49 protein-coding genes and 1 pseudogene (2 of these 50 cut by a window edge) are annotated in these 57,141 nt (G+C 70.5%); 33 read left to right on the plus strand and 17 right to left on the minus strand.

What is annotated here, in order from left to right; genetic code table 11:
* Positions 1–560: the 5' portion of a LacI family DNA-binding transcriptional regulator gene (locus tag DEJ02_RS09670; RefSeq protein WP_111032850.1), read on the minus strand. The gene continues 439 nt to the left of window position 1, outside the view; only the first 560 of its 999 coding nucleotides appear in the window; its start codon is at positions 558–560; its stop codon lies off the left edge, out of view.
* A 164-nt stretch (positions 561–724) separates the two neighbouring features.
* On the opposite strand from DEJ02_RS09670, the gene DEJ02_RS09675 reads away from it, so the two are divergent.
* The 4 genes from DEJ02_RS09675 to DEJ02_RS09690 all read left to right on the plus strand — a co-directional run bounded on the left by DEJ02_RS09675 (position 725) and on the right by DEJ02_RS09690 (position 6,040).
* Positions 725–2,731: a glycoside hydrolase family 127 protein gene (locus tag DEJ02_RS09675; protein WP_111032851.1), complete on the plus strand. Its 2,007-nt coding sequence runs from the start codon at positions 725–727 to the stop codon at positions 2,729–2,731.
* On the plus strand, positions 2,728–4,044 hold the full coding sequence (locus tag DEJ02_RS09680; RefSeq protein WP_258378710.1) for a sugar ABC transporter substrate-binding protein: 1,317 nt from the start codon (positions 2,728–2,730) through the stop codon (positions 4,042–4,044). The genes DEJ02_RS09675 and DEJ02_RS09680 overlap by 4 nt, the downstream gene beginning before the upstream one ends.
* Positions 4,045–4,113: 69 nt before the next feature.
* The gene (locus tag DEJ02_RS09685; protein WP_071247863.1) at positions 4,114–5,082 is read left to right on the plus strand and encodes a carbohydrate ABC transporter permease; all 969 of its coding nucleotides are present in this window, start codon (positions 4,114–4,116) and stop codon (positions 5,080–5,082) included.
* Between the two features lie 4 nt (positions 5,083–5,086).
* Positions 5,087–6,040, plus strand: a complete 954-nt coding sequence (locus DEJ02_RS09690; RefSeq protein ID WP_111032853.1) for a carbohydrate ABC transporter permease — start codon at positions 5,087–5,089, stop codon at positions 6,038–6,040.
* Between the two features lie 308 nt (positions 6,041–6,348).
* Here DEJ02_RS09690 and DEJ02_RS09695 read toward each other — a convergent pair whose 3' ends face one another.
* Entirely contained in the window at positions 6,349–7,398 is a 1,050-nt protein-coding gene (locus DEJ02_RS09695; RefSeq protein WP_111032854.1) for a substrate-binding domain-containing protein, read from the minus strand.
* Positions 7,399–7,577: 179 nt separating this feature from the next.
* On the opposite strand from DEJ02_RS09695, the gene chvE reads away from it, so the two are divergent.
* The 3 genes from chvE (at position 7,578) to mmsB (ending at position 11,529) form a co-directional block, all read left to right on the plus strand.
* Positions 7,578–8,705, plus strand: coding sequence for a multiple monosaccharide ABC transporter substrate-binding protein (chvE, locus tag DEJ02_RS09700; RefSeq protein WP_111032855.1), 1,128 nt, complete (start codon positions 7,578–7,580; stop codon positions 8,703–8,705).
* A gap of 102 nt (positions 8,706–8,807) precedes the next feature.
* On the plus strand, positions 8,808–10,361 hold the full coding sequence (gene mmsA / locus DEJ02_RS09705; RefSeq protein WP_027466161.1) for a multiple monosaccharide ABC transporter ATP-binding protein: 1,554 nt from the start codon (positions 8,808–8,810) through the stop codon (positions 10,359–10,361).
* The gene (gene mmsB, locus DEJ02_RS09710) at positions 10,348–11,529 is read left to right on the plus strand and encodes a multiple monosaccharide ABC transporter permease (RefSeq protein WP_027466160.1); all 1,182 of its coding nucleotides are present in this window, start codon (positions 10,348–10,350) and stop codon (positions 11,527–11,529) included. Before mmsA ends, mmsB begins: the two co-directional genes overlap by 14 nt.
* A 97-nt stretch (positions 11,530–11,626) precedes the next feature.
* On the opposite strand, the gene DEJ02_RS09715 is transcribed toward mmsB, so the two are convergent.
* Positions 11,627–12,967: an alpha-amylase family protein gene (locus DEJ02_RS09715; protein ID WP_375342365.1), complete on the minus strand. Its 1,341-nt coding sequence runs from the start codon at positions 12,965–12,967 to the stop codon at positions 11,627–11,629.
* Positions 12,968–13,135: 168 nt separating this feature from the next.
* Between DEJ02_RS09715 and DEJ02_RS09720 the strand changes: the two genes are divergently transcribed.
* Positions 13,136–13,447, plus strand: a complete 312-nt coding sequence (locus tag DEJ02_RS09720) for a DUF3253 domain-containing protein (RefSeq protein ID WP_197068669.1) — start codon at positions 13,136–13,138, stop codon at positions 13,445–13,447.
* A gap of 23 nt (positions 13,448–13,470) precedes the next feature.
* On the opposite strand, the gene DEJ02_RS09725 is transcribed toward DEJ02_RS09720, so the two are convergent.
* Complete coding sequence (locus tag DEJ02_RS09725) at positions 13,471–13,869, minus strand: hypothetical protein (RefSeq protein ID WP_111032856.1); 399 nt, start codon at positions 13,867–13,869, stop codon at positions 13,471–13,473.
* Complete coding sequence (locus tag DEJ02_RS09730) at positions 13,869–14,462, minus strand: nucleotidyltransferase domain-containing protein (RefSeq protein ID WP_111032857.1); 594 nt, start codon at positions 14,460–14,462, stop codon at positions 13,869–13,871. The genes DEJ02_RS09725 and DEJ02_RS09730 overlap by 1 nt, the downstream gene beginning before the upstream one ends.
* A 122-nt stretch (positions 14,463–14,584) precedes the next feature.
* Here DEJ02_RS09730 and DEJ02_RS09735 point away from each other — a divergent pair, with 122 nt between their 5' ends.
* Positions 14,585–15,685 carry an SDR family oxidoreductase gene (locus DEJ02_RS09735; protein WP_111032858.1) on the plus strand — a complete coding sequence of 367 codons (1,101 nt, stop codon included), beginning with the start codon at positions 14,585–14,587 and terminating at the stop codon, positions 15,683–15,685.
* A gap of 15 nt (positions 15,686–15,700) precedes the next feature.
* Here DEJ02_RS09735 and DEJ02_RS09740 read toward each other — a convergent pair whose 3' ends face one another.
* On the minus strand, positions 15,701–16,774 hold the full coding sequence (locus tag DEJ02_RS09740) for a spore photoproduct lyase family protein (RefSeq protein ID WP_111032859.1): 1,074 nt from the start codon (positions 16,772–16,774) through the stop codon (positions 15,701–15,703).
* A 44-nt stretch (positions 16,775–16,818) separates the two neighbouring features.
* Here DEJ02_RS09740 and DEJ02_RS09745 point away from each other — a divergent pair, with 44 nt between their 5' ends.
* Entirely contained in the window at positions 16,819–17,124 is a 306-nt protein-coding gene (locus DEJ02_RS09745) for a biopolymer transporter Tol (protein ID WP_111032860.1), read from the plus strand.
* Positions 17,125–17,239: 115 nt separating this feature from the next.
* On the opposite strand, the gene DEJ02_RS09750 is transcribed toward DEJ02_RS09745, so the two are convergent.
* The 4 genes from DEJ02_RS09750 to DEJ02_RS09765 all read right to left on the minus strand — a co-directional run bounded on the left by DEJ02_RS09750 (position 17,240) and on the right by DEJ02_RS09765 (position 22,519).
* A complete protein-coding gene (locus tag DEJ02_RS09750; RefSeq protein ID WP_111032861.1) occupies positions 17,240–19,069 on the minus strand; it encodes a beta-galactosidase family protein in 1,830 nt (609 codons plus the stop codon).
* Between the two features lie 105 nt (positions 19,070–19,174).
* The gene (locus DEJ02_RS09755; protein WP_181242986.1) at positions 19,175–20,509 is read right to left on the minus strand and encodes a sugar ABC transporter substrate-binding protein; all 1,335 of its coding nucleotides are present in this window, start codon (positions 20,507–20,509) and stop codon (positions 19,175–19,177) included.
* A gap of 97 nt (positions 20,510–20,606) precedes the next feature.
* Positions 20,607–21,578 (minus strand): carbohydrate ABC transporter permease, encoded by a 972-nt coding sequence (locus DEJ02_RS09760; protein ID WP_111032862.1) that lies wholly within the window; start codon positions 21,576–21,578, stop codon positions 20,607–20,609.
* The gene (locus DEJ02_RS09765; protein ID WP_027466150.1) at positions 21,575–22,519 is read right to left on the minus strand and encodes a carbohydrate ABC transporter permease; all 945 of its coding nucleotides are present in this window, start codon (positions 22,517–22,519) and stop codon (positions 21,575–21,577) included. Before DEJ02_RS09765 ends, DEJ02_RS09760 begins: the two co-directional genes overlap by 4 nt.
* Before the next feature lie 196 nt (positions 22,520–22,715).
* Between DEJ02_RS09765 and DEJ02_RS09770 the strand changes: the two genes are divergently transcribed.
* A complete protein-coding gene (locus tag DEJ02_RS09770) occupies positions 22,716–23,741 on the plus strand; it encodes a LacI family DNA-binding transcriptional regulator (protein ID WP_164941222.1) in 1,026 nt (341 codons plus the stop codon).
* A gap of 313 nt (positions 23,742–24,054) precedes the next feature.
* On the opposite strand, the gene DEJ02_RS09775 is transcribed toward DEJ02_RS09770, so the two are convergent.
* Positions 24,055–25,560, minus strand: coding sequence for an alpha-N-arabinofuranosidase (locus DEJ02_RS09775; RefSeq protein WP_110865198.1), 1,506 nt, complete (start codon positions 25,558–25,560; stop codon positions 24,055–24,057).
* A gap of 295 nt (positions 25,561–25,855) precedes the next feature.
* Between DEJ02_RS09775 and DEJ02_RS09780 the strand changes: the two genes are divergently transcribed.
* The 3 genes from DEJ02_RS09780 to DEJ02_RS09790 all read left to right on the plus strand — a co-directional run bounded on the left by DEJ02_RS09780 (position 25,856) and on the right by DEJ02_RS09790 (position 29,180).
* Positions 25,856–27,211: an extracellular solute-binding protein gene (locus DEJ02_RS09780; protein ID WP_027466147.1), complete on the plus strand. Its 1,356-nt coding sequence runs from the start codon at positions 25,856–25,858 to the stop codon at positions 27,209–27,211.
* 84 nt (positions 27,212–27,295) lie between these two features.
* A complete protein-coding gene (locus DEJ02_RS09785; protein ID WP_027466146.1) occupies positions 27,296–28,267 on the plus strand; it encodes a carbohydrate ABC transporter permease in 972 nt (323 codons plus the stop codon).
* Position 28,268: 1 nt separating this feature from the next.
* Positions 28,269–29,180, plus strand: coding sequence for a carbohydrate ABC transporter permease (locus tag DEJ02_RS09790; RefSeq protein ID WP_027466145.1), 912 nt, complete (start codon positions 28,269–28,271; stop codon positions 29,178–29,180).
* A gap of 801 nt (positions 29,181–29,981) precedes the next feature.
* On the opposite strand, the gene DEJ02_RS09795 is transcribed toward DEJ02_RS09790, so the two are convergent.
* Positions 29,982–30,812, minus strand: coding sequence for a siderophore-interacting protein (locus DEJ02_RS09795; RefSeq protein WP_111032864.1), 831 nt, complete (start codon positions 30,810–30,812; stop codon positions 29,982–29,984).
* Between the two features lie 28 nt (positions 30,813–30,840).
* On the opposite strand from DEJ02_RS09795, the gene DEJ02_RS09800 reads away from it, so the two are divergent.
* Genes DEJ02_RS09800 through DEJ02_RS09815 form a run of 4 tightly spaced genes read left to right on the plus strand, consistent with a single transcriptional unit; the run spans position 30,841 to position 35,082 of the window.
* Positions 30,841–31,944: an iron ABC transporter permease gene (locus DEJ02_RS09800; protein WP_258373743.1), complete on the plus strand. Its 1,104-nt coding sequence runs from the start codon at positions 30,841–30,843 to the stop codon at positions 31,942–31,944.
* The gene (locus tag DEJ02_RS09805; protein WP_258378711.1) at positions 31,941–33,098 is read left to right on the plus strand and encodes an iron chelate uptake ABC transporter family permease subunit; all 1,158 of its coding nucleotides are present in this window, start codon (positions 31,941–31,943) and stop codon (positions 33,096–33,098) included. The genes DEJ02_RS09800 and DEJ02_RS09805 overlap by 4 nt, the downstream gene beginning before the upstream one ends.
* Positions 33,095–34,051, plus strand: coding sequence for an ABC transporter ATP-binding protein (locus tag DEJ02_RS09810; protein ID WP_111032866.1), 957 nt, complete (start codon positions 33,095–33,097; stop codon positions 34,049–34,051). Before DEJ02_RS09805 ends, DEJ02_RS09810 begins: the two co-directional genes overlap by 4 nt.
* Before the next feature lie 11 nt (positions 34,052–34,062).
* On the plus strand, positions 34,063–35,082 hold the full coding sequence (locus DEJ02_RS09815) for an ABC transporter substrate-binding protein (RefSeq protein WP_111032867.1): 1,020 nt from the start codon (positions 34,063–34,065) through the stop codon (positions 35,080–35,082).
* Positions 35,083–35,163: 81 nt separating this feature from the next.
* On the opposite strand, the gene DEJ02_RS09820 is transcribed toward DEJ02_RS09815, so the two are convergent.
* Entirely contained in the window at positions 35,164–37,218 is a 2,055-nt protein-coding gene (locus DEJ02_RS09820) for a transglycosylase domain-containing protein (protein WP_258378712.1), read from the minus strand.
* Between the two features lie 158 nt (positions 37,219–37,376).
* Here DEJ02_RS09820 and DEJ02_RS09825 point away from each other — a divergent pair, with 158 nt between their 5' ends.
* The 4 genes from DEJ02_RS09825 to DEJ02_RS09840 all read left to right on the plus strand — a co-directional run bounded on the left by DEJ02_RS09825 (position 37,377) and on the right by DEJ02_RS09840 (position 40,395).
* Positions 37,377–37,613: a hypothetical protein gene (locus DEJ02_RS09825; RefSeq protein WP_111032868.1), complete on the plus strand. Its 237-nt coding sequence runs from the start codon at positions 37,377–37,379 to the stop codon at positions 37,611–37,613.
* A gap of 76 nt (positions 37,614–37,689) precedes the next feature.
* Positions 37,690–38,259 carry a GNAT family N-acetyltransferase gene (locus DEJ02_RS09830; RefSeq protein WP_214540627.1) on the plus strand — a complete coding sequence of 190 codons (570 nt, stop codon included), beginning with the start codon at positions 37,690–37,692 and terminating at the stop codon, positions 38,257–38,259.
* Between the two features lie 55 nt (positions 38,260–38,314).
* Positions 38,315–38,506 carry a hypothetical protein gene (locus tag DEJ02_RS09835; RefSeq protein ID WP_027466139.1) on the plus strand — a complete coding sequence of 64 codons (192 nt, stop codon included), beginning with the start codon at positions 38,315–38,317 and terminating at the stop codon, positions 38,504–38,506.
* Between the two features lie 122 nt (positions 38,507–38,628).
* Positions 38,629–40,395, plus strand: a complete 1,767-nt coding sequence (locus DEJ02_RS09840) for a hypothetical protein (protein WP_111032869.1) — start codon at positions 38,629–38,631, stop codon at positions 40,393–40,395.
* A gap of 104 nt (positions 40,396–40,499) precedes the next feature.
* On the opposite strand, the gene DEJ02_RS09845 is transcribed toward DEJ02_RS09840, so the two are convergent.
* Positions 40,500–40,994, minus strand: a complete 495-nt coding sequence (locus DEJ02_RS09845; RefSeq protein WP_111032950.1) for a MarR family winged helix-turn-helix transcriptional regulator — start codon at positions 40,992–40,994, stop codon at positions 40,500–40,502.
* Between the two features lie 103 nt (positions 40,995–41,097).
* Between DEJ02_RS09845 and DEJ02_RS09850 the strand changes: the two genes are divergently transcribed.
* Both DEJ02_RS09850 and DEJ02_RS09855 read left to right on the plus strand, forming a co-directional pair.
* Positions 41,098–42,030 (plus strand): NADP-dependent oxidoreductase, encoded by a 933-nt coding sequence (locus DEJ02_RS09850; protein ID WP_111032870.1) that lies wholly within the window; start codon positions 41,098–41,100, stop codon positions 42,028–42,030.
* 56 nt (positions 42,031–42,086) lie between these two features.
* The gene (locus tag DEJ02_RS09855) at positions 42,087–43,076 is read left to right on the plus strand and encodes an alpha/beta hydrolase (RefSeq protein ID WP_111032871.1); all 990 of its coding nucleotides are present in this window, start codon (positions 42,087–42,089) and stop codon (positions 43,074–43,076) included.
* A 32-nt stretch (positions 43,077–43,108) separates the two neighbouring features.
* On the opposite strand, the gene bla is transcribed toward DEJ02_RS09855, so the two are convergent.
* Positions 43,109–44,050 (minus strand): class A beta-lactamase, encoded by a 942-nt coding sequence (bla, locus tag DEJ02_RS09860; RefSeq protein WP_111032872.1) that lies wholly within the window; start codon positions 44,048–44,050, stop codon positions 43,109–43,111.
* A gap of 60 nt (positions 44,051–44,110) precedes the next feature.
* Here bla and DEJ02_RS09865 point away from each other — a divergent pair, with 60 nt between their 5' ends.
* The gene (locus DEJ02_RS09865) at positions 44,111–44,668 is read left to right on the plus strand and encodes a GNAT family N-acetyltransferase (protein WP_111032873.1); all 558 of its coding nucleotides are present in this window, start codon (positions 44,111–44,113) and stop codon (positions 44,666–44,668) included.
* Between the two features lie 160 nt (positions 44,669–44,828).
* On the opposite strand, the gene DEJ02_RS09870 is transcribed toward DEJ02_RS09865, so the two are convergent.
* Positions 44,829–46,310, minus strand: a complete 1,482-nt coding sequence (locus DEJ02_RS09870) for a mannitol dehydrogenase family protein (RefSeq protein WP_111032874.1) — start codon at positions 46,308–46,310, stop codon at positions 44,829–44,831.
* A 184-nt stretch (positions 46,311–46,494) separates the two neighbouring features.
* On the opposite strand from DEJ02_RS09870, the gene DEJ02_RS09875 reads away from it, so the two are divergent.
* The 5 genes and pseudogenes from DEJ02_RS09875 to DEJ02_RS09895 all read left to right on the plus strand — a co-directional run bounded on the left by DEJ02_RS09875 (position 46,495) and on the right by DEJ02_RS09895 (position 51,871).
* Positions 46,495–47,133, plus strand: a complete 639-nt coding sequence (locus DEJ02_RS09875) for a TetR/AcrR family transcriptional regulator (RefSeq protein WP_027466131.1) — start codon at positions 46,495–46,497, stop codon at positions 47,131–47,133.
* An 86-nt stretch (positions 47,134–47,219) separates the two neighbouring features.
* Positions 47,220–49,871 (plus strand): MMPL family transporter, encoded by a 2,652-nt coding sequence (locus tag DEJ02_RS09880; protein ID WP_111032876.1) that lies wholly within the window; start codon positions 47,220–47,222, stop codon positions 49,869–49,871.
* A gap of 134 nt (positions 49,872–50,005) precedes the next feature.
* Positions 50,006–50,448: pseudogene (locus tag DEJ02_RS09885) on the plus strand (MarR family winged helix-turn-helix transcriptional regulator).
* A gap of 51 nt (positions 50,449–50,499) precedes the next feature.
* Positions 50,500–50,712, plus strand: coding sequence for a hypothetical protein (locus tag DEJ02_RS09890; protein WP_027466129.1), 213 nt, complete (start codon positions 50,500–50,502; stop codon positions 50,710–50,712).
* A gap of 37 nt (positions 50,713–50,749) precedes the next feature.
* Entirely contained in the window at positions 50,750–51,871 is a 1,122-nt protein-coding gene (locus DEJ02_RS09895) for an alkene reductase (RefSeq protein WP_111032877.1), read from the plus strand.
* A gap of 93 nt (positions 51,872–51,964) precedes the next feature.
* Here the strand turns inward: DEJ02_RS09895 and DEJ02_RS09900 are convergent, their stop codons facing one another.
* On the minus strand, positions 51,965–53,047 hold the full coding sequence (locus tag DEJ02_RS09900; protein WP_111032878.1) for a hypothetical protein: 1,083 nt from the start codon (positions 53,045–53,047) through the stop codon (positions 51,965–51,967).
* A gap of 81 nt (positions 53,048–53,128) precedes the next feature.
* Here DEJ02_RS09900 and DEJ02_RS09905 point away from each other — a divergent pair, with 81 nt between their 5' ends.
* From DEJ02_RS09905 to DEJ02_RS09915, 3 genes are all read left to right on the plus strand, one after another.
* Positions 53,129–55,243 (plus strand): acyltransferase family protein, encoded by a 2,115-nt coding sequence (locus DEJ02_RS09905; RefSeq protein ID WP_146249262.1) that lies wholly within the window; start codon positions 53,129–53,131, stop codon positions 55,241–55,243.
* Positions 55,244–55,414: 171 nt separating this feature from the next.
* Positions 55,415–57,085, plus strand: a complete 1,671-nt coding sequence (locus DEJ02_RS09910) for a glycoside hydrolase domain-containing protein (RefSeq protein ID WP_111032880.1) — start codon at positions 55,415–55,417, stop codon at positions 57,083–57,085.
* A 29-nt stretch (positions 57,086–57,114) separates the two neighbouring features.
* Positions 57,115–57,141, plus strand: partial view of a hypothetical protein gene (locus tag DEJ02_RS09915; RefSeq protein ID WP_071406470.1) — the start only. It continues 195 nt past the right edge of the window; 27 of the gene's 222 nt are visible here — the first part of the coding sequence; the start codon lies at positions 57,115–57,117; its stop codon lies off the right edge, out of view.

Raw genomic sequence — 57,141 nt, forward strand, 5'->3', positions numbered from 1 at the left:
ACGATCGCGACCCGCTGCCGCCCGAGCGAGCGCACGTGCGAGGCGACCAGTGCCGAACCGGCGGCGTCGTCGAGGGTGATCGACACGTCGGCGTCGTCGGTCGAGGGCGTGAAGGCGTAGACGACCGGGATCGACACGTCGATCGGGGGCCGGGCGTCGGCGGAACGGCCGGTCACGATGATGCCGTCGACGCCTCGGGCCGCCAGGGAGCGCAGGTAGTGGGCCTCGCGCACGTGGTCATCGCGGGTGTCGCACAGCAGGACGGCCATCCGCCCGGCGGACAGGGCGTCCTCGGCACCGAGCAGCACCGGGATCGAGAACCGTCCGAACGAGTCGGTGGTGATCATGCCGACCGTGTAGGTCCGCCCCGACGACAGCGCACGGGCCCGGGCATCGCCGACGAACCCGAGCTTCTCGGCGGCTTCCTTCACCCGCAGCCGGGTGGCGTCCCGCAGCTGTCCGGTGCCGTTCAGCGCCTTCGACGCGGTGCCGATCGACACCCCGGCGAGCGCCGCCACGTCGGTGATCCGGATCGGCTGTCCGGTGCGTTCGAGCGTCACGGCAACCACCTTTCCGACGACCAGGACGTGCCGATGACCTTACACAAAACCGCCGGAATGCTCTTGCGCGACGTGCGCCCCGTGTCGTAGCGTCCACCGCAGAAACCGTTTTCCGGATGGCTAGCTCCATCCGGACGGTGCCAGTCACATCGCAAGGAGGCGACATGACCACCACGCTCGCGACCGATCGCGGCGCGCACACCGCGACCCCGGTCCTCCCGACCGCCGACGCCCGCCTGACGCTCCGGCCGCTGCCGACCGGCGACGCCCGGATCACCGGCGGCTTCTGGGCGCTCCGCCAGGAGCGCAACGGCCGCGACGCCGTCCGCAGCGGCTACCAGCAGCTCGAGACGGCCGGCAACTTCCGCAACCTCCGCATCGCCGCGGGACTCGAGGAGGGCGAGGCCGTCGGCCCGATCTTCATGGACTCCGACGTGACGAAGTGGCTCGAGGCCGTTGCGTGGGAGTACGGCCGCGCGCCCGCCGAGGACCTGCTCGACCTGCAGCGCGAGGTCACCGCCCTGTACGCCCGGGCACAGGCCGACGACGGGTACCTGGACTCCGTGCAGCAGGTGCGCGGGAAGGGCGAGCGGTACACGGACCTCAAGTGGAGCCACGAGATGTACTGCGCCGGGCACCTGTACCAGGCGGCCGTGGCCCAGCACCGTGCGACGGGCGACACCGGGCTGCTCGAGGTCGCGATCAAGAACGCCGACCACCTGGTCCGCACGTTCGGCGACGGCACCGCACCGGACGGCACGCCGAAGAGGCGCGACGTCGACGGCCACCCCGTCGTCGAGATGGGCCTGGTCGAGCTGTACCGCGAGACCGGCAACCGCGCCTACCTCGACCTGGCGCACTGGTTCGTCGACGCCCGCGGGCACGGCATCATCGAGCGCGCCGGCGGCGAGCCGACGTACTTCTCCGACCGGGTGCCGAGCCGGCAGGCCACGACGGTCGAGGGCCACGCCGTGCGCGCCGTGTACCTGGCTGCGGGTGCCGTGGACGTCGCGATCGAGACCGGGGACACCGAGCTCCTCGCCGCGAGCGAGACGCAGTTCGCGGACATGATGGCGACGAAGGCCTTCATCACCGGCGGCCTCGGGGCGCGCTGGGACTGGGAGGCGTTCGGCGACCCGTACGAGCTGCCGACCGACCGCGGCTACGCCGAGACCTGCGCGGCCATCGGCGGGGTGCAGTGGGCCTGGCGGCTGCTGCTCGCCACCGGCAAGCCGGTCTACGCCGACGCGATCGAGCGCCTGCTCTACAACGCGTTCCTCGCCGGGGTGAGCCTGGCCGGCACCGAGTACTTCTACGTGAACCCGCTCCAGCAGCGCGACCACGCCCACCAGGACGAGAACCGCTCCCCCGCCCACGGGCGCCGCGGCTGGTTCGACTGCGCCTGCTGCCCGCCGAACATCATGCGCACCTTCGCGAGCCTCGACGGCTACCTGGCGACCGCGACCGACGGCGGGCTGCAGGTCCACCAGTACGCCACCGCCGACCTCGGCCCGGTGCGGGTCGAGACCGACTACCCGCACGACGGCCGCGTCCGCGTCACGGTCACCGAGGACGGTCCGCTCGCCCTGGGCCTGCGCATCCCGGCCTGGTCGGACACCACGACCGTCACGGGTCCTGACGGGTCCGCGAACCCTGCGGCGGGGACGCTGCACGTCGTCGACCGCGAGTGGTCGGCGGGCGACACCGTCGAGCTCGTCTTCGACACGACGCCGCACCGCTACGTCGCTGACGCCCGCATCGACGCCGCGCGCGGGCAGGTCGCGATCGAGCGCGGCCCGCTCGTGTACGCGGTCGAGCAGGCGGACCAGCGGGGTTTCACGGTCGACGACCTGACGGTCGACGCGGACGCGCCGATCACCGAGGAGCGCCGCGACGACCTGCTCGACGGCGTCGTCACGCTGCGGATCCCGGGGCACGCGCCGGCCGAGCACGTGCAGCCGGCCTGGCCGTACCAGCGGCTGGACGCGACCCGGTCTGGAGGATCGGATCACGCAGGAAACGCGACCAGCGTCGACGACGTGGCCGGTCCGCAGGGCGCCACCACGGGCCTCCAGGCCGGTCGCGACGTCACCGCGATCGCCGTCCCGTACTACGCGTGGGCCAACCGGGGAGCCGCGCCGATGCGCGTCTGGCTCCCGCTGGCGCGGTGACCGGCGTGGACCGCCGAGCGTTCCTCGTCGGCGGCGTCGCCGGCGGGGCAGCCCTCGCCCTGGCCGGGTGCTCCGGCACCCTGCCGAAGGTCGTCGCGAAGCCCGCGAGCTTCGGGAAGAACGCGACCGGCACCGTGCAGGTGTGGTGCCGGTCGGCGACCCAGGCCGGCCTGACGTCGGCCGTCGCCGGGTTCAACAAGGCGAACCCGGCGCTGCAGGTCCAGCTGACGCCCGTGCCGGACGCGCAGTACGTGACCAAGCTCGCGACCGCGATCCGCGGGGGTGAGCCGCCGGACGTCGTCGACATCGACGACATCAACTCGCAGCTGTTCATCTTCCGCGAGGCGTTCGCCGACCTGACCGACGTGGTCAAGGACCTGGACTACTTCGATGCGATCTCGCCGGGGCACCTGCGCCTGCTCGAGTACCGCGACCGCTACTACGGCCTGCCCTACCTGGCCGACAACTCGCAGCTGTTCGTGAACACCGAGCTGTTCGAGCGTGCGGGCCTCGACGTCGAGGAGTCGACGAAGGACCTGTCCACGCTGCTCGACGCGGCGAAGGCCATCCGGAAGCTCGACGACGACGTGTACGGCTGGTCGATCTCCGGCAACGCCGCCGGCATCATCGGCTTCGTCACGCAGCCGCACGTCTGGGCGACCGGGGTCGACATGATGACCGGCGAGGTGGGATCCCAGCGGCCGAACATCACCGGCAACGAGGCCCTCGAACGCATGCTCGAGTTCTACCGGCAGCTGTGGAAGGACGGTGTGCTGTCGAAGGCGACGTACTCCGATGCCGGCACCACGTGGGGTGCCGACTTCCGGGCCGGCAAGGTGGGGATCTTCCCGACCTCGTACGGGGCGACCGTGCCCGCGGCCACCAAGGCTATGCGGGCGAAGATGCAGACGGTGCTCATCCCGTCGTGGGACGGCCAGCGGTCGTTCTTCGACGGCGGCGACAACATGTGCATCCCGAACGGGGCGGCGAACCCGTCCGGTGGGTGGGCGTTCATGCAGTACGCGAACGGCCTCCAGCAGCAGCAGGCGCTGCCGGACGGCGGGTACTTCCCCACGCGGTCCGACGCCGCCACCCCGGAGTACCGCAAGCGGTTCCCGCTGGCGTACGGGCCGCTCGACGCCATCGAGAAGGGCTACGCGCCGCAGACGCTGGCGTACAACCTGCTCAACAACCAGCCGTCGTCGCCGTACTTCGCGATGTTCCGCGAGGCCGTGTTCGGGTCGGGGAGCGCTGCCGCCATGCGGACGGCGCAGTCCGACTACCAGCGGATCCTCGACCAGGTGCAGGCCTGAGCAGGCCTGCCTGTCTTCTCCGCTCGTCCCGCTCGTCTCGCTCTTGTTGATGCACAGAGAGGTGCACGCATGTCGACCATCTCCACCCGGCGCCCCGCCGGCCGGACCGGCCCGGGCCGTCCCACCGTGGGCCGCGGCCCGGGGCGTGGCGGCTCCGTCCGGACCCGCAACTCGCTCACCCACCCGCCGCGCACCGGCGCCGTCCTCGTCGCCCCGGCGATCCTGTTCGTCGCCGTCTTCGTGCTCGTCCCGCTCGTGTTCGCGCTCTACATCTCGTTCACGAACTGGCCCCTGATCGGCCCGTACCGGTTCATCGGGCTGCAGAACTACCTGACGCTGTTCCAGGACCCGACGTTCGTGCACGCGATCGGCTACACGCTGCTGTACACGGCGATCGTGACCCTGCCGATCCTGGCGCTCGGGTACTTCCTCGCCGTGCTCGTCCGCGCACGTCGCCGTGGCAGCACGATCCTGCGGACGGTGTTCTTCCTGCCGTACGTGGTCGGGCTGACGACGCTCTCGTTCATGCTCGTGCTCGAGGCGCAGCCGAACTCCGGGGCCGTCAACATGGTGCTCCGCTGGCTCGGGATCACCGACGGCAGCACCGCGTGGCTCGTGAACGGCCCGCTGGCGACGCTGCTCATCTGCGTGCTCGTGGTCTGGGCGGTGTCCGGGCTGACCATGGTGCTGCTCATGTCGGCCATGCAGGGCGTCCCCGACGAGGTCTACGAGTCGGCGCAGCTCGAGGGGGCCTCCTGGTGGCAGACCGAACGCCTCATCACGTTCCCGATGATCCGCTCGACCGTCGCGCTGAGCGTCATCATCTCGGTGATCGGGTCGCTGCTGGCGTTCAACCAGTTCTACATCCTGACCCAGGGCGGGCCGGGCACCGAGACCACCACGATCGTGAACGCGATCTACAACCGCGGGTTCGTGAACCTGCAGCTCGGGGCAGCGACCGCCCAGTCGATCGCCCTCGTCGTGGTGATCGCCGCCGTGACGGTGTTCCAGTTCTGGGCACTGCGAGAGAAGGACTGACGCCATGAGCACCACGACCTCCCGTGCGGCCCTCGCGGCGCCGGACCTGTCCACCAGGACCCTGACCACCACGGGCGACGGCCGACGTCGGCGCCACCAGCAGGGCAGCGTCCAGCACCCGCGCGACACCACCGTCAAGCGCACCCTGTACGCGATCGCCGGCGTCGGTTCGGCGCTCGTCTTCGGCGTCCCGCTCATCTGGTCGATCCTGCGGGCGTTCCAGTCCGAGGCCGTCATCACGCAGGCCCCGGACCCGGCGACGTTCTTCCAGCTCGGGTGGCAGAACTTCGCCGCAGTGTTCGCCTCGTCGTCGCACCTGCTCACCGGCGTCGTGAACTCGCTCATCGTGTCGATCGCCACGGCGGTGCTGACCGCGGTGATCGCGACGATGGCGGGCTACGGGTTCGCGCGCTTCCGGTTCCGGGGCGCCGGGCTCGTGTTCGGCCTGGTGCTGCTGACGATGATGGTGCCGTTCCAGGCCATCCTCACGCCGCTGTACCTCGAGATGAACGCGATGGGGCTGACGAACTCGCTGCTCGGGCTCGTGCTGTTCTACACGACCGTGAACCTGCCGTTCGGGGTGTTCGTGATGCGGAACGCGTTCGAGTCGATCCCCACCGAGCTCGAGGACTCGGCCTTCGTCGACGGCGCCTCGCGCTTCCGGGTCGTCGTGTCGGTGCTCCGCCCGCTGCTCCTGCCGGGGGCGGCGACCGCGGCGCTCTACGCGTTCCTGGCGTCGTGGACGGAGTTCCTCGGAGCCCTGACGTTCCTGACGAAGGACTCGCTGTACACGCTGCCGGTCGCGCTGCTCAACCTGCAGACCGGGGCGTACGGGCAGGTGTCGTACGGCAACCTCGTCGCCGGGTCGGTGGTGGCGATGATCCCGTGCATCGCGCTGTACGTCGGGTTGCAACGGTTCTACGTCGCCGGGCTGTCGTCCGGGGCGTTGAAGGGCTGACGGTCGGGTCAGCTCGGGGTCGCGCGCGGTCTCGCACCGTGCGCGGCCCCTCGGCCGGTGCGGGGTTGACCGCGGCTTCGCACCGTGCGCGGCCCCTCGGCCGGTGCGGGGTTGACCGCTCGGTGCGGGGTTGTAGCGCCGCACCGAGCGATCAACCTCGCACCGGCCGCACAACGCTGCACCGTGCGCCGCGGGCCGGCGCACGGAAGAACCTCGCACCGGCCGCACAACGCTGCGCCGTGCGCCGCGGGCCCGCGCACGGGAGAACCTCGCACCACCCGCACACCGCCGCACGGTGCGAGGGGGCGCTACGTGCTGCGCCGCACCACCAGCTCGGGCGCGAGCAGCGTCTCGTCGCGGGGCTCCCCCTCGACCAGGGCCCGCACGGTGTCGAGCACCCGCTCCCCCATCGCCCGGAAGTCCTGCCGCACAGTGGTCAGCGGCGGCGTGAAGTGCGCGGCCTCCGGGACGTCGTCGAACCCCACGACCGCGATGTCGTCGGGGACCCGCAGCCCCTCGTCGGCGAAGGCGTGCAGCACCCCGAGGGCCATCTGGTCGTTGCCCGCGAAGACCGCGTCGACCGTCCCCACGTCGATGTGCCGGGCGGCCGCGAAGCCGCTCGCCGGGGTCCAGTCACCCTCGAGCACGACCGGTTCGAGCCCGGCGTCCTGCATGATCCGCACGTAGGTGGCGCGACGCACCTCGGACTCCTGCGACACGTGCGGCCCGGCGATGTGCACGATCCGGCGGTGTCCGCGGTCGAACAGGTGCTCCATGACGAGCGAGGTGCCGGCCGCCTGGTCGATGGCGACGGCGGCGACGCTCGGCGCGACCGGGGTCCGGACGGCGTCGCGCTGCACGGCGTTCGACACCACGACGGGCACCGTGACCGGCACGGTGAGCGAGGCGAGGGCGTCGAGCACCCGGTTGTCGGCGGCGACCAGCACGATCGCGGCGACATCCTGCGCCAGCAGCGTGGTGAGCGCCCCGGACAGGTCGGACGGCCGCGGTTCCTCGGGCAGGGTCGACAGCAGCACGTGGTACCCGGCGGAGCGGGCAGCCCGTTCGAAGCCGATCGAGGTGCTCGACGGGCCGTACAGCGCGTCGCCGGCGGTGATGATGCCGAGCGCCTTGCTCCGCCCACCGGCGAGCGCCCGGGCGGCGGCGCGGGGCCGGTACCCGAGCTCGGTGACGGCGTCGGTGACCTGCGTCCGGAACTGCTCGCGGACGGTCGGATCGCCGTTGATCACGCGGGAGACGGTCTGGTGGGACACGCCGGCGCGTTCGGCGACGTCGAAGATCGTCGGGGCCTTCCGGCGCTTGCCGCCCCTGCCCTCGGGGGCGGTCGTGGTGCTCACGCGCCAACCGTACCGCTCGGTCCGGTCGCCGCGGCAAGATCACGAAACGGCGGTGTTGAGTTGACACCCCGTCACGGAACCCACAAGATGTGAGCGCTCACACGAGCGCATCCCACGGGGCACAGCAGCCCCGGCACCCGACCGCGTCGAGGACGACGCGAAGGAACAGAGGTACTTCGATGATGAAGCGCAGGATCATCGCGGGCGTCGCAGCCGTCGGCATCGCGATCTCGCTGGCCGCTTGCTCGGCCGGCGGCCGTGCGTCCACCGATGGTGGCGGCAGCGGCGACAACAAGGGCGCCCTCGTCGGCGTCGCCATGCCCACCAAGGTCTCCGAGCGGTGGATCAAGGACGGCAACGCCGTCAAGAGCGACCTCGAGAAGGCCGGCTACAAGGTCGACCTCGAGTACGGCGACAACAAGGTCCAGCAGCAGGCCCAGCAGGTCAGCAACATGATCACCAAGGGCGCGAAGGTCCTGATCATCGCGTCGATCGACGGTGGCGCGCTCTCCGACCAGCTCGACGCGGCCGCCAAGGCCGGCATCAAGGTGATCTCGTACGACCGCCTGCTGACCGGCAACAAGAACGTCGACTACTACGTGTCCTTCGACAACGAGAAGGTCGGCGTCGACCAGGCGAACAGCCTGCTCACCGGCCTGGGCGTGCTCGACGCGGACGGCAAGAAGACCGGCGAGAAGGGCCCCTTCAACATCGAGGTCTTCGCCGGCTCGCTCGACGACAACAACGCCGGGTTCTTCTTCAACGGCGCCATGAAGACGCTCAAGCCGTACCTCGCGGACGGCACGCTGAAGATCCAGTCCGGCCAGGACGAGCTGTCCCAGGCCGCGACGCAGCAGTGGGACCCGGCCACGGCCAAGGCCCGCATGCAGAACCTGATCGCGAAGTCCTACTCGGGCGGCACCACGCTCGACGGCGTGCTCTCGCCGTACGACGGCATCTCGATCGGCATCATCTCGGCACTCCAGGGCGCCGGGTACGGCACGAGCGACCGTCCGCTCCCGACGGTCACGGGCCAGGACGCCGAGGCCGCCTCGGTCAAGTCGATCATCGCCGGCCAGCAGTACTCGACGATCTACAAGGACACCCGCAAGCTCGCCAAGCAGTCCGTCACCATGGCCGAGGACCTGCTCACCGGCAAGGACCCCGAGGTCAACGACACGAAGAGCTACGACAACAAGGTCAAGGTCGTCCCGACCTTCCTGTTCCAGCCGACGGTCGTCACGAAGGACAACTACAAGGAAGTCCTCGTGGACTCCGGGTACTACACCGAAGCCGACCTGAAGTAGTCAGGCCCATCTCACGGACCGGAGGCGCGGTGCCAGCCCGCACCGCGCCTCCAGTCCGTCTCCACCAGCGCGCGCACGCGCGCACGACGGAAAGGCGTCCACATGGCGGACACCATCCTCGAGATGCGGGACATCACCAAGACGTTCCCCGGCGTCAAGGCCCTGCAGGGCGTCTCGATCGAGGTCGAGCGCGGCCAGGTCCATGCGATCTGCGGCGAGAACGGCGCGGGCAAGTCGACGCTCATGAAGGTGCTGTCGGGTGTCTACCCGGCCGGCTCCTTCGACGGCGAGATCCTGCTCGACGGCGAACCCGTGCGGTTCGCGAACATCAACGACTCCGAGGCTGCGGGCGTCGTCATCATCCACCAGGAGCTGGCGCTCAGCCCCTTCCTGTCGATCGCCGAGAACATCTTCCTCGGCAACGAGCAGTCCAAGGGCGGCTTCATCGACTGGAACAAGACGAACCTGACGGCCGCCGAGCTGCTCAAGCGCGTCGGGCTGAAGGACAACCCCGTCACCAAGGTCGTCGACCTCGGTGTCGGCAAGCAGCAGCTCGTCGAGATCGCGAAGGCGCTCTCGAAGGAGGTGAAGCTCCTCATCCTCGACGAGCCCACCGCCGCGCTGAACGACGACGACTCCGCGCACCTGCTCGAGCTCATCCGCTCGCTGCAGGCCGAGGGCATGACGGCGATCATCATCAGCCACAAGCTCAACGAGATCAAGGCGATCGCGGACAAGGTCACGATCATCCGCGACGGCAAGACCATCGAGACGCTCGACATGCGGGCCGACGACGTGTCCGAGGACCGGATCATCCGCGGGATGGTCGGCCGCGACCTGTCGAACCGGTACCCCGAGCGCGAGAACCCCGTCATCGGCGAGGAACTGCTGCGGATCGAGGACTGGACCGTCCACCACCAGCTCGACTCGTCGCGCGAGATCATCCACCAGGCCAACCTCAACGTCCGCGCCGGCGAGGTCGTCGGCATCGCCGGGCTCATGGGCGCCGGCCGCACGGAGCTCGCGATGAGCGTCTTCGGTCAGTCCTACGGCACCGGCATCAGCGGCACCGTCTACAAGCGCGGCACCCCGATCAAGACGCACACCGTCTCGCAGGCGATCGACAACGGCATCGCCTACGTCACCGAGGACCGCAAGCGCTACGGCCTGAACCTGATCGACGACATCAAGCGGAACATCTCCGGGTCGGCACTCGGCAAGCTCGCCAACTGGGGCTTCGTGAACTCCTCGGAGGAGACCACCGTCGCGACCCAGTTCCTCAAGAGCCTGAACATCAAGGCGCCGAACGTCGACGTCGTGACGGGGAAGCTCTCCGGCGGGAACCAGCAGAAGGTCGTCCTGTCGAAGTGGATGTACGCCGACCCCGACGTGCTCATCCTCGACGAGCCGACCCGCGGCATCGACGTCGGCGCGAAGTACGAGATCTACACGATCATCAACCAGCTCGCCGACCAGGGGAAGGCGGTCATCGTGATCTCCTCCGAGCTCCCCGAACTGCTCGGCATCTGCGACCGCATCTACACCCTCTCCGAGGGCACCATCACGGCCGACGTCCCGCGCGCCGAGGCGACGCCCGAGGTCCTCATGCAGTACATGACCCAGGAACGGGAGACCCCTGTCAATGAACGCGCTTAAGTCCGCCGTCGGCTACCTCACCGGGCAGCTCCGACAGATCGGCCTGTTCATCGCGCTGATCGTCATCGTCATCTTCTTCCAGGTGACCACGAACGGCATCACGCTGGCCCCGATCAACGTCTCGAACCTGATCGTCCAGAACAGCTACATCCTCATCCTGGCCATCGGCATGGTCATGGTCATCATCGCCGGACACATCGACCTGTCGGTCGGGTCGGTGGTCGCCTTCACCGGTGCCATGGCCGGCGTGATGATCACGCAGTGGAACATCCCGTGGCCGATCGCGGTCGTGCTCTGCCTGGTGGTCGGTGCACTCGTCGGCGCCTGGCAGGGCTTCTGGATCGCGTACTTCGGGATCCCGGCGTTCATCGTGACGCTGGCGGGCATGCTCGCGTTCCGCGGCGCGGCCCAGATCGTCCTGCAGAACCAGCAGATCTCGCCGTTCCCCGCCGGCTTCCGCTCGCTCGGCTCCGGCTTCCTGCCGTCCTTCGGCACCACCGGGTACGAGCCGCTCACGATGATCCTCGGCTTCGCCGCCGCGGCCGTCATGGTGATCGCCGCGTTCCGCGGTCGCATCACGCGTCGCAAGTACCAGCTCGAGAGCGAGCCGTTCGCCTGGTTCATCGTGAAGACGGCGTTCGGTGCCGTGCTCGTGATCTACGTGGCACTCCTGCTCGCCAGCTACAACGGCACCCCGATCGTGCTCGTCGTGCTCGGTGCCCTCGTGGTGATCTACTCGGTCGTCATGCGGAGCGCGGTGTTCGGCCGCCACATCTACGCGATCGGTGGCAACGCCCTGGCCGCGCAGCTGTCGGGTGTGAAGACGAAGCGCGTCACGTTCCTGCTCTTCGTCAACATGGGTGTCATCTCGGCCCTGGCGGGCGTGGTCTTCACCGGCCAGCTCAACCTGGCGGCACCGGGCGCGGGCAACGGCTTCGAGCTCGACGCCATCGCCGCGGTGTTCATCGGTGGCGCTGCCGTCACCGGTGGCATCGGCACCGTGCCGGGCGCCATCGTCGGTGGTCTCATCATCGGTCTGCTGAACAACGGCATGTCGATCCTCGGTGTCGGCACCGAGTTCCAGTCCCTGATCAAGGGCCTGGTGCTGCTCGCCGCCGTCGCGTTCGACGTGTTCAACAAGCGCCGGGCGGCGTCCGCGCGCAAGTAGCGCGTGCGCTCGCGCGCGTGCTCGCGTTCGCGCGTTCGCGTGTTCGCTTGGTGAGCAGAAACGGTCGGGTCCTCGATAGGGACCCGACCGTTTCTGCTCACGAACGCGACAGGACGGCCCAACCCCCGGCCGGGAGGCGCAGGGTCCCGTCCCCGAGATCGGCCCCGCCCGCCTCGACCTGCGTCGCGTCGGCCACGGGCACCTCGACGGGGTCGCCCGACAGGTTCAGGGCAGTCACCACGGCGGCGTCCGCCGTCGCGGTCCGCAGCACCACGGCGGTGTTGGTCAGGTGCACGACGTCGGTGTGCGCGCGGTGCAGCCACGGGTTCCGGCGGCGCAGGGCGATGAGCGCCTCGTGCGCGTGGGTCAGGTCCGTCGGCGCCGGCACCTCGGCCGGGAACTCCGGGCGGACCGCGTCGTCGCCACCCTCGCGTTCCTCCTTCACCCCGGTCCAGCCGTACTCGTCGCCCGCGTAGACCACGGGGGTCCCCGCCACCGTGAACAGCACCGCGGCGGCGTGCCCGGCGAACCGCTCCCCCACCGCGCTCGCGATCCGGGTGACGTCGTGGTTGCCGACGAACGTGGTCGGGGCGAAGGTGGCCAGCAGCGCGTCGTGCCGCTCGATCGCGTGCGCGAGCTCGTGGCCGTTGCGGTCCGCGATGCCGTGCCAGATCCCCTGCCACAGCTCGTACTGGGTCAGCGAGTCCATCGTCGAGTCGCGTGCGATCGCCGCCGCGTCGCCGTGGATCACCTCGCCGCTGAACCAGGCGTCGGGGAACCGCTCCCGCACCCGCGGCAGCACCCGCGCCCAGAACGCCGGCGGCACCGCGTACGCCGCGTCGAGCCGCCAACCGTCGACGCCGCGGGCCAGCCAGTGCGTCATCACCTCCACCACGAGGTCCTCGGTGGCACGGCTGTCGTGGTCGAGCGCGACGAGGATGTCGTGGCCCTCGAACAGTCCGACGGGCACGGGCTGCCCAGGCTGCCACCCGGACCAGTCGATGGCGAACAGGTCGGCGGTCGGCGCCTCCGGGCCCTGGTCCGACAACGCACGGAACGCCGGGTGCTCACGGCCGACGTGGTTGAACACCCCGTCCAGCAGCACCCGCACGCCCCGCTCGTGCGCCGCGGCGACCAGGGCATCGAAGTCGGCGTCGTCGCCCAGGCGCGGGTCGATGCGGAAGTGGTCGACCGTGTCGTAGCCGTGGGTCGAGCTCGCGAACACCGGGCCGAGCAACAGCCCGTTCAGACCGAGGTCGACGACGTGGTCGAGCCACCCGGTCAGGCGGTCGAGGCGGTGTTCGAGCGGACGCTCCCCCACCGGTGACGCAGGGCGGACCTCGGCGCCGACGAAGCCGAGCGGGTAGACGTGCCACCACATCACGTGCTGGACCCAGGCCGGCTCGGACGGACGGGCGGGGGCGGTGTCGGGGTTCACCGCTCCGATGCTGCCAGGCGCACCTGGACCGTGTGCGTGGTCGCTGTGTGCCGCCCCGCCGAGCAGGACGAGGATGGGGCCATGGGACGGGCGATCAGGACGGAAGCCGATGCGTCGGCATCGGAGTCGGCACACGCCGAACGGACCTGTGCCTCGTGCGGTCGACGGATGCCGTCCTCCGCGGCGCCGGAGGCGAAGTGGTGTTCCGGAGCCTGCCGCCGACACGGTCTCGACGACACCGACCGGGCTCTGGAGCAGCGCATCGACGAACTGCTCGCGGCACGGGCGCGGACCTCGAGCATCTGCCCGTCCGAGGTCGCACGCTCACTCGACCCGGACGACTGGCGACCGCTGATGGAGCCGGCACGTCGAGCCGCCCGGCGCATGGTGGCGCGCGGCGAGGTCGAGATCACCCAGGGCGGGTCGGTCGTCGACCCGTCGACCGCCAAGGGCCCGATCCGCATCCGCCGTCCGCGGTGATCCCGGTTCGCCGCGCGCCTGTTTCAGGTGCGCTCGTGAACCGTGCGGATGAGCCGTTCGAGCGCGGTCACCAGCACCCGTGTCTTCTCCTGGGTCACACGCGACGTCGAGTACTGGAAGTTCGTCTTCTCATCGGTCAGGCGCTTGAAGTGCAGGCCGGGTCGGGTGTCCGGTGCGCAGGCCGTGTCGAGCAGCCGACGAGCGGCGGCGTGGTCGTCGCCGAGGTGGTGGTGGCCGAGGATCGCACCGCAGATCGCGTCCGACGCCGCGATCCCGCCCAGCACAGCGTTCGCACCGGCGGCCTTCCAGTCCGCGTGACTCGTGGACTCGACGGAGAGGAGCGCGACCTCGAGGTAGGCCTGCGCTTCGTCTCGGCGCATCACGACTGCGGCCCTGTCGACGGCGCGCACGCGGGTGCCCATCAGATGTACGTCCTGATCTCCTCGCCGAAGACTGTCCGGGCGTCGTCTCGCCACGACCCGACGAGCGGGTCTCCCTCGGCAACGAACCGACGGAGATCAGCGCGGGTCACGTCGAACACCTGGCACTCGTTGCCGGTCCACCGCCGGACGAGGTCACCGAGGCGGACGACGACGTCGGTGTCGACGGTCTGTTCGAAGACGACGAGGAGGTCCAGGTCGGACGCCGGCGTCGCGGTGCCCCGCGCGACTGACCCGAAGATCGAGACCGAGAGGACCCCGGCCTGCGCCGACTCGACGTAGGCGCCGATCCGACGTTCGAGTTCGTCGCCTGCTTCGAGGCCGAGTTCCACCGCTGGCCAGAGCAGGTGTTCCCGGTTGACCCGGTAGGCCGAGTGCTGCAGACCGCGCTCGACCTGCACGAGCCCTGCTGCCTCGAGCTTGTCGAGCGCGCGTTTGATGCCGGTGTGCTGCGCAGCGCCCGCGACCCGCGCCACCTGGCGTCCGGTCATGCCGGAATCGGTCCGGGCGAGGACGCGGAGCGCGTCAGCCTGCGTGGCCCCCAGCAGTGTGGCGAGTGGTTTCACGAGTTGCATGTCGATGCCTCCGCAAGAAGTGTACCGATCAGCGGTACATGTGGTGCGTTTTAGTGCACACTCGGCGCGCGACGGGACGCGGGGAGGGAACACGTGTCGTCCAACGTCGGTTGCATCGAAGGATGACTGCAACCGGATCGACCGAACAGACCTCTGCCCGCCGCGAAGCCCTGGTCGTCGGAGCCAGTGGCATCACCGGTTCCGCCCTGGTGCGCCACCTGCTCGACCTGGGCTGGGACGTGACGGCGCTCTCCCGCCGACCGCTCGCTGAACAGGGCGTCCGGACCGTCGCGGCCGACCTGCGCGACCCCGAGAGCCTGGCGGCCGCACTCGCCGACGAGCACCCGACCCACGTCTTCTTCACCGCCTGGCAGCGGCAGGACACCGAGGCGGAGAACATCCGCGTCAACGGCGGCATGGTCCGCGACCTGCTCGCGGCGCTGTCGCACGCTCCGCTCGAGCACGTCGCCCTGGTCACCGGCCTGAAGCACTACCTCGGCCCGTTCGAGGCGTACGCCGCCGGCGAGATGCCCGACACCCCCTTCCACGAGGAGGAACCGCGCCTCGACACCCCGAACTTCTACTACGCGCAAGAGGACGAGCTCTTCGCAGCCGCCGAACGCCAGGGGTTCACCTGGTCCGTGCACCGCTCGCACACCGTGATCGGACACGCGGTCGGCAACGCCATGAACATGGGCCTCACACTCGCCGTGCAGGCCACGCTGGCGAAGGAACTCGACCTGGACTTCGTGTTCCCGGGCAGCGAGGCGCAGTGGAACGGCCTGACGGACATGACCGACGCCGGCATCCTCGCCGAGCACATGGTGTGGGCCTCGACGTCACCCGAGGGTGCCGACGAGCCGTTCAACATCGTCAACGGTGACGTCTTCCGGTGGCGCTGGATGTGGCCGCGCCTGGCCGCGCACCTCGGTGTCGACTCCGCGCGCGTCGTGGGCTACGAGGACGCTCCACGACCGCTCGAGGAGCAGATGGCGCCGTACGAGTCCGAGTGGGCCGGCATCGCCGAGCGCCACGGTCTCGCCGAGGCCGACATCACCCGGCTCGCCTCGTGGTGGCACACCGACGCCGACCTCGGTCGTGCGATGGAGGTCGTCACCGACATGGGGAAGAGCCGCGACGCCGGGTTCACGGCGTTCCGCCGGACCGAGCAGGCCTTCGCGGACCTGTTCGCCCGGTACCGGGCCGACCGCCTCATCCCCTGATCCGTCGGGGGCCGGTCAGAAGGCGTACCGGATCCGGCAGGACGGCAGGTGCTCGGCCACGAGTTCGCGGAAGCGCTCGACGAGCTGCCCCTTCATGCCGGACCGGTAGCGCACGTTCACGGCACCGTTCTGGGACACCTTCTGCTCCTGCAGGTCCGGACGCCACAGCAGGTCCTCGGCCTTGGGGTGCCACCCGAGGTTGACCTCGTGCAGGGGCTGGTTGTGGGTCAGGAAGATCACCTCGGCCGCGAGCTGCGCCTTGGCGCCCGGGGACAGCACGTCGTCGACCTGCCGGAGCAGCTCGGCCCAGTCCGACTCCCACGTCGGCGTGAGGATGACCGGCGAGAAGTTCAGGTGGACCTCGTAGCCGGCGTCGACGAAGTCGTTCACCGCGGCGATGCGCTCGGCGATGGGGCTCGTACGGATGTCGGTGACCTTCGCGGTCTCGTGCGGCATCAGCGAGAAACGGATCCGGGTCCGACCCATCGGGTCCCAGTCGAGCAGGTCGCGGTTGACGTACTTCGTGGCGAACGAGGCCTTGGCCGTCGGGGTCATCCGGAACAGGTCGCAGAGGTCGCGGACGTTGTCGCTGATCATCGCGTCGACCGAGCAGTCGCTGTTCTCGCCGATGTCGTAGACCCAGGCTTCCGGGTCGCACTGGTTCGGTTCGGTCTTCGGCCCCTGCTTGGCGATGTTCCGCGCCACGTGCTTGGTGATCTGGTCGATGTTCGCGAACACCGTCACGGGGTTGCTGTAGCCCTTGCGCCGCGGCACGTAGCAGTAGGCGCACGCCATCGCGCAGCCGTTCGCGGTGGACGGTGCGATGAAGTCGGCGGAGCGACCGTTCGGCCGGGTCACCAACGACTTCTTCACGCCGAGCACGAGCGCCTCGGTCTTGATCCGCACCCAGCGCTGGACGTTCCGTTCGTCGCCGTGCACCTCGGGGATGTTCCAGTGCGACTCGACCGGGACGATCTCGGCGTCCGGCCAGCGCCCGACGATCTCCTGCCCGCGCTGCAGTTCGAGCGCGGCCGGCTCGGCGTAGATGCGTCGGACGTCGAGCATCGGGCGGACGCGTTCGTGGCTCATCGGCTCCTGTCTACCCGGCACCACCGACGGTGCAGACTCGGACCATGACCGCCGAACCCGACGACCACTTCTTCGTCGTGGACGGCCGACGCTGGCGCCGCACCGACCCCGCCCTGCCCGAGGAACTCGCCGCCGCGCTCCGCTCCCACCTTGGGCGCGGGCGCAACGCCGTGAAGACCGCGAAGCGCGCGGGCGACGACGAGGCCCTGGCGGCGGCCCGGCACCGGAACGGCCTGGCCAAGCGCGGCCTGGGCGAACGCGGCCCCGAGTGGTGGACCCGCCCCGAGGCCGACCGGATCGCCGATGCCGAGCAGGCCCTCGCCGACCTGGACGCTCTCGACCGCGACTGATCCTTCCCATGACGCCCGCGATGGAAAGCAGAATCGGGCGTACCTGGTCGAAACTTCCGACCAGGGACGCCCGATTCGACCAGGTACGCCCGATTCGACCAGGCCGCGCGCCCGACTAGGCCTCGGTGTGACCCAGATCAGGCTCGACGAGCAGGCACGCAGTGCGGGACGCGGCGGCGTGCAGCTCGAGCACGACGAGCTCGTTACGACCGTGGCGGAGCACCGGCCCCGGGATCGCCAGGGTCTGCTGCGGGCCTCGCGACCAGTACCGACCGAGGCAGAACCCGTTGACCCAGGCGACACCCTTCCGGAACCCGTCGAGCGACAGGTACCGGTCGTCCACGGTGTCCAGGTCGAACGAGCCAGCTGCGAACGTCGGCCCGGCGAGCACGTCGCCGCCGGTCGGAGCGACCTCGGACAGCGCGGTCACGGCGGCCGGTGCGATGGGGTCGAGGGCGAGCGGTGACGCCGTCCACCGGGCGACCGGGACGCAGTCGATCGAGACGCCGCCGATCAGGCCCTTCGGCTCGCCGATGCGGATGCCGTAGTCGACGCGGCCCTGGTCCTCGACGAGGAGCTCGAGCGTGCCGGTCACCGGCGGCAGGGTGATGGCGCGGTCGTGGTGCTCGCGCTCCAGGACCCCGACGACGACACCGTCGGCCGACACGATCGCTCGGTCACGCACCTCGGTGCCGACGGTCAGCACCCCTCCGGCGGGCAGGTCGACCTCGGCACGGTAGGCGACGAAGCCGCTCGCGGCCCCGAGGGCGTCGAAGGTCGGCGGCTCGTCGTGCGCGGACCACGTCGTGAGCGTGGGCAGCAGGGAACGGAGCGACGCGACGCGGTCCAGACGGACGGCGAGGTCCGTGGCGGGGGTGATCCGGGCCTCCAGGCCGTCGTCGGACGCGACCACGGGACCGAGGCGACCCGACCCACCCGGCTCCATCGTTGCGGGCAGCGGCGAGACGGGCGCGTAGCGCGCGATCACCGAGCGGAAGGCGTGGAACTTCTCGGTCGGTCGGCCGGCCTCGTCGAGCGGGGCGTCGTAGTCGTACGACGTCGCGATCGGGCGGTAGACGCCCTTGTCGTTCGCGCCGTTCGTGAAGCCGAAGTTCGTGCCGCCGTGGAACATGTAGATGTTCACCGAGCCGCCGGCGGCGAGCAGGACGTCCAGGTCCTCGGCGCTGGCGGAAGCCGGCGTGGTGTGGTGGTGCTCGCCCCAGCTGTCGAACCAGCCGTCCCAGAACTCCGAGCACATCAGGGGCCCGGTGGGCTGTGCCTGCCGCAGGCGCTCGAGGCGGGCGGCGGACCGTGAGCCGAACGAACCGGTCTTGTGCAGCGAGGGCAGGGAGCCGTCCTCGAGCATCGTGCCCATCGGCTGGTCGACGCTCGTGAAGGGGACGGTCAGCCCGATGTCGCGGTGCATCTGCTCGAGTGCGCGCAGGTACTCGGGGTCGGACCCGTAGGCGCCGTACTCGTTCTCGACCTGCACCAGGACGATGGGCCCGCCCTGGTCGATCTGCCGCGGGACCAGCACGGGGGCCAGGTGCTGCAGGTACGTCTCGACCGCTGCGAGGAACCCGGGCTCGTTGCGCCGGACACCCACGGAACCGTCGGCGAACAACCAGTACGGCAGGCCGCCGTTCGTCCACTCGGCACAGATGTAGGGGCCGGGGCGGACGATGGCGTGCATGCCCTCGGCGGCGACGAGGTCGAGGAAGCGGCCGAGGTCCAGGCCACCCGACAGGTCGAACACCCCGGGCGACGGCGCGTGCGCGTTCCAGGCGACGTAGGTCTCGATCGTGTTGAGGCCCATCAGCTTCGCCTTGCGGATCCGGTCGGCCCACAGGTCGGGGTGCACACGGAAGTAGTGGATCGCGCCGGACAGGACCCGGTGCGGCTCGCCGTCGAGCAGGAAGTCGGTGTCGCCGATGGCGAAGCGCATGGTGTCATTCTCTCGTTGCCGGCCGGGCCGGGCGTGGAGCCGGGCCGGGCGTGGAGCGGGGCCGTGCGGACGTGTCCGCACGGCCCCCGCGGGGATGCTGTCGAACTACTTCGACGAGACCGTGAAGCCCTGGTCCTTGCCGTACTTGGCGAGGGCCTTCTGCCAGGCCTCGAGGCCGGCGTCGAGCGAGGTGCCGTTCTCGTACGCCTGACCGACGGTGTCGGCGTAGACGCTGTTCGCGTACACCTGGTACGGCAGGTAGGTGAAGTCGTTGTCCGAGGACTTCGACGCGTCGACGAGCACCTTGTTGATCTGCTGGCCGCCGAAGTACTCCGGCTTCTCGTCGAGGAACGCCGACGAGTCGAGGTCAGCGGTGGTCGACGGGAAGCCGCCGGACTCCATGAAGACCTTCGTGGACTCCTTCGAGGAGTTCAGCCACTTGAGGAAGCCCGCGGCGAGGGCCGGGTTCTTCGACTGCTTCATGACGACCTGGGCGCTGCCGCCGTTGTTGGCGGTCTGGGCGGTGCCACCGTCGTAGGTCGGCATCGGGGCGACGCGCCAGTCACCCGAGGCCTGGGCGACGCCGGACTCCAGGTTGCCGGGCATCCAGGCGCCGGTGATCATCGTGGCGATCTCACCGTTGCCGAGCTGCTTGTACCAGTCGTCGGTCCAGCCGACCGTCTTCGACAGCAGGCCCTGCTCGACGAGCTCGTTCCAGGTGCTCGTCCACTTCTTGGTGCCCTCGTCCTGCAGGTTGATGGTCACCTTGTCACCGTCGGTGGTGAAGGGGGTGCCACCGGCCTGGGCGATCATGCTCGTGGTGAAGCCGGCGTCGCCGGAGTCCGCCGCTATGTAGGCCTTCGGGTCCGCCTCGTGCAGCTTCTTGGCCGCGGTGACGTACTCGTCCCACGTCTTCGGCACGGCGATGTCGTGCTTGTCGAAGACCTTCTTGTTGTAGAACAGCGCCATGGGGCCGGAGTCCTGCGGCAGGCCGTAGACCTTGCCGTCGATCGACACCGAGCTCCAGGTGCTCTTCGCGAAGTCCTTCTCGAGCGAGTCGAACCCGTAGCTCGACAGGTCGAGCAGCGACTCGGACAGGGCGAACTGCGGCAGGGCGTAGTACTCGACCTGGGCGACGTCGGGGGCGCCCGAGCCGGCCTTGATCGTGTTCTGCAGCTTCGTGTACTGGTCAGCACCGGTGCCGGCGTTGACGAGCTTGACCTTCACCTTGGGGTACTGCTTCTCGAACGCGGCGACCTGGGCCTTCGCCGACGGGGTCCACGACCAGTAGGTCAGGGTGCCACCGTCCTGCAGGGCCTTGTCGATGTCGTCGGCCGATCCGCCGGAGCCGGAGCCGCCGGAGGCGCACGCGGCGAGGGCGATCGCGGCGGTGACGCCGATGGCGAGGGCGCTGAGCCCGCGCCGGAGACGCTTGTTCATGGGAGTGCCTTTCACTTCTTCGTGGAGGGGGTGGTGCTGCTGTGTGCCGGACCGGGCGGCGCGTGGCGGGGTCGCCACGCGCCTCCCGTCCAAGGGGTCAGGCCTTGACCGACCCGGCCGCGAGGCCGGACTGCCAGAAGCGCTGGAGGAAGAGGAACGCGACCACGATCGGGATGATCGTGAGGAGCGATCCCGTGACGACGAGGTTGTAGATCGGCTGCGCGCCGGACCCGGTGGCCTGCGCGTTCCACTGGTTCAGGCCGACCGTCAGCGGGTACCACTTCGGGTCGCTCAGCATGATGAGCGGCAGGAAGTAGTTGTTCCAGGTGGCGACGACCGCGAACAGCAGGACGGTGACGACACCGGGCGCGAGCAGGCGGAGCGCGATGGTGAAGAAGATCCGGAACTCACCGGCGCCGTCCATGCGGGCGGCCTCGAGCAGTTCGGCGGGGATCGCGTCGACCGCGTAGGTCCAGATCAGGTACATGCCGAACGGGCTGATCAGCGAGGGCAGGATGATCGCCCACGGGGTGTTGGTCAGGCCGACCTGCGAGAACAGCAGGAAGGTCGGGACCGCCAGGGCCGTTCCGGGGACCGCGATGGCCCCGAGGACGACGGCGAAGACCGCGCGGCGACCGGGGAACTGGAACTTCGCCATGCCGTAGCCCGCGACGGTGGCGAGCAGGGTGGCCCCGCCGGCACCGACGACGACGTAGAGCAGCGTGTTGCCGAACCACTGCAGGAAGATGCCGTCGTTGTAGGTCAGCGTGTCGACGATGTTCTGCCAGAGGTTGAAGTCCCCGCCGAACCACAGACCGAACGTGGAGAGCAGCGACGCCTGCGTCTTCGTGCTGTTCACGAGCAGGTAGAACAGCGGCGCGAACGAGTACACGACGAAGACGACCATGACCGCGGTGAGCAGGCCGGACCGCTTCGGCTTGCGTCCGCCTTCCGTGGTGCGGAGCTGCCTGGAGGCGCGGATCGAGCGGGTGCGCGGCGCACGTTGCGTCGTGGTCGCCTCGGTCACCGTGGCCGCTGCGGGCCCGGCGGGGTGCTGGATGGTGCTCATCGGTTCTCCTCGCGGGTGCCGCGGACCTGGACGACGTAGGCGATCACCGCGGTGATCACGCCCATCACGATCGCGACCGTGGCGGAGTAGTTGAACTGCTGACCGCTGAAGGACAGCGAGTAGGCGTACATGTTCGGGGTGAAGGCGCTGCCGATGACGTTCGGGGCGAGCGTCTTGAGCAGGTTCGGCTCGTTGAAGAGCTGGAAGCTGCCGATGATCGAGAAGATCGTGGCGATGACCATCGGGCCGCGGAGCGCCGGGAGCTTGATCGAGAAGACCGTGCGCATCGGGCCGGCACCGTCGAGCTCGGCCGCCTCGTACAGCTCGCCGGGGACGGTGCGGAGTGCGGCGTAGAAGATCAGCATGTTGTAGCCGAGGAACTCCCACGTGACCACGTTGCCGATCGACGTCAGGACCCAGCTCGGGCTGAACGGCTGCAGCAGGTCGATGCCGAGCGCGTCGTTCGCGGCGCCCGTCAGACCGAACTGGTTGCCGTAGATGAAGCCCCAGATCAGGGCGGCGACGACACCGGGGACGGCGTAGGGCAGGAACACCGCGATGCGGAAGAAGCTCGTCCCCCACAGTCGGGCGCTGTCCAGAGCCAGGGCGGCGACGAGGGCGAGGCCGAGCATGATCGGCACCTGGACGACCAGGAAGATCGCGACCCGGCCGAACCCGGACCAGAACTTGGCGTCCTGGAAGAGCTGCACGTAGTTGGCGAACCAGACGAACTGGTTGCCACCGATGAGCTGGTCGCGGAACAGGCTGAGCCAGAGCGCGTAGCCGATCGGCACGATGAGCATCAGGACCAGGACGACGACGAACGGGCCGACGAACAGCCATCCGGTGAACCGTCCCCGCGGCTTGGGGCGGCGGCCGGCCGGGCGCTCGGCGGTGGGGCGCGGTGCTGCCTCACCGGGGCGCGCTGCGAGCGTGCTCATGTGACTCCTTCGTCTGCTGCGTTCGGGTGGTCGATGTCGGCGGCTCGGCCCGGGCCGGATCAGGGTGTCCGGGCGGTCACCGATGTTGACGTCAACATCGAACGACGCGACGATAGCATGGCAACGTCAACATGCGCTAGCGTCCGGGGAGGCCGACCGCTCGGCCCCTCGATCCGGAAGGAGCGCCAGCGTGACGATGGAGTCCCCCGCCGGCACCCGCCGCGCCCCCTCGATGGCCGCCGTGGCCGACGCCGCCGGGGTGTCGATGCAGACGGTCTCGCGCGTCGCCCGGGGCTTCGACAACGTCAGCCCGGAGACCCGCGACCGCGTCCAGCGCGCGATGGAGTCCCTCGGCTACCGGCCCAACCGTGCCGCCCGCGCCCTGCGCTCCGGCCGCTTCCGCACCATCGGCGTGATCATGTTCACGCTCGCGTCCTTCGGCAACATGCGCACGCTCGAGGCGATCGCCGACGCCGCCGGGGTCGCCGACTTCACGATCACCCTGCTGCCCATGGCCTCGCGCACCGAGGCGGGCGTCCGGTCGGCGTTCTCGCGCCTGCACGAACAGGCCGTCGACGGCGTCGTGATCATCATCGAGTCGCACATCATCGACACCGCCGAGGTCGTGCTGCCCGACGGCGTGCCCATGGTCATCGTCGACTCCACGGGCAGCACCGACCACCCCGCGATCGACACCGACCAGGCCGACGGCGCCCGACAGGCCACGCAGCACCTGCTCGACCTGGGGCACGAGACCGTCTGGCACGTCGCCGGTCCGGAGTCGTCGTACTCGGCAGCCCGTCGCCTCGCCGCGTGGCAGGACACCCTGACGCGCGCCGGTCGACCGGTCCCCCCGGTGTTCCGCGGCGGCTGGACGACCGAGCACGGCTACGAGGCCGGGCTCGAGATCGCCGCACGCCCGGAGATCACCGCGGTGTTCGCCGCGAACGACCAGACCGCCCTCGGTGTCCTGCGCGCCGCACACGAGTCCGGTCGCCCGGTGCCGTCGTCGCTCAGCGTGGTGGGGTTCGACGACTCCCCCGAGTCCGACTCGTTCTGGCCGCCGCTGACCACCGTGCACCAGTCCTTCGACGAGGTCGGCCGCCGAGCGGTCGCGAACCTGCTCGCCCAGATCGACGGCGAGCGGGTCAGCGTGGCGGCCGACCTGGTGCCGGTGCGGCTCGTCGAGCGGGCGAGCACGGCGGCGCCGCCGGCGCGCTGACGCGGCGCGCGTTTCGCGCTCACCGACACATCACGTGCGCACACCCCCGTGAACTGTCGCCCAGCCCGTGAACTCGCGCACATGCCGGACAGGAGGCCCGGTGCCAGGCCGCCACGCGCCTCCCGGCCGCCGCGCCGGCCGCGTCACGGGCCCAGCGACAGTCCACGCGCCCGTCACCCCGTGAACTGTCGCCCAGCACGTGAACTCGCGCCGCCCGCCGCGCCCCCGCAACGAGCAGAGGACGTCGGGCGCGAGCGCCCGACGTCCTCTGTGCTCACTCGACGCCCGCCGTGGCGTGCGCCGAGGCGCCTTGTCAGCCGATCGAGACGGCGGTCCAGGAGACCGGCGGGAGCTCGATCGTGACGGTGTCGCCCTCGCGGCGGACCGACTCGTTCGTGCGGAGCCCCACGCGCGAGGTGTTCTCCAGGTCGTTCACGGCGTGCAGGTCGTCGTCCCAGACGCCCTCGGCGTGGACGTCACCGGTCGCACCGATGCCGGCCAGGTCGATCGTCACCGTGGTCGGCTCGGACGGGTGGCGGTTGATCAGGAAGACCGCGGCCTTGCCGTCCTCGGACACGGTGGCGGCGGAGTCCACGACCGGGACCTCGCCGTGCTTGCCACCGTCGACCGTGTCACCAGAGGCCTTCACCTGCAGCGAGGTGCCCTGCGCCAGGCGCGAGGTGACCGAGAACGGGAAGAAGGTCGTCTGGCGCCAGGCCGGGCCGCCGGGCTCGGTCATGATCGGGCCGATCACGTTGACGAGCTGGGCGAGCGAGGCCGAGGCGACGCGGTCGGCGTGCCGGAGCAGCGAGATGAGCAGGCCACCCACGACGACGGCGTCGGCGACGGTGTAGACGTCCTCGAGCAGACGCGGGGCGACGGGCCACTCGTCGAGCGTGAAGGTCTTGGCCTTCGCTTCCCACTTCTTGATCGACCAGACGTTCCACTCGTCGAACGAGATGTCGATGCGCTTGTCGGACTTCTTCTGCGCCTGGACGTGGTCGGCGGCCGTGGTGACCGTCTTGATGAAGTGGTCCATGTTGGCGCCCGAGGCGAGGAACGACGGCAGGTCGTCGTCCTCCTCGTAGTAGGCGTGCGCGGAGATGTAGTCGACGTCGTCGTAGGTGTGCTCGAGGACGGTGCGCTCCCACTCGCCGAACGTCGGCATCGACGCCCCGGAGGAACCGCAGGCGACGAGCTCGAGGTCGGGCTGGATCTGCCGCATGGCCTTGGCGGTCATGGCGGCGAGCTTGCCGTAGTCGTCGGCGTTCTTGTGGCCGAGCTGCCACGGGCCGTCCATCTCGTTGCCGAGGCACCACATCTTGATGGCGAAGGGTTCCTGGCGACCGTTCGAACGACGGTATTCGGACAGTGCGGTCCCGGCGTCGATGTTCGCGTACTCGAGGAGCTCGATCGCCTCTTGCGTGCCGCGGGTGCCGAGGTTCACGGCGAGCATGAGCTCCGAGCCGACCTGGTCGAGCCAGTGCTGGAACTCGTGCAGGCCGACCTCGTTGGTCTCGGTCGAGTGCCAGGCCAGGTCGAGGCGGCGGGGGCGCTGCTCGACGGGGCCGACGCCGTCCTCCCACTTGTACCCGGAGACGAAGTTGCCACCGGGGTAGCGGATGGCGGAGACGCCGAGTTCCTTGACGAGTTCGACGACGTCCTTGCGGAAGCCGTGCTCGTCGGCGGTCTCGTGGGTGGGCTCGTGGATGCCGTCGTAGACGTGGCGGCCGAGGTGCTCGACGAACCCGCCGAACAGGCGACGTCGCACCGGCCCCACGGTGAACGCGGCGTCGAGGACGAGGTGTGTGCGGGGCATGGATCTCCTTCGATCGTGGCAGTGCGGTTCGTGCGGGGAGCGGGTGGGGCCACGGACGGGAACCGAAGCGGGCCGTCACGAAAGTGAGCGCTCACCTGACGGAAACGCTACCGGGTTCCACGCCGTCGCGAAAGGGGTGGCGGATGCCGGGAGCGAGCGCTAATGTGAGCGCTCACGGAGCACCGGAAGGTCGTTCCGTGTCCGGAGCAGCAGTGCTCCGGGTCCGGAGCAGCGATGCTCCGGCGGGAGCACCGACCCTGTTCCCGAGCCCGGCCCATCCCGATGGAGTGATGCCATGCCGATCCCACCCGCAACACCCGCGTCGCGCCTCTCGCGCCGGGGCTTCCTCGCCGCCGGCGCAGCGGCCGCGACGGTCCTGCCGCTCGCCGCCTGCTCGAGCCCCCTCGCCGCCGGCCTCGCCGGCAGCGCACTCAACCCCGAGACCCTCGTCTTCTGGAACCTCTTCGGTGGCGGCGACGGCGTCCGCATGCAGGCCATGGAGGACGGCTACGCGAAGCAGCACGGCGGCTCGAGCGCGCTGCAGGGCACCACGTTCGCGTGGGGCAACCCGTACTACTCGAAGCTGACACTGGCGACCGTCGGGAACAAGCCGCCGGACGTCGCGGTCGCGCACCTGACCCGCGCGAAGCCGCTCTGGGACGGTGACCTGCTCGACCCGATCACGTCCGACGACCTGGCGAGCGTCGGCCTGAGCGCCGCCGACTTCAACCAGAAGGCCTGGGCGGCGCAGAAGACCGACGGCAACAACATCGCGGTCCCGCTCGACACCCACCCCTTCGTCCTCTTCTACAACGTCGACGTCTGCAAGAAGGCCGGCCTGATCGACGGCGACGGCAACCTCGTCGACCTCAACGGCATGGACAACTTCGAGAAGGCCCTCGCCGCGGTCGCCAAGGTCACCGGCGGCACGGCGCTCAACGTCGCGAACGTGGTGCCGGAGACGGCCACCCCGTGGCGCTTCTTCTGGACGATGTACAACCAGCTGAAGGACGCCACCCCGTTCATCAGCGACGGCGGATCGAAGCTCACCGTCAACGAGGACGCCTACAACGAGGTCACGAGCCGCACCCAGAAGTGGGTGAAGGAGGGCTGGCTGAACAAGGCCCTCGACTACGCCACCGCGCAGTCGCTCATGTTCGACGGCAAGGCCGGCTTCTTCATGCAGGGCGAGTGGGAGATCAGCACCGCGCAGTCCATCAAGGGCCTGAACTTCGGCATGGCGCCGATCCCCCAGCTCTACGACAAGCCAGCGACCCAGGCGGACTCGCACACGTTCGTCCTGCCGAAGAAGGCCCGCACGCCGGAGCAGCGCAAGCAGCACATGCTCTTCATCAAGCAGATGCTCGAGCAGAGCCTGACGTGGGCCGAGGGCGGGCACGTGCCGGCCTACATCCCGACGTTCGACAGCGCCGCGTACAAGAAGCTCACGCCGCAGTCGAACTACGCGGCCGCAGCCGAGACCGCCGTGTTCGACGACGCCGCCTGGTACGGCGGTTCGGGTTCGACGTTCGAGGGCACGGTGGGCGCCCAGCTCGCCCTCGTCCAGCAGGGCAGCTCGTCCCCAGCGCAGGCTCTCAGCGCCATCAAGTCGCAGCTCGCGACGTACCTCAACACCCCGAGCCCCCTGTGACCCGGCACGCAACCACCCGGCCGGACCACGCCGGGCAGACGACTCCCGCGATCGCCGTGAACACCGCGCGAAAGGCACGATGACGTGACCACAGCACCTGTCCTCGACCGGCCGACCGACGCGGCCACCGCGCCGCGTCTCCGCCGGAACCGCTCCTACGGCTCCAGCGTGAACCGCGGCCAGGGCCGCAGCGGCTGGCTGTTCCTCGCCCCGTTCGGCCTGTTCTACGTGGCCTTCCTGCTCGGCCCGACGGTCTGGATGATCGTCACGAGCTTCTTCAACACCTCGACCGTCCGCACCGGGCTGGGCAGCTTCGCCGGGTTCGCGAACTACGCCGAGATGCTCGGGCGCAGCGACTTCTGGTCGTCGCTCTGGCACACGCTGCAGTTCACGCTGTACACGACCCCGCCGCTCGTCATCCTGGCGTTCGTGTTCGCCGTGCTGACGAACCGGATGAACCGCGGGCAGTGGTTCTTCCGTCTGGCGTTCTTCCTGCCGTTCATCCTGCCGTCGGCGACGATCTCGCTGATCTGGGTGTTCATCTTCACGCCGAGCACCGGTCTGTGGGCGAGCCTGCAGTCGGCGATCGGCATGACCCCCGGCTCCGGCATGCTGTCGAGCCCGAACACGGCCATGATCGGTGTCGCGATCGCCACCGTGTGGTGGACCCTCGGCTTCAACTTCGTGCTCTACCTGGCCGGTCTGCAGGAGATCCCGCGCGAACTGTACGAAGCAGCCGCCGTCGACGGTGCGTCGAACTGGCAGCAGATCAAGTCGATCACGCTTCCCCTGCTCGGCCGCACGACGACCCTGGTCGTCCTGCTGCAGATCATCGCGAGCCTGAAGATCTTCGACCAGGTCTACCTGATGACGAACGGCGGGCCGGGCATCTCGACCCAGGTCTCGCTGCAGCTCATCACCGGCGTCGGCTTCACCGACAACCGGCTCGGTGCCGCATCGGCCGCGTCGGTCCTCCTGTTCATCGTGATCGTGGCGATCGCGGTCATCCGGCAGCTCGTCGAGCGCGCTGCCGCCAAGCGAGAGATCGGGGCCTGACATGACCGCCACCGAGAGCATCACCACCGGCCGCAAGCTCCGCACCGGCGTGTCGTCCGCCGCTCCCACGAGCGCCGCGAAGATCGGCGTCAGCGGTCGTGGCTTCACGATCGCGTCGGGGATCGTCCTGACGATCTTCGCGATCATCTGGCTCATCCCGAGCGTGTTCGCCCTGAAGACGTCGCTGTCCGACAACGGCGTCGCCGCACTCGGCGCGAACGCGATCCTGTCGAACTGGAACCCGACGCTGCACTCGTACTCGTCGCTGTTCCAGGCCGGCGACATCTGGAACTGGTACCTCGCCAGCGCCATCACGAGCGTCGTCACGGCGGCACTCACCGTGCTGTTCGCGTCGATGGCGGCGTTCGCGCTGTCGCGGCTGGTGTTCCGCGGCCGCAACATCGCGTTCCTGCTCATCATCCTCGGGATCATGATCCCCACCCAGGTGCTGATCATCCCGATCTTCCAGGAGCTCAACGCGGTCGGCCTGCTCAACACCTACTGGTCGGTGATCTTCCCGCAGGTGCCCGCCGTCATCGCGGTGTTCATCTTCAAGCAGTTCTTCGACGGCATCCCGAAGGAGCTGGAAGAGGCGGCGCGCATCGACGGTGCCGGCATCTGGAAGGTCTACTGGTCGGTCATCCTGCCGCTGTCGCGTCCGGTGATCGCGGCCGTGACGATCCTGACCTTCGTCGGGGTGTGGAACAACCTGCTGCTGCCGCTGTTCGTGCTGTCCAACCCGGACCTCATGACGATCCCCGTCGGGCTCGCCACGGTCCAGGGCAGCTTCGGGCAGCGCTACGCCGACATCCAGGCCGGTGCGATCCTCGCGGCGCTGCCGCTGATCATCCTCTACCTGATCTTCCAGCGGCAGATCGTGGAGGGCGTGACAGGCTCGGGCCTCAAGGGCTGACGCGACCCCACCACGGACGGGAGGCCCGGTGCCAGCTGGCACCGGGCCTCCCGTCCGTCCGTTGGTCGCGTCGCGGGCGCGGCGCGGCTGGTGCTTTCGGGCGTACCTGGCGGTACCGGGCGTACCTGGCGGGAAGTTCCGTGGCGGTACGCCCGAAAGCACCAGGCATCGCGCACGCCAGGGGAAGAACCGGGCGTACCTGGCGGGAACGGGCGTAGCTAGAGGGAACCGGGCGCACCTGGCGGAACCGGGCGCACCTGGTCAGAACGGGCGTACCCGGTCGGAAGTTCTGTGGTGGGACGCCCGAAAGCACCAGGCATCGCGCACGCCAGGGGAAGAATCGGGCGTACCTGTTCAGGACGAGCGCACCTGGCGGAACCGGGCGTACCTGGTCGGAAGTTCCGTGGCGGTACGCCCGAAAGCACCAGGCATCGCGCACGCCAGGGGAAGAATCGGGCGTACCTGGCGGGAACGGGCGTAGCTAGAGGGAACCGGGCGCGCCTGGCGGAACCGGGCGCACCTGGTCAGAACGGGCGTACCCGGTCGGAAGTTCTGTGGCGGTACGCCCGAAAGCACCAGGCATCGCGCACGCCAGGGGAAGAACCGGGCGTACCTGGCAGAACCGGGCGTACCTAGGGGGAACGGGCGCGCCTGGCGGAACCGGGCATACCTGGTCGGAAGTTCCGTGGTGGTATGCCCGAAAGGACCAGGCATCGCGGGCGCAAGGGGAAAGACCGGGCGTACCTGGCGGGAACGGGCGTACCTGGCGGGAACGGGCATACCTGCCAGGCAGCGCTCGGGTCAGGCGGAGACGGAGACCTTCGTCTCGTGCTTCCAGAAGCCGGAGAACGTGATGCGCGACTTCGGCAGGCCCGCACGGTGCAGGTGGCGGCGGCCCTCCGTTGCGAGTCGAGACTCCCCCACGACGAAGGCGTAGCCCTGGTCGTCGGACGGCACGTGCCGCTGCAGTTCGGCGAGGGCCCCGCTGCCGGGGACGGCGCCGGGCTGCCGGACGATCCACGTCACCTGCACGCCGGTGGGGGCGTCGAGGTCGCGGATGTCGGCGGGGGTCGGGACCTCTTGGATGATGCGGCCGACGGTGTCGCGCGGCAACGAGGCGGCGATGCCGACGACGCCGGGCAGGCCGGTCTCCTCGGCGGCGACGACGACCTCGCTGGTGCCGGCGGGGACGTCGAAGATGCAGCCCTGGTCGAGCATCGCGAGCTCTTCGCCGGGGCGGGCGGAGCAGGCCCAGATCGCGGCACGGCCCTCGAGCTGACCGCGGTGGTCCAGGTGCACGACGAAGTCGATGTCGAGCTCGGCGGTGCCGTCGGCGAGCAGCCGGTACGCGGCGACGGTGTAGTTCGCGCAGTGGGGGCGGATGTCCTCGGGGATGCCGAGGAACGTCGGCCACCACTTCTTGCCGTCCAGGTCGGGCATCCGGAAGGCGTCCTGGTCGGGGCGTCGGACGAACAGGCGGAACCAGTGGTCGAAACCGAGGTAGCCGAACTCGTGCAGGTCGTCCCCGGTGACGGTGACGCGCTGCATCGAGGGGGTCACCCGCTGGGTCCGGAGGACACGGGCGCGGAAGAGCCGGGGGTTCGTCGGCAGGAGCCGCGGGGTCTTCGCCATGAGGCAAGGCTAACCTAAGATGACTTCCGTGCCAGCCCCCAATCCCGTTCTGGCTTCCGGTCCGGAGGCCCCCGAACCCGTCGTGTCCAGCGCCCGGGACGGCGACGCGTCCCGTGCCCTCGGCGTCCACCGGACCGCGATGCGGCGGCGGACCGCGGTGATCGTCGGCCTCGTCGTCGCCCTGGTGCTCGTCGCCGTGGCGAGCATGCTGCTCGGCAGCAACCGCATCGGTGTCGCCGAGGTGTGGGCGGGGCTCACCCGCTCCGGGTCGAGCACCGACGAGGCGATCGTGTGGGGCTCCCGCATCCCGCGCACGCTCATCGGTGCTGCGGTCGGGGCAGCCCTCGGCATCGCCGGGCTCCTCATGCAGGGACACACCCGCAACCCACTCGCCGACCCCGGCCTGTTCGGGGTCTCGTCGGGTGCCGGACTCGCGGTGGTGCTCGGCGTCTACGTGTTCGGGGTGACGAGCACGAGCGCGACCGTGTGGTTCGCCCTGGTCGGGGCCCTGGTCGCCAGCGTCGTCGTCTTCTCGGTCACCATCGCCGGCAGTGGCACCGCCAGTCCGGTGCCACTCGCCCTCGCCGGAGCCGCGGTCTCGGCACTGCTCGCCGCCCTGACCTCCTTCGTCGTGCTGACCGACCAGGCCTCGCTCGACGCGTACCGGCTCTGGGTCGTCGGGTCCCTCGCGGCACGGCAGCTCGACATCCTCGGGGCGGTGTGGCCGTTCCTGGCCGCCGGGCTCGTGCTCGCGGTGCTGAACGTCCGCGCCCTCGACGCCCTCGGGCTCGGGTCCGAGCTGGCGAAGGGGCTCGGCGAGAACGTGCTCGTCGCCCGGCTCGTCGGCCTGGGCGGGATCACGCTGCTCGCCGCCGGGGCGACCGCTGCTGCCGGCCCGATCGGCTTCGTCGGCCTGACGGTGCCGCACGTCGCCCGCGCGCTCGTCGGCACCGGACACCGCTGGACCCTGCCCGTGTCCGGTCTGGTCGGCGCCGCCCTCGTGCTGCTCGCCGACGTCATCGGTCGCCTGATCGGCGGGTTCTCCGAGGTCGAGGTCGGCATCGTGCTCGCCGTCATCGGTGGCCCCGTGTTCGTCGCCGTGGCCCGTCGCCGATCGCTGGTGTCGCTGTGAGCGGGGCAGCGGTGCGCAGCACCGGCAGCACGCCCGGCAGCGCGCCCAGCAGCACGCCCGAGACCACTACGCCGGGCACGCACGCCCCCGCTCCCCGCACCCCCGGCCGCGCCGGCATCCGCATCGGCCCCGTCGGGCTCGCCTGGCGCCCCCGGGTGTTCTGGTACACGGTCGGGTCGCTCGCCACCGTCCTGGTGCTCGTCGTCCTCGGCACGGCGGTCGGCTCGACGTGGATCGCACCCGGGGTCGTCATCCGGTCCCTGCTCGGCCTGGAGTCCGGGCCGGACGCCTTCATCATCACCACCCTGCGCCTGCCCCGCGTGCTCACCGGCGCACTCGTCGGCCTGACGCTCGGGGTCGCCGGCGCGCTCACCCAGACCTTCACCCGCAACCCACTCGGCACCCCGGACATCATCGGTGTCACCGCGGGCGCGAGCGTCGGTGCGGTCGCGGCCATCGTGCTCGGCGGCGGGACGTACTCGGTCTCGTCCCTGGTGCTCGGTGGCGGGATCCCGGTGGCCGCGACGATCGGCGCCCTGGTCGCGGCGGTCCTGGTGTACGGCCTGGGCTGGCGCGGCGGCGTGCAGAGCTACCGGCTCGTGCTGGTCGGCATCGGCGTGAGCGCGACCCTCGACGCGGTGACGAGCTACCTGCTCGTCCGCGCGAAGATCACCGTCGCCACCGCGGCGTCGCAGTGGCTCGTCGGCAGCCTGTCGAGCACCTCGTGGGAGAGCGTCTGGCCGCTGCTCGTGGTGGCGGTCGTCGCGGTGCCGATCGCGCTCGCGACGAGTGCGGCCCTCGGCATCGGGCAGCTCGGCGACGAGGTCGCGACGGGCGTCGGACTCGGCGTCCAGCGGCACCGGCTGCTCGTCATCGCGCTCGCGGTCGTGCTGACCGCCGCCGCCGTGGCCGCCGCGGGACCGGTCGGCTTCGTCGCGTTCGTCGTGCCGCAGGTCGGGCTCCGGCTCGCCGGGACGAACCGGCCGCCGCTGCTGCTCGCCGGTGCCCTCGGCGCCGTGCTCGTGCTCGCCGCCGACCTGCTTTCCCGTTCCGCGTTCCCGTGGCAGGTGCCGGTCGGCATCATCACCACCGTGATCGGGGCGCCGTACCTGATCTGGCTCCTCGTCCGTCACCGCAAGGAGATGTCCCGATGACAACATCGCACCAACACGAGCACGAGCACGACACCCCCGTCCTCGAAGCCACGGGCCTGTCCGTCGGCTACGACCGCCAGCCCGTGCTGCGCGACCTGGACCTGCGCATCGAACGCGGCACCGTCACGACGTTCCTCGGCGCGAACGGCTGCGGCAAGTCGACCCTGCTCAAGGCGTTCGGCCGCGTGCTCAAGCCGCAGGCCGGCGAGGTCATGCTCGACGGCACCCCGATCCGCAGGGAACCGAACCGCCAGGTCGCCCGCAAGCTCGCGATCCTGCCGCAGTCCCCCGTCGCCCCCGCGGGCACCAGCGTGCTCGACCTGGTGATGCGCGGCCGGAACCCGCACCAGTCGTGGGCGAAGCCGTGGACTGCCGAGGACGCCGCCGTCGCCGAAGAGGCCATCGCCGCCACCGGCCTGACCGAGGTCGCACACCGCGACGTCACGAGCCTGTCCGGCGGGCAGCGCCAGCGCGCCTGGATCGCCATGATCGTCGCGCAGCAGGCACAGACGCTCCTGCTCGACGAGCCGACGACCTACCTCGACCTCGCGCACCAGCTCGAGGTCCTGCGGCTCGTCCGGCGGCTGAACCGCGAGCAGGGGTCGACGATCGTGATGGTGCTGCACGACCTCTCGCTCGCGGCGCGGTACTCCGACCGACTCGTGGTGCTGCACGACGGCGGGGTCGTGGCCGACGGCACACCCCACGACGTCCTCACCCCGGCACTGCTCGAGCACGCGTTCGGCCTGCACGCCCGGGTGTTCCCCGACCCGGTGACCGGTGCACCGATGATCGTGCCCGAGGCAGACGAGCACGACCCCGTCCCGAGTGCCCCGACCGAGCACACAGTTCCGAGCGCCCCGACCGAGCACACAGTTCCGAGCGCCCCGACCGAGCACACGGTCCCGACGAAAACCGAAGACGTGCTGGCGAGTACCGCGAACTTAGGTTAGCCTCTCCTAACGTGAAGACCTCCCGACGCGGCCACCTGCGCGCCGCCCTCCTGACCTCCGTGACCGTCTCGGCACTCCTCCTGACCGGCTGCTCGAGCACCGGCAACTCGAACGACTCCGACTCCGACGGCGGCACCGCCGCGTCGAAGGCCTGGTCGTACGAGGACGCCACGGGCGCCACCGTGAAGGTCGACCACACGCCGAAGCGCGTCGTCGTGCTGAACGACATCGCCCTGTCGTTCATCGAGTACGGCCTGAAGCCCGTCGGCACCTTCGGGCAGCTGACGATGGCGAAGGACGCCCGGTTCAAGGGGCTCGACACCGACGGCATCACGCAGCTCGGCACGGCCTACGGCGACATCGACCTCGAGCAGCTCGCCGCGCTCAAGCCCGACCTCGTCGTCACCTCGGTCTACCCGACCGACGCCAAGGGCACGCTCGACACGAAGCAGCCGGGCTACGGCTTCAAGGACAAGGCGCAGGAGAAGCAGATCGAGGCCATCGCGCCGGTCGTCCAGGTGAAGTGGGGCGGCAAGGGCGAGGACGTCATCGAGAAGATCGCCGAACTGTCCGAGTCCCTCGGCGCGAAGGAGTCGACGGTCGACGCCGCCGAGGAGCGCTTCGACACCGCGGCCGACGAGCTCGAGAAGGTCTCGAAGGAGAAGGACCTGTCGGTCGTCTCGATGTACGCCGACGGTGACGGCGCGTACGTCACCCGCCCGACCGACGAGCCGTCGCTGCAGATGTACGCGTCGTACGGGGTCGACTTCGTCAACCCGAAGCCGGAGGGCTTCTACTGGGGCATCTACTCGTGGGAGAACGCCGGCCAGATCACCGGTGACGTGCTGCTGCTGTCGCAGCAGGGCTACCAGGTCGCCGACCTCGAGAAGCAGCCGACCTTCGCCGACAACGCCGCGCTCGAGGCGGGCCAGGTCCACAGCTGGACGTTCCCGGCCCTCGACTACGCGTCGCAGGCCGACTACATGACCAAGCTCGCGGGCTGGCTCGAGGACAGCAAGAAGCTGTCGTAGGACGCAACCGAGAACCGGCCTGGAGGCGCGGTGCCAGCTGGCACCGCGCCTCCAGGCCGTTGGTGGTTGCGTTCCGGGCCGTCAGCCGACCGGCAGCGCCGCGTTCACCGCCGTCTGCGCGTCGCGCCAGACGGCCGCGCGCGATCCCGCGTAGGTGCCGCCCTGACCGTTGGAGAACGACCGCAGGTTGTGCTTCGCGCCGTCCGTGTTGCCCTGCCAGTAGGCGGTGACGGCACGCGAGGTCCCGCCCACCAGCCACACCTGGTCGGCCGCGTCCGTGGTGCCGGTCTTGCCGAACAGGGTCGCGCCGTCGGGGGTCTGCCCGCCGCTCGCCGTGCCGCCGCGGAACGCGCCCTGCATGACGTCGAACGCGGTGGCCGCGGTCTGGGGCGACACCGCCTGCGTGCAGGTGCGGGGTTGTCCGCCGAGTTCCTCGCCGTCGGGTGCGATGACCTGGTCGATCACCACGGGTGCACAGAACCGCCCGCCGTTCGCGATGCCGGCGTAGGCCGACGCCATCGTCAGCGGGGCGATGCTCTCGGTGCCGAGCAGGGACCCCGGGTTCCAGGGCAGCTCGCCACCGGTCGCCAGGTGCACCCCCAGCCGCTCGGCCACGTCGCGGATGTCGCACAGGTCGAGCTGTTCGGCCATCGACTGGTACGCCGCGTTCACGGACTGCGCCGTCGCCGACCGGACCGAGTACGGACCACGCTGCCCGGGTGAGTCGTTCTTCGGCTGCCAGAACGCCGAGGCGGGTCCACCGCAGGCGGTCCACTCGCTGTGCGGGTGCGGGGTGCCGTCGACGACGGTGTCCGGACTGCGGCCGGCCTCGATCCACGCCAGCAGGGTGAACATCTTGTAGGTCGACCCGGTCTGGAACCCCGTCGAGCTGCCGTCCGCCTGGTCGGTGGCGTAGTTCAGCGAGGTCGCGGTGCGGGGCGCGTCGGACGACCGGTCGTGGTCGGTGTTCTGCGCCATCGTCAGCACCCGGCCCGTCCCGGCCTCGACCGTGTTGAACGTGGCCCCCAGCGCCAGCCGGGTCTCGGTCTTCGGGTCGTACTGGTCGAGCAGCCGCTTCTGTTCCGCGTTCAGGTCGAGGTCGAGCGTGGTCTGGATCCGGTACCCGCCGGTGCGCCAGGCGTCCGCCCGCTGCTGCTTCGTCGCGCCGAGCTGCGGGAGCCGCTGGGCGATGGTCTCCGCGTGGTCGCAGAAGAACTCCGCGCCCACCTCGACCGCCTCGCACCCCTGCTGCGGGGCCGTCAGGTGCACGGAGTCGGCGACACGGGACAGCCGAGCCGTGCGGTACTCCTCGGTCGACAGGTGCCCCTGCTCGTGCATCGACCGCAGGATCACGTTCCGCCGGGCGGCGTTGTCGCGGTGGTGGTCCGGCGTCGACAGGTCCCGTCGCTCCGGCCACTGCACGATCGCGATGAGGGACGCCGCCTCGGCCGGGGTCAGGTCGGTCGCCGACTTGCCGTAGTAGTGCTGCGCCGCCGACTGCACCCCGTAGGTCTGGTCGCCGAAGTAGGCGATGTTCAGGTACGCCGCCAGGATCTGCTGCTTCGTGTACTGCTTCGCCAGGCTGATCGCGAGCTTCATCTCGGCGAGCTTGCGCTGCGGTGTCCGCCGGGTCGCGTCCTCGTACGCGGCCTCGCGCTCCTCGGCGGTGGGCAGTTCGCTCGCCTGCTGGATCTTGATGTTCCGCACGAGCTGCATCGTCAGGGTCGAACCACCCGACCCGCCCTCGGTCCCGGACGTGGCGACGCTCACGAGCGACCGGACGACGGACGTCGCGTCGACCCCGCCGGTCTCGTGGAACCGCTTGTCCTCGCCGTCCACCGCGGCGTGCTCCAGGTGGTCGCTGATCTGCTCGAGCGTGAGCTCCTGCCGGTCCTGGTCCCACACGTTCGCCAGGTGCACCGGCTCGCCGCCGCGGTACGCCCAGATCTGGTTCCGCTGGGGCAGCTGCCCGATCTCGATGTCCTCCGGCAGCGACTCGAACACCCCGATCGCCGAGGTCGTGCCGACGCCGGCGACCGCGATCACCGGCGTCACGCCGACGCTCACCAGCAACCCGGCGAGCACACTGCCACCCACGAAGCCGAGCGCGGCTCCCCCTGCACGTCGCATCGTCATGTCGTCCGTTCCCCCTCGGTCACACCATCATCGGCGCGGTCCGGAGAGGCTCGCAGTCCTGCTCGGGCGGTCGCCGTGACTTCCCCGCGGAACACCGTCGTGTCCGCTGGGAAAGTGCCGGCGCGATCCGCTCCCCGCCGCCGCGCTACGATCCGGGCATGACCCCGATCGCGCCACGTGTGCTGCACATCCTCTGCACGGCGTTCCTCGTCGTGGCGTTCCTGGCATCGTTCGTCGGTGGGTACGCGAACGCGAACGACTCCGGCGAGGGCGGCGCGGACATCGGTGCCGGGGCGCTGATGTTCTTCGGTGCACTCGCCGGCGTGGTCGGCATCGGGCTCGGCGTCGCGGCGCTCGTCTCCGGCCTCGCCGCCGCCCGGCGCAGCGCAGCCTGACCACCGGTCGCGCGCCGTTCCGAACACCACGGTCGCGGTGGTGGCGGGATCGCCAGGACCGGAGGATCATCGGCCCATGGAGTACTCGACGGCGATGCTCACCGAGGAGACGTGGCCCGACTTCGCTGCGCTCGTGACCCGCAGCAACGGTGTGTGGGGCGGGTGCTGGTGCATCGGGTTCCACCCGGACGGCCCACGCGGGACGCCCGACCCGACGACGTCGCACCAGGAGGCGAAGCACCGCCACGTGCGGAACGGCACGAACCACCAGGTGCTCGTCTACGCCGACGGCACGGCGGTCGGGTGGTGCCAGTTCGGGCGGCCGGTCGAGCTGCCGACGATCCTGAACCCCGGCGCGTACGCCCGCGACGCCTCGACGCCGCCGGACTGGCGGATCGGCTGCGTGTTCGTGGAGTCCCGACACCGCGGCCAGGGGGTCGCACGCGCCGCGGTCACGACCGCGCTCGAGGAGATCCGGCGGGCCGGCGGCGGGACCGTCGAGGCCTACCCGGAGCAGACGGTCGAGCGGAAGCCGCAGCGCGGGGCCTACCTGCACACCGGGCCGGAAGAACTGTTCACGCAGTTCGGGTTCGTGCGCGACCGCCGCATCGCCAAGTGGCGGTGGGTGATGCGCACGACGGTGTGACCGGCGTACCCGCTCGACGCCGCGCTGCCAGCCCGGCGCGCGTACCGTGGGAACCGTGACACGCACCGCTCCGGTACGACCGCACCGCCTCGCCCTCATCGGCGCCGCCGTGGCCCTGGTGATCGGGGTCGGACTGCTCTTCACCCCCTGGGACGGGCCGGTCATCGTGCTCGCCTGGGCGCTCATCGTCGCCGCGGTCGTCCTCGGCGCCATCACGCTGTTCTTCGTGCGGGCTCCCCGCAGCTAGTGCCCCACCGGGGGCACTTGTCCCCTTTTCTCCCGACTGTCCGAGCGCGGCATCGGGTCTACGGTCTGTCCCGTGCGGCAACGACGCCGCACGATGACGAATCGAGCATCATGCAACGACGGATGAAGCGAATCCTCGCGCTCGCCCTGAGCGTCGGTGTCGTGGGGGCACTGGCTCCGGCGATCTCTGCCCAGGCAGTCGCCACGAGCGACACCCCGGACTTCGGCAGCAACGTGAAGATCTACGACCCCACGGTGCCGGCATCGACCATCCAGGCCGACGTCGACGCGGCGTTCACCAGCCAGCTCCGCAGCACGACCGCGCAGTTCGGCACGCAGCGGCACGTCTTCCTGTTCAAGCCCGGTAGCTACGGCCGCGTCTGGGCGAACCTCGGCTTCTACACGTCGGTCGCCGGGCTCGGCAAGAACCCCGACGACGTCACGATCAACGGCGCGGTCAACGTCGACTCCGGGTGGAACGCCGGCGACGAGAAGAACGCGACACAGAACTTCTGGCGGTCGGTCGAGAACGTGGCGATCGCGCCCGAGAGCGGAACCGACCGGTGGGCGGTGTCCCAGGCCGCCCCGATGCGCCGGGTCCACGTGAAGGGCAACCTGACGATGGGTCCGTCGAACCAGGATGGTGGACAGGGATACTCGTCCGGCGGCTACATCGCCGACACGAAGGTGGACGGCACGGTGACGTCAGGCTCCCAGCAGCAGTGGTACACGCGGAACTCGACGATCGGGGCGTGGCAGGGCGGCAACTGGAACATGACCTTCTCAGGGGTCCAGGGCGCCCCGGCGAACGACTTCTCGAAGAGCTACACGACGCTCGCCACCACGCCGACCACCCGGGAGAAGCCGTACCTGTACGTGGATTCGTCGAACAAGTACCACGTGTTCGTCCCCTCGATCAAGCAGAACGCGAGCGGTGTCACGTGGCCGAACACCGCCGGCACCGACCTCCCGATGCGGAACTTCTACGTCGCGCACCCGGGGGACTCGGCGGCCACCATCAACGCCGCTCTGGCGCAGGGCCTCAACCTCTTCTTCACGCCGGGCACGTACCAGCTCGACTCGCCGATCGCCGTCACCCGGGCGGACACCATCGTGACCGGAATCGGTTTCCCCACCCTCGTCCCCACCAGGGGCAACGCCGTGCTGACGTCGACCGACGTCGCCGGGGTGAACGTGTCGAACCTCGTCGTGGACGCCGGCACGCAGAACAGCGCACAGCTCGTCCGCCTCGGCAGTGCTGGGTCGCACGTCGACCACGCGGGAGATCCGCAGAGCATCCAGGACGTCTTCTTCCGCGTCGGTTCGAGCGTGCAGGGCAAGGCAACGACCACCCTGCAGGTGAACGCCGACGACACGCTCATCGACCACATCTGGGCGTGGCGGGCCGACCACGGCGGCGCGCCGACGGGCTGGAACGTCAACACCGGCGCGACCGGGGTCGAGGTGAACGGCAACGACGTGCTCGCCACCGGGCTCTTCGTCGAGCACTACCAGAAGTACGAAGTGCTCTGGAACGGTGAGAACGGCAGAACGATCTTCTTCCAGAACGAGATGCCGTACGACGTCCCGGACAACGCATCTTGGCAGAGTCCGACCGGCGCGGGCTACGCGGCCTACAAGGTGGCGTCCTCGGTCACGAAGCACGAGATCTGGGGCGGCGGCGTCTACGCCTTCTTCAACACGAACCCGTCCGTGCACGCCGACCGGGCGTTCGAGGTCCCGCAGACCGCCGGCGTCCGCGCCCACGGTCTCGTCACGGTCTCGCTCGGCGACACGGGCACCATCTCGAGCATCATCAACGGGGTCGGCGGCGCGGTTCCCACACCGGCGGGCAACACCGCTCCGAACCGACTCGCGTCGTACAACTGATCGGTAGCCGTGGGAGCGGATGCTCCTCACGGTGCGCACGGGAGCGTCCGCTCCTGCAGGACGACGGCCGGTTGCTCCACGAGCAGCCGGCCGTCGTCCTGCGATCAGCTCCGCTTCCGTGACGCCGCGGAGCGTGGTGGGTTCGCGCGCAGGTGCTCCGCCGCTCCCCCGAGGATCCGCGCCAGGTCGTCGACGTCCGCGCCCGACATCGACGCGAACAGCAGGGTGTGCAGCGCCTCGATGTGTCCGGGGAAGACCGCGGCGAGGACGTCACGACCGGCCCGGGTGATCGTCACGACCGTGCTGCGTTCGTCGTCCGGCGAGGGCCCGCGGGTGACCAGCCCGCGCTGCTCGAGCAGTTGCGCCTGGTACGTGAGCCCGCTGCGGCTGTAGACGACCCCGTCGGCGAGGTCGGTCATGCGCTGCTGCCCGCCCGGAGCGTCACCGAGCCGGGCGAGCAGTTGGAACTGCACGTAGCTCAGGCCGCCCACGTCGCGCAGCTGCCGCTCGACCGCGTGGCGCAGCAGGCTGCTCACCTCGGTGAAGGCGAAGTACGCCCCGAGCTGCGTCGGGGTCAGGGAGTTCGGCGCATCGGTCACGAGATCCATCCTACCTGTTGCTTCGAGTTCGAAGCAGTGCTAGCGTCACCGTCAGTTGCTTCGAACTCGAAGCATACGAGCAACACCGACGAAGGGCACGATCATGCAGGCAGTACGGTTCCACGAGGTCGGCGGTCCCGAGGTGCTCCGCACCGAGGACGTCGAGCAGCCCACCCCGGGTGCCGGGCAGGTGCGACTCCGCGTCGCCGCCTCGGCGTTCAACGCGGCGGACAACGGGATGCGGGGCGGGTTCCTGCCGATCCCGGTCCAGCTGCCGCACGTCCCCGGCTACGACGTGTCCGGCACCGTCGACGCGCTCGGCGACGGTGTCGAGGGGATCGCGATCGGGGACGCCGTCGTCGCGTTCCTGCCGATGGAACTCGACGGCGGGGCGGCCGAGTACGTCATCGCCCCGGCGGACGCGGTGGTCGCCGCACCGACGAGCCTCCCGCTGGCCGACGCGGCGGCGCTGCCCTCCGTGGCACTCACCGCGTGGCAGGCACTGTTCGACGACGGGCGGCTCGAGGCAGGCCAACGCCTGCTGGTCATGGGAGCCGGCGGCGTGGTGGGCAAGTACGCGATCCAGCTCGCCGTCCGCGCCGGGGTCCACGTGATCGCGACGGCGAGCCCGCGCAGCATCGAGGCCGTCCGGGCAGCCGGCGCCCACGAGGTCATCGACCACACCACGACCGACGTCCGTGCCGCCGTGACGGAGCCGGTCGACGTGCTGCTCAACCTCGCCCCGATCGACCCGCAGGACTTCGCGGCACTCGTCGACGTCGTGCGCGACGGCGGCGCGGTCGTCAGCACCACGGCGTTCATGCCCACGCCGGACGACGAGTCCCGCGGGGTCCGGGCGGCGACGGTGTTCGTCCTGCGCAACCGCGAACGCCTGGCGGAGCTGGTGTCCCTGGTCGACGCCGGGGCGCTCACGGTCGAGGTCACCCGGCGCATCCCGCTGACCGCACTGCCGTCCCTGCACGCCGAGGCGGCCGCCGGACGGATCAGCGGCAAGGTCGTGGTCCTGGTCGGGTGACGGCCGCACACTCCCGCACCAGCACCGCCCGCAGCAGCGCCGGATACGCTCGGCGCATGACGGACCAGGGGTGGCACGAGGACGTGCTCGGAGCACCGTACGAGCGGCTCGAACTGCCGCTCGGCACCGACTCCGAAGGGCCCGTCGTCGCCACCCTGGTCCGCCGCCGGCACACCCCGACGGACCTGCTGCTGCACGGTCGCGGGCCCCTGCACGGGGTCGACGTGCTCTACGTGCACGGCTGGTCGGACTACTTCTTCCAGGTGGAGCTCGCCGAACGCCTCGAGCGGCTCGGTGCCCGGTTCCACGCGCTGGACCTGCGGAAGTACGGTCGGAGCCTGCGCCCGTACCAGACCCCGGGCATGGTCGACGACCTGGCGGTGTACGACGAGGACATCGCCGCGGCGCTCGACGCGATCTCGGCCGAGCACCCCGGCTCGGACCGCCGCCGACTCGTCCCGATGGGCCACTCCACCGGCGGCCTGACCCTGTCGCTCTGGGCAGCTCGGCACCCGGAGCTCGTGCACGGCCTCGTGCTGAACAGCCCGTGGCTCGAGTTCCAGGCCACCGCGGTCGGGCGGGCGATCGTCGCACCGGTCATCAAGCTCGGTGCCCGCCGGAACCCCCTCGCGCCGATGCCCGCGGTCGACCCCGGCTTCTACACGCGCACCGTCTCGGCCGAGGGCGAGGGGTCGTGGACCTACGAGCAGCAGTGGCGGCCGGAGCGCGGCTTCCCCCTGCACCCCGGGTGGCTCGCCGCGGTCTTCGACGGCCAGGCAGAGGTCGAGAAGGGCCTCGGGATCGGGGTCCCGACCCTGGTGATGCTGAGCGACAAGAGCATGCTCCAGCCGCGGTGGGACCCCGGGATGGCGCGGGCCGACGTCGCCCTGAACGTCGACACGGTGGCGCACCGCTCGCTCTCCCTCGGCGAGGAGGTCACGGTCCGCCGACTCGAAGGTGCCCTGCACGACGTCGTGCTGTCCGCGCCGGAGGTGCGGGAACGGGCGTACGACGCGATCGGGCGCTGGGCGAGCACACTCCGGTAGTCCCGCGACGACAGTCCCGCGACGCTGGCGACTCAGTCGGACAGCCCGGCCACCGCGGTGCGGGTGGCCGCGGCGACGAGCGCGTCCGACGGCTCCGCCCCGGGATCAGCGCGGCTCGTCATGACCACGAGCACGACGGGGCCGCGCCCCGGCGGTGTCACGACCGCGATGTCGTTCCGCACCCCGTAGGACGCCGTGCCGGTCTTGTCGGCGACCCGCCACGACGGGTCCACCCCGGCACGGATCGTCGCGTCCCCGGTCGTGTTGCCGAGCATCGCCTCGCGGAGCACCCGCCGGTCGGCGGCGTCGAGGGCGTCTCCGAGCAGCACGGTCCGGAGGTCCGCCGCGAACCGCTCCGGCGTCGTCGTGTCCCGTCGGTCACCCGGGACCGCCTGGTTCAGGTCGGGCTCGGCCCGGTCGACGCGCGTCGTCCGGTCTCCGATGCCGCGCAACCACCGCTCGACGGCGTCCGGCCCGCCGAGCCGCTCCACCAGCAGGTTCGCCGCGGTGTTGTCGCTGGAGCGGAGCGCGGCGTCGACGAGCTCGCGCACCGTCATCCCGGTGTCGACGTGCCCGCTCGTCACGGGCGCGTACTCGAGCAGGTCGCCGCGGTCGTAGTGCACCACGGTCGCCAGGTCGGCGTCGGAGGAGGCGTCGAGGACCGCCGCCGCGATGAACACCTTGACCGTCGACGCGAACGCGAACCGCTCCCCCGCACGGTGCGCGATCGTCCGACCGCTCCCGGTGTCGATCGCGGCGACCCCGAGCCGTGCGTCGTACCGCCGTTCCAGCGCCGCGAAGGCCCGAGCGGTGGCGGGGTCGGTCGCCGGGTCGGTCGCCGTCGCCGCTGCCGACGCAGAAGCCGAAGCTGACGCGGACGCGGACGACGCCGGCCCGGTCGTCGCACCACCCGGCGCACCGGAGCACCCCACCAGCCCGACCAGCACCAACGCCGTCAGAGCAGCGGCCGTCATCCCCGTCACACCTCGCACGCCCCGAGCCTGCCCGACGACCGTGCAACTACCCTGAGCGGCATGCCAGCCCCCGCCGTCCGCCTCACCCGCCTGGACCCCACCGGCACCGACCGCCAGGAGCTGCTCGCGTTCCTGACGTCCGAGGAGTTCCCGTTCCACGTCCGACGGCGCATCAGCGCGGCCGACGCGGCGAGCGCCGTCGACTCCGGCGCCTACCGCGACGACGAGCACGACACCTCCTGGCTCGACCACGACGACCTCGGGCGGATCGGACTGGTCCGCCTCGAGGACCTGGCCGACCCCGTCCCCCTGTTCGACCTGCGCCTGGCCGGTCGCTTCCGGGGCCGCGGCCTCGGGGTCCCCGCCCTGCGCGCGGTGACCGACCACGTGTTCACGACGATGCCGGCGATCACGCGCTTCGAGGGCCAGACCCGCGAGGACAACACCGCCATGCGCCGGGTCTTCGTCCGTGCCGGCTGGGTGCAGGAGGCCCACTACCGCGAGGCCTGGCCCGTCGACGGCGGCCCGGCCGTCGGGTCGGTCGGCTACGGCGTGCTGCGCCGCGACTGGGAGACGGGCGAGACCACCCCGGTGCCGTGGGACGACGTCGCACGGTGAGCGGCTGACGGTTCTGGTTCACGATCCTCGGGGTTCGCGAACCGGAACCGTCATCGCGCGGACACGAACCGCCGTCCCGCGCCCGTCACGTGGGCAGCAGGCGGACGGGAGGCCCGTGGCGGCGCCGCCACGGGCCTCCCGTCCGTCGGTCGGTCGCGTCTCAGGACCGTGACAGGCGCTCCACGGTGGCGTGCGCGCCGTCCGCGATGAGCCCGTCCAGGGCGTCGCGGTACGCGGCGACGAACCGTTCGTCGTCGACCAGGTCGCCGAAGACCTGGCGGTTCGCGATGAAGGCGAGGCGGTCGTCGCGCTGGGTGAGGGCGATGCGCTGCAGGGGCTCGGCGAGCCGGTCGACGATCTCGATGCGTTCGCCGGACTCGTCGGCGCCCTCGTCGTAGCGGGCCCACGACGCGACGATGCCGGCGGACAGCGTGACGGGTCGACCGGCGGCCAGGTTCTCGCGCACGACGGGGAGCAGCCACTTCGGGATCCGGTCGCTCGACTCGGCGCAGAGCCGGGCGAGGGTGTCGCGCACCTCGGGGTTCTGGAAGCGCTCGATCAGGGTCGACTTGTAGTCCTCCAGGTCGATGCCGGGCACCGGGTGCAGCGTCGGCGTGCCCTCTTCGTCCATGTAGCGGCGCAGGAAGGTCGCGATCGCCGGGTCCTGCGTGGCCTCGTGCGCGTAGCGGTACCCCGACAGGTAGCCGAAGTAGCAGAGCCCCTGGTGACTGGCGTTGAGCAGCCGGAGCTTCATGAGTTCGTACGGCTCGACGTCGTCGACGAGCTGGACGTCGGCGTCCTCGTAGGGCGGCCGGCCGGCGGGGTGGTCGTCCTCGAGCACCCACTGGAAGAACGGTTCGGCGACGACGGGCCAGGCGTCGTCGATGCCGAGCTCGTCGCGGACCCAGGCGCGGTCCTCGTCGGCGGTGACCGGGGTGATGCGGTCGACCATCGAGTTCGGGAACGCCACGTGCTCGTCCATCCAGTCCGCGAAGGCCGGGTCCTGCAGCCGGGCGTAGGCGGTGAACATCGACCGTGCGACGTGCCCGTTGCCCTGGATGTTGTCGCAGGACATCACGGTGAACGGGTCGAGGCCGCGGTCCCGTCGGCGGCGCAGTGCCTCGACCACCAGGCCGAACACCGTGCGGGGCGGGCCGTCGCCGCGCAGGTCGGCCGCGACGCCGGGCTCGTCGGCGACGAACTCGCCGGTGACGTGGTCGAAGTTGTAGCCGCCCTCGGTGATGGTCAGGCTGACGATCCTGGTGTCCGGGTCCGCCATCTTCTCGACGACGGCGTCGGGGTCGTCGACCGCGAGCAGGTACTCGACGATGCTGCCGACGACGCGTGACTCACGGGTGCCGTCCGGGTGCTTGAGGACGAGCGTGTACAGGCCGCCCTGCTCGGCCATCGCGGTCGCCATCCGACGGTCCTGCTCGAGCACGCCGACGCCGCAGATGCCGTACTCGCGGGCCTCGCCTCGCTGCAGGAGCCGGTCGACCACCATCGCCTGGTGCGCGCGGTGGAACCCGCCGACGCCGAAGTGGACGATACCGGCAGTGATGCCGTCGCGGTCGTAGGTGGGCACGGCGACGCCGCTCGCGGCGATCTCGTCGAGGGTCTCCGGGGACAGGCGGACGGGCATCGGTACTCCTTCGTACGGTGGCGGATCCGCGGGCGGTGACGCAGCGGTTCGTCCCGCCAGTCTGGCACCCGGCACCTCCGACTGAACAGCGGTGCAGCACAGACGTTCTGCACCGGGGGACGAACCTGGGGATGCCCTCAACCTCGTTGCACCGAGTGCATCGATGCACCTAGTGTTCGATCTCGTGACCATCGCGACCGACCGCCGTGCTGCCCTCAAGGCGAAGCACCGTGCGGCGATCCTGCAGGCCGCTCGCGACCTGATCGACGAGCGCGGCGGCCGGGACTTCAGCGTGGACGACCTCGCTGCCCGGGCCGACATCGCCCGGCGCACCGTGTTCAACCACTTCGCCTCGCTCGACGAGGTCCTGCTGGCCGTGTGCGAGCAGGAGCTGTCCGTCATCATCGACCGGTTCCTCGCCGACATGGCCCGGACCCCGGTGGGCGACGGCAGCCGGGCGTCGATGTTCGACGAGCTCGAGTCCGCCGCCCGCGGTGCCGACCTGGCTCCGGCGATCGCCAGCATGTACCGGATCCTCGGCGACCCCGGCAAGGACGACCCGAAGGCCGCGGTCCTGACCCAGACGGCGTTCTCGCGTGTGACCGAACGACTCCGGCACGAGGTCGCCCGGCGCTACCCGGCCGCCGACCCCCTCGACGCCGCGCTGCTCGTCGAGTCGCTCATGAGCGGCATCGTCGTCATCGCAGAGCACTGGCTGGCGACGTCCGGCCCCGAGCTCGACCAGCCGGCGCTCGACGCCTGGGACGACCTGCTCGCACGACTCGTGCACAGCGTCCGCAGCGGCTACATGGCCGACGACTGACACCGCCCCACCTCCTCATCCCCCAGGGGTCCACCGGCGCACCCCGCACCACCAGCACCTGACACGAAAGGACCGCAGGCAACCGCATGGCCGGTCTCCTCTACCGTCTCGGACGGTTCTCCGCACGACGCCACTGGCTCGTGATCATCACCTGGGTCGTGATCATGGCCGTCGCGGGCGTCACGTACACGCTCTTCGCCGGCACCATCTCGTCGTCGATCACGATCCCGAACACCAAGACCAGTCAGGTGCAGGACCAGCTCGCCGACAAGTTCCCATCGGCGAACGGCGGCAACGGCACGATCGTCTTCGAGACGAAGGACGGCAAGGCGTTCTCGTCGTCGCAGCAGTCCGAGATCGACGACTTCCTGACCAGCCTCGAGAAGCTCGACGGCGTCAAGGGCACGACGAGCGGCTTCGACACCCAGCAGCAGCTCGACGACCAGCGGCAGAAGATCGTCGACGGCCGTGACCAGATCGAGTCCGGTCGCGCGAAGATCGAGACCGGCCAGGACCAGCTCGACGCCCAGAAGGCGCAGCTCGAGTCCGGCAAGCAGAAGATCGAGGACGCCCAGGCGCAGCTCGACGCGCAGAAGGCCCAGGCGCAGGCAGCCGGTGGCGCAGCCGTCCCCGCCGCACAGGCGCAGGCAGCGGCCGCCCAGCTCCAGCAGGCGCAGGCGCAGATCGACGCCCAGCAGGCCCAGATCGACGCCGGTGAGCAGCAGATCGCCGACGCCCAGAAGACGATCGAAACGAACAAGCAGAAGCTCGACGACAACGAGCAGGAGCTCGAACAGGGCTCGGACCTGCTCGACCTGTCGAAGGACATCCGCTTCGTGTCGGACAACGGCAGCGCCGCGATCGGCACCGTGCAGTTCACGAAGTCGACCTACGAGGTCCCCGCGGACACGAAGACCGCCATCGCGGACGACGCCGAGTCGGCCGACATCCAGGGCGTCAACGTGTACGTCTCGAACGACATCGCACAGGGTGTGCCGTCGATCCTCGGCCCGGGTGAGATCGGCGGTGTCATCATCGCCGCGATCGTGCTGCTCCTGATGCTCCGCACGGTCATCGGCGCCGCGGTCCCGCTCGTCAGCGCCGTGCTCGGCGTCGGCGTCGCCTCGCTCACCGCCCTGTCGTTCTCGAGCGTCGTCGAGTTCATCTCGGTCACGCCGGTCCTGGGGGTGATGCTGGGCCTGGCGGTCGGCATCGACTACTCGCTGTTCATCCTGAACCGGCACCGGACCCAGCTGAAGCAGGGCATGCAGGTGCACGAGTCGATCGGGCTCGCGAACGGCACCTCGGGCAACGCCGTGGTGTTCGCCGGTGCGACGGTCATCGTCGCGCTGCTCGCGCTGAACATCACCGGCATCCCGTTCCTCGGCCTGATGGGCACGGTCGGCGCGGTCGCGGTGCTCTTCGCGATCCTCATCGCGACGTCCTTCACCCCGGCCCTGCTGTCGCTCATCGGCATGCGGATCCTGCGGAAGAAGGAGCGCGCGAAGATCGGCAACACCGACTCCACGCGGATCCCGAACAAGCCGATGTCGAGCTGGCGCGCGGTCATCACGCTCGTCCTCGGCGTCGCGGTGCTCGGCACCATCGCCCTGCCCGCGACCCAGATGCGCCTCGGCCTGCCAAGCGGTTCGTCCGAGGCCGTCGAGTCGAGCCAGTACAAGGCCTACAAGACGCTCGAGAAGGAGTTCGGCGCCGGGCAGAACGGCCCGCTGCTCGTCGTGGCGACCCTGCCGGAGTCGATCAGCAAGAGCGACGTCACCGCGACCGAGGTCACCATCGGCCAGGCGATCGCGAAGAACGACGACGTGAAGGCCGTGCTGCCCATCGGCGCCTCGAAGGACCGTGACATCGTCGCGTTCCAGGTGAAGCCCGCCGGCGGCCCGGACAGCGTCTCCACCGAGAACGTCGTGAAGGACCTGCGCGAGCAGACCGTCTCCACCGACGACGGCAAGGTCACCCTCGGCGTCGCGGGCAACGCGTCGGCGAACATCGACGTGTCCGAGAAGCTGTCGAACGTGCTGCCGCTCTACCTCGTGGTGGTCGTCGGGCTGTCACTGATCATCCTGATCATCGTGTTCCGGTCGTTCCTCGTGCCGATCACCGCCACCGCCGGGTTCATCCTGTCCGTGCTGGCGTCGTTCGGCGGCCTGACCGCGATCTACCAGTTCGGCTGGCTCGGCTCGGTCTTCGGTGTGCACGACCCGGCACCGATCCTGAGCTTCCTGCCCATCATCGAGATCGGCATCCTGTTCGGTCTGGCGATGGACTACCAGCTGTTCCTGGTGTCCGGCATGCGTGAGGCCTACGCCCACGGCGCGAGCGCGAAGGTGGCCGTCCAGCGCGGTCTGCACGCGGGTCGCGCGGTGGTCACGGCGGCGGCGATCATCATGATCTCCGTGTTCGCGGGCTTCATCTTCTCGGACTCGTCCACCATCAAGCCGATCGGCTTCGGGCTGGCGTTCGGTGTGCTGATCGACGCCTTCGTCGTCCGCATGCTGCTCATCCCGTCGGCGATGCACCTGCTCGGCAAGAGCGCCTGGTGGTTCCCGAAGTGGCTCGACCGCATCGTGCCGGACGTCGACGTGGAGGGCGCGAAGCTCGAGCGCACCCACCCGGTCGCCGGCCACGAGGACACGCACACCGGCACCCACGCGCTCCCCGTGGAGCCGGACGCGAACGCGCACGACTCGGGCCACCCGCCCGCGCACCGCGCGTAGTCGACGCACCAGCGCAACCACCCTGGAGGCCCGGTGCCGGTCCACGAGACCGGCACCGGGCCTCCAGGCCGCTGTGCCCACCGCCCCGGGTCGCGACCACACCACTTCGTGCACGAACGAAGTACCCTGAGGGCATGACCCAGACCGCACCGGACCCGCTCGCGCTCGACCGGCAGCTCTGCTTCGCACTCGCGGCGACGAGCCGCAGCGTCATCGGGCTGTACCGCGACCTGCTCGAGCCGATGGGCTGACCCACCCGCAGTACCTCGTGATGCTCGCCCTGTGGGAGCGGGACCCGCGGTCGGTGCGGGAGATCGCCGGCGAGCTGCGACTCGACTCCGCGACACTGAGCCCGCTGCTCAAGCGACTGGAGGCCTCCGGCTACGTCCGCCGCACCCGCAGCGCCGCCGACGAACGCCAGCTCGAGGTGTCCCTGACGACCGCCGGGCACGCCCTGCGCGACCGAGCGCAGGCGGTGCCGCTCGCCGTCGCCGACCGGCTCGGGTGGCCACTCGCCCGACTCGAGTCCCTGAAGGACGAGCTGACCGAGCTGCTGGAGCGCGTCGATCAGGTGTGATCCGAGGCCATCAGTGCCATAATGGTTCGTGCACGAACGAAAGGATGCACCGTGGGACGCTTCGGCCAGTGGTACGAACGGTGGAACACGACGCTCATCAACAAGATGGGCCCCTCGCAGATCGGCGCCGGTCGCCCCGAGGGCATCGACGACCGGACGATCGACCGGGGCTGCCCCCTGTGCGGCAAGCCCCTCTCGCAGCACCAGGTGATCCGGCCCGAGGGCCAGGTGCGCTCGTCGACGCTGGTGTGCCCGCGCGACTGACCGCGCTGCCTGAAGAAGTGCTCCGAGGCGGAATTGCATGGGACAACTCGTCGTTCGCCCTGACGTGAAGCTCTTCGAATCCGCCTCCATCGGCGCCCTGTCCCTGTCGAACCGCGTCGTCATGGCCCCGCTCACGCGCACCCGCGCCGGCGAGCACGGCGTCCCGAACGACCTGCTCGTCGAGCACTACCGGCAGCGCGCCGGCCTCGGCATGATCATCACCGAGGGCACCTGGCCCGTGCAGGAGGGCCGCTCGTACCCCGGGCAGCCCGGCATCGAGACCGACGACCAGATCGCCGGCTGGCGCCGCGTGACCGACGCCGTGCACGCCGCCGGCGGCACCATCGTCATGCAGCTCATGCACGGTGGCCGCGTCTCGCACACCGACATCTCGCAGACCCCGCGCATCGTCGCCCCGTCCGCCATCGCCGCCCCCGGGCAGACGCACCTGGCCGACGGCTCGAAGGCCGACATGCCCGTCCCGCACGAGCTGACCACCGCCGAGGTGCAGGAGGCCGTGCAGGGCTTCGTGCAGGCCGCCCGCAACGCGATCGCCGCCGGACTCGACGGGGTCGAGGTCCACGGCGCCAACGGCTACCTGGTGCACGAGTTCATGTCGCCGGTGTCGAACACCCGCACCGACCAGTACGGCGGCTCCCCCGAGAACCGCGCACGCTTCGCGATCGAGGTCACCACCGCCATCGCCGACGCCATCGGCGCCGACCGCACCGGCATCCGCCTGTCGCCCGAGCACGGGATCCAGGGCGTCATCGAGGACGACGCCGCCGACGTGCGCGCCACCTACACCGCCGTCGCCGAGGGCCTCGCGCCGCTCGGCCTCGCCTTCGTCGACGTCCTGCACGCCGAGCCGACCGGCGACCTGGTGCAGCACGTCCGCCGTACCGCGGGCGCGCCGTTCATCGTGAACTCGGGCTTCTCGTCGCTCACCACCCGCGACGAGGCCATCGCGATCGTCGACGGCGACCACGCCGACGCCGTCGCCGTGGGCCGCGCCGCGATCGCCAACCCGGACCTCGCGCACCGCTGGGAGCACGACGCCGAGCTCAACGAGCCGCGTCCGGAGCTCTTCTACGGCGCGACCGCCGAGGGCTACACCGACTACCCGTCGCTGGCCGAGGCGCGCGCGACCGTCGCGTAGTCGACGCACCACCTGACGGACGGGAGGCCCGTGGCGACACCGCCACGGGCCTCCCGTCCGTACCGGGGCCACGTCGCAGGCGTGCGCCGACGGTCAGTGGTCGAGGACCGACATCGAACCGACCACCGCGACGGCCAACGGTCCGCTGTAGGAGACGCAGACGACGCCCATCCACACGGCCCCCGCCCACGTCGCTCGCAGACGGCTCTTCCGCCGGTCGCGGAGCACCAGGCGACGCCCCGCGGCGGCGATCGCGTCGGCGTGCCCGTCCTCGAGCAGCGAGCGGTCGTCCTGGTACCGGGAGGCGGCGCGCACGATGCGCGGCACGACCTCGCCCAGGACTGCCTCGACCTGCATCCACGGCGCAGGGCGCGACCAGTCCGCGGTCCCCGGCGCCGAGAAGACCAGCCGGTCGTCGACCATCTCGACGTTCCAGCCGGCCGCGTGGTCGACGAGCGCTGCCATCACGTCAGGGGTGAGGACGTACAGCGCGTCCCGGCCGTAGTCCTCCGGCGCCCACACCCGGAAGTGCCGGTCGAAGTCGCCCTCCAGCGACATCCGCTGCCGGTGGCGGAGCACCACCGGCAGGTCGCTGCGACGACCGTCGTTCGCCGTGGCGTCGAGGAGCAGGTGCGGCAACGCTCCGGGCAGCCGGACGGTCAGGTACGTCCAGTCCCGCGAGACCATCCAGCGCCGCAGGACGCAGCCGAACTCGACGTCCGGGACGCCGTCGACGTGCACGGGGGCGGTGCCGAACCGGGGGTGGACGCGGATACCGGAGTAGCGCGGGGTGATCATCGAGTCGAGCGGCTTCGGACGGACCGGACGCGCCGGGTACCCACTGGCCTCCCCCGTCAGCACCGCCCGAACCTCGTCCGGACGCAGGGTCCGAGGTCGTTCGCCCCGGACCAGTAGCACGACGAGCCCGACCACACCGGCGACGAGCACCACGAACCAGGCCACCCAGTGGACGACGTCGCCGACACCCGCACCGTTGTGGACGAGCCCGGTGCCCCAGACCACGAGCGCGGACGCGAGCCACGCGAGCGGGACCTCGATCGCCAGGAGCAGCACGTTCCACCACCACGGGGCCTGTCGCGGGCGGCGCATCCGCGGTCGTCGTGCCGTCTCCGCCGCGAACTCGTCGTCGGACGCGGTCAACCAGCGCAGGTCCATCGGCCCCCCTCTGGAGAAGGATCGTAGCGTCCGCGTCGAGAACGCCCGGCGGAGCCGTTCACGTCTCCTAGGATCGACGCAGTGAGTACAGCAACGCCGGGCGAGCGGGGCCCCGCGCACCGAGCGCGCGACACCACGCGGTGGGACATCCAGGGCCTCCGCGCGTTCGCCGTCCTCGCGGTCGTCGTCTACCACCTGTGGCCGGGCGCCCTGCACGGTGGGTTCGTCGGCGTCGACGTCTTCTTCGTGATCTCCGGCTTCCTGATCACCGGGCTGCTGCTGCGGGAACAGCTCGCGACGGGCACGATCCGGCTCGGACGGTTCTGGTCGCGCCGGGCCAAACGCCTGCTGCCGGCCGCGTTCCTCACCATCGTCGTCACGGGCATCGCGGTGCTCGTCGCCGTGCCGAGCGCGCTGTGGGGGCAGTACGGGCGTGAGCTGATCGCCTCGACGGTGTACCTGCAGAACTGGGAGCTCGCGGCGAACGCCGTCGACTACCTGGCTTCGGCCGACGCCCCCTCACCGTTCCAGCACTTCTGGTCGCTGTCGGTCGAGGAGCAGTTCTACATCCTCCTGCCGCTCCTGCTGCTCGGCGTCGGGGCACTCGCACGCCGTCGGTTCACGCCGCTGGCGACCGCGCGGCTGCTGCTCGGCAGCGTCGTCGTGCTGTCCCTCGTGTGGAGCATCGTGCAGACGTCCACCGACCCCGGCGTCGCCTACTTCTCCACCGGCACCCGCGCGTGGGAGTTCGCACTCGGCGGTCTCGTCGCCACCGTGCACCTGCCCGAGGTCCGCACCGAGGTCGCCCGACGGGTCCGCCTGGTCGCCACCGGCATCGGCGTCGTGGCCCTCGCACTGTCCCTCGTCGTGATCACCCCGGAGACGGCGTTCCCCGGGATCGCGGCGCTGCTGCCGGTCGCCGGTGCGGCACTGGTGCTGCTGTTCGGTGCGGGGACCGAGTTCGAGGACGTCGGTGCGCTGCGGCCCGTCGCCTTCTTCGGTCGGATCTCGTACGCGCTCTACCTCTGGCACTGGCCCCTCGTCGTCATCCTGCCGATCATGCTCGGCCGTCCGCTCGACTGGGCGACGAGCTCGGCGGTGCTGCTCGTCGCTATCGGTCTGGCCACCGCGACGACCATCTGGTTCGAGGAACCGGTGCGGTTCTCGACGTGGCTGCGGGACCTGCATCCCCGCGGCGTCGTCTCGCTCGCCGTCATCTGCAGCTTCACCGTCGTGACGCTCGGGGCAGCCACCCTGACCGCCGTCTACGTGCAGGAGGTCAACGCGACCACGGTCACGAAGCAGGTCACCGCGGAGCAGGAGGACGACGACGAGTCCTGCTTCGGTGCCGCCGCGCGCATCGGGTTCGCGGACCCCTGCGTCGACCCCGAGCTCGCCGACGTCCGTGTGCCCGCTCCGGCCGTGGCCAAGGACGACGACGACAACCGCGCCGAGTGCTGGAGCGGCACGTTCCGGCCCTGCGTCCTCGGCAAGACCACCGGCTGGTCGAAGCACCTCATCGTCATCGGCGACTCGCACAGCAACGCACTGCTCGGTGCGTACGAGAAGATCGCCGACGACAACGGCTGGCGGATCGACCTGGCCGGCGCCGGCGGGTGTTACCTCACCACCGCGCAGCAGGACTCGCTGAGCCCCTCGTCGATGCGGGGCTGCAACTCGTGGAAGCACGCCGCCATCGACTACGTCCGCGAGCACCGCGACGCCGACGCCCTGGTCGTCACCCACTCCACCACGCAGATGCCGGTCAGCCTGCCGCCCGGAACGGCCCGCGACAAGGCCACCCGCAACGGCCTGGTCGACGCGTGGGAGCAGGCGGCCGGTGACGAGCTGCCCGTCATCGCCGTCCGCGACAACCCGGTGCCCCGCCCCGACGTCGTCGCCTGCCTGAGCACGATGTCCGGACCGACGACGGACGCCTGCGACCGTTCGCGCGCCGAAGCTCTCGGCACGACGGACTCGTCGGTCGAGGCCGTCGCCGCGTTCCGGGCGGCCGGGGGCAAGGCAGCGTCGATCGACCTGAGCCGCTACTACTGCACCGACACCACGTGCCCCGCGGTCGTCGGGGGCGTCCTGGTCTACCGGGACAGCACGCACATCACGGCGACGTGGGCGTCGTCGCTCGAGCCCTACCTGGAGCGCGCGCTGCAGGACCGGTTGGCGGCCTTCGCGCGCTGAGCCGGACGGCCCGAACGGGAGGACTGAGCGCTTCATCAGACGATCGTCTGCCGAATTGCAGGACCGTCCCAAGTTGAGGGACGAAGTTGCTCGGACCATGCCGCGGCCATCAGCATCGCACAGCGCGATCGACGGCCAGCGGACGCTCGAGGCAACTGAAGGGGCACCCCCGTGCACATCTCGCGCCGAACTGCGCTCATCGGCATCACCGCCACCGTCCCGCTCGTCACGACCGCGCTCGCGGCCCCGGCCGACGCCGCCACCCCGTCCGGCGCGGCCGGCTCCACCGGGTCGACCGGCTCGACCGCTTCGTCCGGCTCGTCCGGCTCGGGCGTGCTGGCCGTGCAGCGCTGGCTCAACACGACCTTCGGGCACCTGCACGGATGGGTGCACGTGGACGAGGACGGGCTGACCGGCAGCGGCACCGTGCTCGGGATCGTGCAGGCCACCCAGTCGCTGCTCGGCATCTCCCCCGTCGTCGCGACGTTCGGGCCGACGACCCGTCGGAAGCTCGAGCAGCACGGCGACGTCGGGGCCGAGACGGGCGACGACGCCGCGACCTGGCGCCGGCTGGTCCAGGCCGGACTGGTCTGCAAGGGTGCCTCGACCGTCACGCTCACCGGTGAGTACGACGCAGCAACCGTCGCGGCCGTGCAGGCGCTCCGGTCCGACCTGGGTGCCGAGCCCGGCGCGCTCCCGCTGTCGGCCCACCTGTTCGGAGCACTCCTCACCGTCGACCCCGTGCGACTCGCCTCCGGCGGGTCCCGAGCGGTGCGCGCGGTGCAGCAGTACCTCAACCGCACCTACGCCGAGGCGACCGGCGGCGCGTACGGCAGCACGAGCGGACTCGTCGACACGAGCACGTACTCGGCGGCGATCCGCGCGGTGCAGGTCGCGGTGGGCGTCACGGTCGACGGCGCCTGGGGCCCGGGGACGGCTGCTGCGCTCCGTGCCGCGGGCCCGAGCGTCGTCGGGGTCGGGGCCACCGGCGCCTGGGTGCTGCTCGTCAAGGCGCTCCTGGTGCTGAACGGCGAGCGCGTCGTGTTCAGCAGTGCCTACTCGGCGGCGGACGCCGCGGTGGTCCGTGCGTTCCAGCAGTTCCAGGCGTTCCCGCCCGCCGAGCAGACCGGGACGTGCGACGCCGGCACCTGGGCAGCCCTGGCGGCGAGCACGGGTGACCCGGACCGTGCCACGACCGGTGCTGACACCGCGGTGCGCCTCGACGACGCCCGCGCGGCCGCCGTCCGGGCGTCCGGTGCCACCAGCGTCGGCCGGTACCTCACGAACCACCAGCGTTCCGGGGCACTCGACAAGGCCCTGACCCCCGAGGAACTCCGTGTGATGGCGAGCGCCGGGCTCGGGCTGTGGCCGATCTTCGAGGAGGGCGGGTTCGCTGCCTCGTGGTTCACGGAGGAACAGGGCGTCCGCGACGCCCACCGCGCCCACGACGCGGCCCGGAAGCTCGGGATCCCGAAGCAGACCACCGTCTACTTCGCCGCCGACTTCGACGCGACCTCGGCACAGGACGAGTCGCTCGTGGTGCCGTACTTCCGTGGCGTCGCCGCCGGCCTGCGGGACCGGGGGAACCTGTACAAGGCGGGCGTCTACGGCTCCCGTGCCACGTGCACCGCGGTGAGCAGCGCCGGACTCGCGCACTTCTCCTTCGTCGCCGGGATGTCGCCGGCCTGGTCGGGCAACCAGCTCGAGCCACTGCCGGGCAACTGGTCGCTCAACCAGATCCAGAACCGCACGGTCGGGTCGGGAAACGGGTCCACCGAGATCGACGCCGTGGTGGACTCCGGGCGCGACCCCGGCGTCCCCGCGGCTCGGCTGGCCGGCTGACGGACTGCCGACCGGGATCGAGCACCGCCGTGACCACCACGACCCCGCGTGACGAC

It is taken from the genome of Curtobacterium sp. MCLR17_042 (assembly GCF_003234695.1).
Taxonomy (GTDB): domain Bacteria; phylum Actinomycetota; class Actinomycetes; order Actinomycetales; family Microbacteriaceae; genus Curtobacterium; species Curtobacterium flaccumfaciens.

Bases quoted from the DNA above. Each gene is read 5' to 3' on its own strand.
- DEJ02_RS09760 (WP_111032862.1), bottom strand. From the start codon at position 21,578: ATGAGCACCATCCAGCACCCCGCCGGGCCCGCAGCGGCCACGGTGACC.
- DEJ02_RS09745 (WP_111032860.1), top strand. From the start codon at position 16,819: ATGACCGCCGAACCCGACGACCACTTCTTCGTCGTGGACGGCCGACGC.
- DEJ02_RS09685 (WP_071247863.1), top strand. From the start codon at position 4,114: ATGTCGACCATCTCCACCCGGCGCCCCGCCGGCCGGACCGGCCCGGGC.
- DEJ02_RS09825 (WP_111032868.1), top strand. From the start codon at position 37,377: ATGACCCCGATCGCGCCACGTGTGCTGCACATCCTCTGCACGGCGTTC.
- DEJ02_RS09840 (WP_111032869.1), top strand. From the start codon at position 38,629: ATGAAGCGAATCCTCGCGCTCGCCCTGAGCGTCGGTGTCGTGGGGGCA.
- DEJ02_RS09790 (WP_027466145.1), top strand. From the start codon at position 28,269: ATGACCGCCACCGAGAGCATCACCACCGGCCGCAAGCTCCGCACCGGC.
- DEJ02_RS09855 (WP_111032871.1), top strand. From the start codon at position 42,087: ATGACGGACCAGGGGTGGCACGAGGACGTGCTCGGAGCACCGTACGAG.
- DEJ02_RS09870 (WP_111032874.1), bottom strand. From the start codon at position 46,310: ATGCCCGTCCGCCTGTCCCCGGAGACCCTCGACGAGATCGCCGCGAGC.
- DEJ02_RS09865 (WP_111032873.1), top strand. From the start codon at position 44,111: ATGCCAGCCCCCGCCGTCCGCCTCACCCGCCTGGACCCCACCGGCACC.
- DEJ02_RS09830 (WP_214540627.1), top strand. From the start codon at position 37,690: ATGGAGTACTCGACGGCGATGCTCACCGAGGAGACGTGGCCCGACTTC.
- mmsB (WP_027466160.1), top strand. From the start codon at position 10,348: ATGAACGCGCTTAAGTCCGCCGTCGGCTACCTCACCGGGCAGCTCCGA.
- bla (WP_111032872.1), bottom strand. From the start codon at position 44,050: ATGACGGCCGCTGCTCTGACGGCGTTGGTGCTGGTCGGGCTGGTGGGG.
- DEJ02_RS09895 (WP_111032877.1), top strand. From the start codon at position 50,750: ATGGGACAACTCGTCGTTCGCCCTGACGTGAAGCTCTTCGAATCCGCC.
- DEJ02_RS09850 (WP_111032870.1), top strand. From the start codon at position 41,098: ATGCAGGCAGTACGGTTCCACGAGGTCGGCGGTCCCGAGGTGCTCCGC.
- DEJ02_RS09740 (WP_111032859.1), bottom strand. From the start codon at position 16,774: ATGAGCCACGAACGCGTCCGCCCGATGCTCGACGTCCGACGCATCTAC.
- DEJ02_RS09755 (WP_181242986.1), bottom strand. From the start codon at position 20,509: ATGAACAAGCGTCTCCGGCGCGGGCTCAGCGCCCTCGCCATCGGCGTC.
- chvE (WP_111032855.1), top strand. From the start codon at position 7,578: ATGATGAAGCGCAGGATCATCGCGGGCGTCGCAGCCGTCGGCATCGCG.
- DEJ02_RS09780 (WP_027466147.1), top strand. From the start codon at position 25,856: ATGCCGATCCCACCCGCAACACCCGCGTCGCGCCTCTCGCGCCGGGGC.
- mmsA (WP_027466161.1), top strand. From the start codon at position 8,808: ATGGCGGACACCATCCTCGAGATGCGGGACATCACCAAGACGTTCCCC.
- DEJ02_RS09810 (WP_111032866.1), top strand. From the start codon at position 33,095: ATGACAACATCGCACCAACACGAGCACGAGCACGACACCCCCGTCCTC.
- DEJ02_RS09720 (WP_197068669.1), top strand. From the start codon at position 13,136: ATGCCGTCCTCCGCGGCGCCGGAGGCGAAGTGGTGTTCCGGAGCCTGC.
- DEJ02_RS09690 (WP_111032853.1), top strand. From the start codon at position 5,087: ATGAGCACCACGACCTCCCGTGCGGCCCTCGCGGCGCCGGACCTGTCC.
- DEJ02_RS09795 (WP_111032864.1), bottom strand. From the start codon at position 30,812: ATGGCGAAGACCCCGCGGCTCCTGCCGACGAACCCCCGGCTCTTCCGC.
- DEJ02_RS09750 (WP_111032861.1), bottom strand. From the start codon at position 19,069: ATGCGCTTCGCCATCGGCGACACCGACTTCCTGCTCGACGGCGAGCCG.
- DEJ02_RS09725 (WP_111032856.1), bottom strand. From the start codon at position 13,869: ATGGGCACCCGCGTGCGCGCCGTCGACAGGGCCGCAGTCGTGATGCGC.
- DEJ02_RS09880 (WP_111032876.1), top strand. From the start codon at position 47,220: ATGGCCGGTCTCCTCTACCGTCTCGGACGGTTCTCCGCACGACGCCAC.
- DEJ02_RS09765 (WP_027466150.1), bottom strand. From the start codon at position 22,519: ATGAGCACGCTCGCAGCGCGCCCCGGTGAGGCAGCACCGCGCCCCACC.
- DEJ02_RS09735 (WP_111032858.1), top strand. From the start codon at position 14,585: ATGACTGCAACCGGATCGACCGAACAGACCTCTGCCCGCCGCGAAGCC.
- DEJ02_RS09900 (WP_111032878.1), bottom strand. From the start codon at position 53,047: ATGGACCTGCGCTGGTTGACCGCGTCCGACGACGAGTTCGCGGCGGAG.
- DEJ02_RS09775 (WP_110865198.1), bottom strand. From the start codon at position 25,560: ATGCCCCGCACACACCTCGTCCTCGACGCCGCGTTCACCGTGGGGCCG.
- DEJ02_RS09770 (WP_164941222.1), top strand. From the start codon at position 22,716: ATGGAGTCCCCCGCCGGCACCCGCCGCGCCCCCTCGATGGCCGCCGTG.
- DEJ02_RS09820 (WP_258378712.1), bottom strand. From the start codon at position 37,218: ATGACGATGCGACGTGCAGGGGGAGCCGCGCTCGGCTTCGTGGGTGGC.
- DEJ02_RS09675 (WP_111032851.1), top strand. From the start codon at position 725: ATGACCACCACGCTCGCGACCGATCGCGGCGCGCACACCGCGACCCCG.
- DEJ02_RS09730 (WP_111032857.1), bottom strand. From the start codon at position 14,462: ATGCAACTCGTGAAACCACTCGCCACACTGCTGGGGGCCACGCAGGCT.